The following is a 57,671-nucleotide window of genomic DNA, read 5'->3' on the forward strand; positions in this document are numbered from 1 at the left end:
CTGATTGCTGATTGCTGATTGCTGATTGCTGAGCAATAAAAAAACCTCCTATAGGAGGTTTTTTTATTTTTATGCTTTAGATTTGTTTAGGTTCACCTACACTTTCTTTTAAGTGTTTGCGAATGGTTTCAAAAGGAAAGTTTCTTGAATCCATGCGTTTTGGCAAAATATATGCGCCTTGTTGATCTTTGACTTTAAAGTTGATGAGCAGGAATTCAGGCGTGTTGTACCATTCGTACATATCTTTCCAACCTACAGTTCCAACACCTTCTTGTGCACCCATTTGTTGGCGCATGACTAGACCATGAGGTTGTACACCTAAACGAATTCCTTTAATTTCTTGAGTTGGAAATTCGTTCATTTTGCGTTTCACATACCATTCTAAACCAAATTTACGAATGAGTAGATAAACGATGACACAGACAATCGCAACCCAGCAGAAAATCGTGGAATAGTTCTTGATCAGGGCAATCCCCAAAAGCGCCAGTACTACCACAGCGCCCATAATTGCCCAAGCTTTAAGGCTGATTTTGTTGGTACTCCGCCAAATCATCAACTGCGCATTACGCTGTTCGGCTTCAGAAACTTCATAATTTACGGGTTGCAAAGTATATGCATATAAGGTTTTAGCGGTCATAGCGAATAGTTACAAATAGATACTCAAAAAGTTTAGCATTAAACATTGGCGAAACGTCAACATATTACACCAAAATCTCAGCTTTTAAAGTGATCCCAATTCACTGGCATCAGTATTGTGTTCATTACTCAGGTTTTGTTTGAGTGTCATTAATTGCTCCAGCACACCAAACATCAGTGAGAGCTGTTGTAAAATAATCAGTGCTTTTTGATCATTTTGATTGTTTTGTGATAAGCGTTGACGAATGCTTTGCAGCATATTTTTGGAATTCAAATCTGGGTGCTCATCACGCAATAATACGCCTTGAATATCATCCAGTGCCGAATCGAGCAGGGTCAAAATCTCCTGATCGAGTAATTGTTCCCGATGCGCACCAAGAGCCGCAATATAGCTTAAAAAAGTATGACTCAGGCAAAGTAGATCAAAAGCTGCGGTTTTTTGGCTTGGATCGAAATCGGGTTCGGTTGCGAGTGTAGAAATCAGTGAGGCAAGCTCAGCATCGCGATTGTGCGCAGTGCGGCGTTTAACCCGATAATCTAGCCCGTTGTTTCGCCCTTGGCGGTATTGGTGTACGACTTCGGCTAAATAGTCGCATTGAGCATTGAATGCACGGCGAATACTATGAGGTAGGCGACGGAATTTCCAGTCAGGGAAAATAAATGTGACACCAAACCATGCAAAGCCACAGCCAATAATCGTGTCAATCATACGCGGCAGAGCTGCGGTCGAGCCTAGACCATCAAGGTTGAAGTTAATCAGTGCCAAAATGGTGATAAATGCGGTTGCCTGAGCATATTGTTTACTGCGTAGTTCAAAAAACAAAATCCCGCTGAGAATCAGCACAATCAGTTGTCCTTCAGTCGATGGGATAAATTTTAAGATCAAAAGACCAATCAGAATACCCAGTAAAGTCCCCCAAATTCTTAGGCGCAAGCGGCGTTTGGTTGCGTTAAAATTGGGTTGACTGACGAATAATGCCGTAAGCAGAATCCAGTAGCCATATTGAATATGGTCATGCGTAAGTTGTACAAAAACATAGGCACAGAACAATACGATAGACAAACGGATGGCATGACGAAATAACACAGATTCTGGGGTCAGGTTTTGCATAATCCGTACTTTGATATCTGCCCAGCCTTTCAGATCGTCATCCTTCAATTGTTGGTCTTGTTGTTTGCTAATATCCATGCTCATCGCACGTTCAGCTTCCAAATTGCGTAACTGCCCATCAATTGCTTTTAGATTTTGATAGAGTGACATAAGTGCATTGACCCAAATCGGGTCATTTGGATATTGTTCAGGTAGCTTTTTTAAGGATAAACGTAAATTTTCAAAGCTATGTTTAAAGCGTTTACTGTGCTGATAGGGCGTCTGTTTAATGATGTTATCGCTTAAATCCTTACACGCTTTACCTTGTAAAGACAAAATGCGCTGAAAGCGAAACAACACATCACTGTGTTTAAAGTTATCTGCCAGTTGTTGATAGTCGATATGTGCAGAATCGGCACGTTCATGAATATCTTGCGCTACAAAATAATATTGCAGGCTACGACGGGTATCTTTTTGTCCACGGTCACCTTTGAGGCGAGTCAGCAACGCAGTTTTCATATCGTTAAAGAGGGCGATTAACTTGCCATTTTCCATGGACAGGTCAATCATGCTTTGCCGATAGCTTTCAGATGTCATGTCGACATCGAACAGATTGGATTTGGCAAAGAGAAAATCACCAAGGCAGGCATAACTTTGTGCCAGTTTGACTTGGACAGGGCGAACCGGAAACAGCAAAAAACTAATGGTGGAGAGAATTCCATACCAAATTGCACCTGTAATCAATAACAACGGCTGCATATACCATTCATCGAACAGATGCACTCCAAGCATGGCATAGACAGACACTACCAGACAGCCATACGAAATGGTGGAATAACGCCGACCAAGTGAACCCAGTAAAATCAGCACAATACAAGCGACAATCAGGCCAAGGGCAAAAAATACAGGATGGGGAAATAGCAGCTGTACTGAGCTGGCAGCCACAAAAAAGCCAAAATAAGTATAAAACTGGTTTAAAATCCGTACGGTAAAGCGGTCATCAATATCACTTAAACCTGCTGCAACCACACCTAAAGTCAAGGGGATGGTTGCTAGTTGGAAATGCAGGAAATAAGGTACAAAAGTTGTTCCGATAAAAGCAATAGCCATACGGAAGTTATACATCAGTGATGCATTGTGAGTGACCTGACGAATGCGATGTAGCCCAAGATTCAAGTTGTATATTCCCCAGTCAAAAATGCCTTGTGATCAAAAATGTACAGTTTGCACGAATATTTTTACCCAGATAAAATTATACGTTGCAGATGATCGACTTGTCTTTACTGTTCAGAATTAAAATTAATTCACTGTTATTATTAAAGTATTTTTAGGAAACTTTTATATATTCACCATCGGCTGTGACATTGTGTCCAAAACCACAACTGCTGTCGGGTGAACCATTGGTTGAGGTGGTAGCATGAAGCTGATCGCCCTGAAATTTGAGCTGAATTCGGCAAAATTCATGCTCAAGAGAGTCGGGATAAGTCCATATCGATTGCTGTTGTTGAATCTTGGTTTGATAGTCATATTCTCCCATGTTGGGACCATATAGCAGCCCATTTAAACCAAAATATAAACCTTCAAAATGAATGTAATATTGCTGGTTTGTTTGCATCTTGACAGTATAGGTTTGCCAAGCGCCTAAACTTGCGTACATCCAGTATTCACCTGCAGGACTCTTTGTTATAGCGTGTTGAGGAATAAGTTTTAAATTAAATGCGGTTTTTGCCGATTTCGGGGCAAGACTCAGCCATGCTTTGGCTTTGCCATAATCATGTGTTTTGATATAGGTTAGGGCAATGCTGTTGTATAAGGTATCTAGGCTGTTTTGGCTCAAATAGGCTGAATTGTTCGCAGTAAATATCTGTTTGGCCAAGTCACTCGGATCTTCTTTCAGGCGTAAACAGCTTTCCAGATAGCCTACTTGTTCAGTCCAGATTTTTCGTGCTTGTAGATATTGGGCTTTTTTATAGTGCTGTTCGGCTTGGTTATTTAGGGTTGCGAGTGTGGTACAAAATTTAAGTTGCTGGGTTTCGTTATCTGACCAATCTGCATGTGCGATAGAGTTCATGGCAAGGCATAGGCTGCCTGAAATAAAGCTTGTTTTTAAAATGGGCAACATTATTTATTCTCAGCTCATTTGCAATTTTGTTACAGCATAAAAGTAATTTTTTTCGACATAATCAGCTTTTTTGTATCTGATAAAAATAGTGAAAATGAAAAAAAGTATAGCTGTTGGAATTTTTCTGAGTAGTGGCATGAGTATGTTTGTTCATGCTAATGACCGATCATTTCAATATAAAGACTGGGAAATGGTCTGTGACAACACCCGAACCTGTCGTGCTGCGGGCTATTCTGCTGATGAAGCCCACGCACGGGTGTCGGTGTTGCTGACCCGTAAGGCAGGGGTAAATCAACCTGTTACTGCACAAGTTCAACTTGCAGATGTTGGTGATACCGAAGATGTTCCAGTTCCTAAAGCCGTGGATTTCTGGGTTGGTCAGCAAAATTTAGGCAGAATTCTCCTCAAAGATGCAGGCGGTGATTTAAATGCAATGCAAACACGTGCATTGTTAACCGCGTTAAAAGGCAGCCAACGTATTTATTTTGCTGCGGGCAAGTCACGTTGGGAATTGTCGAGTGCAGGGGCAAATGCAGTCTTATTGAAAGTCGATGAACAGCAGGGTCGTCTAAATACTCCATCTGCATTGATTCGTGTGGGTAATCACTCCGAGCAGTCGGTTTTGCCTGCCTTGCCGATGCCAATCATTCATCAACAGAAAATTCCAGTGGCTAATTTACAGCTTTGGCAAAAGCAGGTGAACTGGAATGCTCTCACGCAAAATCTGAAAGCCCAGCAAGCAAAAAACAAATCCGATGATCAGGAGTGTTCAAGCCTGACTGAAAATAATGAATACACCAAGTTTGAGCCACAAGTCGAAGCAGTCTTACCGAATAAACGTTTGCTGGTCAGTGGCTTATGCTGGCGTGGCGCGTATAACGAAGGCTATGGCTACTGGATTATTCAGCAGCAACAACCATATAAACCGCAACTGATTACTGTAAGTGCTTCAGGTTATGAAAAAGGTGTGATTGATGCGGCACAAAAAGGTCGTGGCTTGGGAGATTGCTGGTGGGATGCCCAGTGGGTCTGGAATGGTCAAAACTTTGTGAAAAGCTCAGATGCGACTACAGGCATGTGTCGTATGATTCAACTCGGCGGAGCATGGGATTTACCGAGTTATGTCAGTCAGGTGAAATAAGCATGAGGGATGCGAAAAAAAGCATCCCTCTATTGGTTAAGCCTGTGGATAGGCATAGCGCTGAAAAATTTCAGTCTGTTCCATTTGCTGTTGTAACTGTGTAATAGATGGATAACTTTCTTGTGAAATTAAACCTTTGAGTTTTTTCTGGATAAATGTCCAGACAATGGCAAGGCTAATGCAGACCTGATCTTTAGAGTTGAACGGATAGCCTTGAATTTGCTGTTCAATGGCTTGGCAGGCTTTTTCAGCCTGGAGTAGAACCCGTTTTTTCCATGTTGGGTTTTGCAGTTCTTCTGCGCGTAACTGGGTTTCATAAACATATTGCACCGCTTTTTCTGCCAAAGCTAAAATTAAGCCCAAAAGTTGGTAACCTTGAGCTGATAGTGCAAAGAAGCTAAGCTTTTGTTGATGCTCAAGATATTGCAGAATCAGGGTTGAATCCATCAGGTATGTACCATCATCGAGCAATAAGGTTGGTGCTTTGACCACAGGATTAACCTTGGAAAATTCATTAAAAGTGGAAAACACAGACAATTGAATCAGTTCAAAGTCGATCTGTTGACTGGCTAGGCTAATCGCAACACGTCGTACAAAAGGTGAATCGAGCATTCCGTAAAGTTTCATGGCAAATCTCTGTGTCTCATTATGTTTTTTATCAGCATACACAAATCATTCGGCGTTGGTTTTCGTATTTCTAACATAGGCTGTAAGGAAGACTTACATGGCACAATTGCCCTCATTACAGATGCTGAAAAGCTTTGAAGCAGTCAGTCGGCTGGGAAGTTTTACCCAAGCCGCCGCAGAACTGCATGTTTCACATTCGGCCATTAGTCAGCAGATCAAGGCACTGGAAGCTTATTTGGGGCGGCAGTTATTGCAACGGCAAACCAAGAAAGTCACGGTTTCAGAAGATGGACGTTTATATGCAATTCAAATTCGTGATGCACTGAAATCTTTGGAAGATGCTACCTTTCAGCTCAAAAGTAATCTGCGTCAGGCTGAACTGGTGATTGCCACTTTACCGTCCTTTGCCGCACATTGGCTTGCACCAAGGTTGATGGATTTTCGCCAATTGTACCCACAGATTCATTTGAAATTATTGGTCGATTTGGCAGTCGGAGATCTCAGTGAGCAACAGTTTGATGTTGCGATTCGTATGGGTAATGGCGACTGGCGGGCGGCAGCGCAGAAAAACCTTTTGTTCTATGATGAACTGTGGGTAGTTGCAGCAGCAGATTTCCAACAGGGGCGACTGTATTTTTCTGATCAGCAGATTATTGAAAACCCTGTTATTTCATCACTGGAAACCTGGAATTGGTGGTGTGAAAAGACGGGTTTGGCATTACCTGAACAGACCTTATTGCAAGTTAATGACTCCAATGTGGTGATTGAAATGCTACGCCGAGGTTTAGGCATTGCCTTGGAACGTAAAAGTGTGATGTTTGATTTGGTACAGCAAGGGGTGCTCAAGAAAATTTCCAATACCGTAGTGGCATATCCGTGGGCATACTGGAGTGTGATTCCTGAAGGGCAGACGATTCAGCCAGAAACCAGTCTGTTTTTAGACTGGCTCAGGCAACAAGTGATGGTCTATGAACAAGCTTTAACGTTCTAGGCTACGTTGTAATTGCAGGATGACATCCTCAAGCACTTTAATGCGTTTGACTTCATCCCAAAGTTGTTTGGCTTCAGGGTAGGCTTTGCTCATCATGCCGAGCCATTGTTTGTAACGCCCAACCATGCCGATTTCGGTTTTGCTTGAACCATTCAAGAAGCGGATTTGTAGCTCCACCAAATCTTGCCAAGACAGCAAGGCATGATCGGATTTTTGGCGAATACACTGGGTCAAATCTGGCGTGGTGACTGCACCGCGTCCAAGCATGAGATCTTCACAACCCGACTGAATTTGACATGCTTTTGCATGCTGGTAATTCCAGATTTCACCATTGGCAATGACATTGATTTTGAGGGCTTCGCGAATGGGTCGAATTTTTTCCCAGTAGGCAGGTGGGGTATAACCATCGGCTTTGGTGCGGGCATGTACCGTGAGCCAGTTTGCACCTGCATCTTCAATAGCATGCGCGTTGTCCATGGTGTGGTTTTCATCTAGATAACCCAAACGCATTTTGGCAGACACAGGGACATGTGCAGGCACCGCATCACGAACAGCTTTGACCAAAATATGCACGACATCGGGTTCATCCAGTAATACCGAACCACCACGGTGACGATTGACTGTTTTGGCAGGGCAGCCAAAATTCAGGTCAATGGCAGGTGCACCGAGTTCAACAGCACGCACGGCATTGGCTGCCAGCATTTCGGAGTTATTTCCCAAAAATTGCACGTGCACAGGCGTACCTGCGGCAGTTTTACCGCCATTTTTTAGTTCAGGGCAGTAGCTATCATAGACATGTTCGGGCAACAGACTGTCGGTCACCCGAATAAATTCTGTCACACACCAGTCAAAACTGCCCACATGCGTTAGCACATCACGCATAATTGGATCGGTTAGGCCTTCCATGGGTGCAAGAATCAGTTTCAATGGCATTGCCCTAAAAATAAAAACAGCGTTATACGCAAATTGTACAACGCTGTCTAGGGTGATTGGACAGGATTAACGACCTAAAATCATTTCCAGAATAAATTTACTGCCAATAAATCCGACAGCCAGTAATGCAAACCCGATCAGGGTAAAGCGAATCGCTTTTTGTCCACGCCAGCCAAATTTGAAGTGACCAATCAGGAGCACGCCATAAACAACCCATGAAATGAGACTAAACACGGTTTTATGCGCGAGATGCTGCCCCAAGAAACTGTCTACGGTGAAGAACCCAAAGCCCAAAGCAATGGTGAGTATCACAAAACCCGTCATGAGCATGTCAAATAACAGTGACTCCATGACTTGAAATGGAGGTAATAAGTTGACCCACAGGCGTTTTTGTTTTTTCTTGAGTTCGCGGTCTTGGAACCACATCAGTACTGCCTGAATGGTTGCCATGAGTAAGACTGCATAGGCAGACAACGACAAGATGATATGTGCATCGAGTCCAAGTGAATGTTCTTCAATAAACTGATTTGGTTGGCTAAAAGCAAAACCAAAAATAAGCCCTGTCGCTGCGACAGGAATGCCCAGTAAATTCAGGGCAAGAACGGGACGATAGGTGTTGTATACTGCGCTCAATACGAGCATTAACCCAGAAGTAAACGACATTAGGTTGAAAACGTCGTAATTGACCCCATGTGTTGTTAACATGTCATGTTTTAAAATATAGCCATGTAACAACAGACCTATGCTCAGAATGACGCCAATAAACCAACGGTTTGGCTCACGCTTCGCTAATAAGTGCATAAAGGAGTACCAAAAACCAGTGGTATAAGCGATTAAAGCCAGTATCGTGTACACCAAGGGGAGACTGATCATGTCAAACCTTTGTTGGAATAATGAATATTCATGCTATGCGATATAATTTCGATGTGAACTCAAGTATCCTATAGCATTTCATGCATAAATTTTCTATTTTTGAGAAAGATTTTTTTGCAACAGACCATTTAAAGCGGAATTTGCAATGTTTGACACCTTAACAGAACGACTCTCACAGAGTTTAAGAAATGTTACCGGTACAGGACAACTGACCGAAGACAATATTAAAGACACCCTGCGAGAAGTGCGTATGGCACTTCTAGAGGCGGATGTTGCCTTACCTGTAACTCGTGAGTTTATCGCGAAAGTTAAGGAACAGGCACTTGGACAAGAAGTCATGAGCCAACTGTCTCCAGGACAGGCTTTTGTCAAGATTGTTCATGATGAACTGACCAAAATGATGGGCGAGGAAAACCAAAGCCTGGATTTGGCAGCAAAACCGCCAGTCGTGATTTTATTGGCAGGCTTGCAGGGTGCGGGTAAAACCACCACTGCGGCAAAATTGGCACGCTTCTTAAAAGAGCGCCAAAAGAAAAAAGTCATGACTGTTTCTGCCGACGTTTACCGTCCTGCTGCGATTAAACAGTTAGAAACGGTTTCAGCCGAAGTCGGTGCAGAATTTATTTCATCAAGTGCAGATGAAAAACCGATTGATATTGTCAATCGCGCCATTGAGCAAGCAAAAATCAAGTTTGCCGATGTGTTGATTGTCGATACGGCAGGTCGTTTACATGTCGATGAAGACATGATGGACGAAATTAAAGAATTGCACGCTGCAGTTAAACCAACCGAAACCTTGTTTGTGGTCGATGCCATGACGGGTCAGGATGCGGCAAATACAGCAAAAGCCTTTAATGATGCCTTGCCGCTTACAGGTGTGATTTTGACCAAAACTGATGGTGATGCACGCGGTGGTGCAGCGCTTTCAGTGCGTGCCATTACTGGCAAGCCAATTAAGTTCTTGGGTATGGGTGAAAAACTCGATGCACTTGAACCATTCCACCCTGAACGTATTGCCCAGCGTATTTTGGGGATGGGTGACGTGCTGTCTTTGGTTGAGGAAGTTGAACGCAAACTCGACAAAGAAAAAGCCGAAAAAATGGCGAAAAAATTGCAAAAAGGCGGCAGCTTCAACTTTGAAGATATGCTGACGCAATTTGAGCAAATGAGCAAAATGGGCGGGATGATGGGCTTCTTGGACAAGTTGCCTGGCATGAGCGGTGCAGGTTTGCAGCAAGCGATTCAGCAAGCCAACCCTGAAAAACAAGTCAAAAAGATGGAAGCCATCATTTTGTCGATGACGCTCAAAGAGCGCCGTAACCCAGAATTAATGAACCCAAGCCGTAAAAAACGTATCGCAGCAGGCTGTGGTATGGATGTTGCGGAGGTCAACAAGTTGATCAAGCAACATGCGCAAATGGCAAAAATGATGAAGAAATTTGCCAATCCGTCAGGTTTGGGCAAAATGATGCGTTCACTCAGCGGTATGCAAAAGCAGTTCGGTGGTGGTGGCGGTGGTATGGGGCCATTATTTGGTGGCAACGACCAGAAAAAATAAAATTTTCTGTATAAAAAATAGGCGCATATTGCGCCTATTTTTTATGGCTTTTCGATAAGTGTCTGATTACGATCATTCAGTAAATTCATGATCAAATAACAGGTATCTAATTGGTTTTTCGGTTCTAGAGTTTTTTCTGCAAAACATTCGTCGGCCGCAATGGCTTTACCTTCAGTGTCCCAGCCTTGTGCCTGTAAAATCTGCCCGTCTGAATCGAACTTTACTTTTAAGGCAGGTACATTGGGATGGTACCAGTAATCGCTTTGCGTTGAACCATCAGCAGACATGGTTTCTTGTGAAAGCAGTTGACCCTGACGATTCAACAGTTGGCTAGGCCCAATGAGTTGCTGCTGCTGATTGTATTGAGTCGTAAAAAATACTTCACCTGTCGCATAATAAAGCTTGAGTTCACCCGTGACTGAATTTGGATCGAAACTATGCAAGTCTTCAGACTTACTCAACCAGAAAGGGGCGGACTGTGGCGTTCTGGTTTGGGTATAAAAATCCTGTACCAGATACTGACCTTGTGCATTTTTGTCTAATAAAACACGGTAATAACCTGTGGTTAAGGCTTTGGCTGAATATTCATTGCCAAATTGAATCGGTGAAAAATAGGCAATAATCTGGTTTTTTTGAATTGAACTGGATGTGGCTAATGTACTGTTACTGGTTTTTGCCGACACTGCTGCGGGAGTGACCAAACTACATGCCAATAGGGCAGTTAAAAGTATTTTTTTCATTGTTGTTCATCATTTTAAATGTCAGAAAAGAATGCCCAAGCCAAATCTGACTTGAGCAAGAGTAGCTTTAATCTGCCATAGTGGCGCTTGTTTGATAAATTTGCATCAGCAACTGATAGCATTGATCTTGCTGGTTTTTAGGATTTAAGGTTTTTTCGGCAAAACACTGATTGCTAGGAATCGCATGCTTTTGTTGGTCCCAACCTTTTGCCATAGTCACTTGATGCTTACTATTCATTTCAAAATTGAGCGCCTGATGCAGCGTTTCTGGATACCAGAAACGCCCCGAATACGAACCATCAGCACGGTTTTCTTCCTGTACGATCAGCTTGCCTTGAGGATTATAAGTGGTTGCCTGACCCATTGGTTGATGTTGGGCATTATAGGTTGCACGTTGGTAGACCTGCCCGTTACGGTAATACAGAATTAAATCACCGACAACCGATGTCGGGGAAATCTTGTTTAAATCTGCAGGGTTGGTCAGTAAGACTGGACTAGACTGTGGGCGGTGTGATGCCTGATAAAAGTCCTGTATCCAATAACCGCGCTCGTCATGTTTGATTAACACCCGATAGACATCGGCAGAGCGGCCATTGAGCAACAAAATGCCGCCTGTCTGCATCGAAGAAAAGTAGGCAATCACCGATTGCTCGGAAGCTGCACTCCCTAAACTGGTTGGAGTAGGTGCAGAGGGTGCAGTCGTGCTTTGGCAAGCGGATAATGCGATACCACAGGCCAGTATAGACAAAATTTTATAATTGCTTTTCATCATGATCCCTCAACTGATTCGTTGTTCTTGTGGTGTGAAATATAATGTTGCAGCCCTTTTAATAACAAGTCTGTTTCTACAACAGGTTGATACTCTTGTAAAAAACGGGCGAATAACACAGCATCACCGCCTGTTAAAATCAGCTTGCGCGGTGATTGTTCCAGAATTTTCTGAATAGTGCTAATGAGCCCAAGCAAAATACCATGATGTACGCAATCCACGGTCGTTCGTCCAGGTTCCAAATGCTCAAATGCCGAATCTGGAATTTTAATGCCTTTGGTATTTTGAATCAGTGAATTCCGTTGTAAATATAGATTAGGTAAAATATAGCCGCCCAAATGCTGCATGCCTTGTGTAAGGTCTATCGTCAGCGCAGTTCCACAACCAATCACGCACAGATCTTGCTCTGGCGCAGCAACTGCCAGAAGCTGTAGCCAGCGGTCAATCCCGAGTTGCTGAATATCGTCATAACCACAGAGCAAGCCTGCGTATTCGTGCTGTACTTTGGCAATGTAGAGCGGGGCATTCAGACGTTTTAAAATACGGCTAATCCGATCATTATTTTTTTTATCTAGAACTGAAGAAATCCCAATTCGGCGAATTTGCAGGGCTTTAAAGTGATGAACTAAACCCAGTAGCAAGTCGGCAGGCGATTGCAAATGTAGTTCAGCACCATGTTCAATCACCTCTTGACCTTGGGTAATCCAGTATTTTAGGCGTGTGTTACCAATATCGAGCCATAAATTTTGCATTATATTCTCGGATTACTGTGTTGAAGGAAGTGGGCGTAAACGTCCCTGATAATACACGGTCTGACCTTGTGCTGTATCGAGCACAATCCCGCCATCATTTTGAATCCCGAGGAATATCCCTTCAGCAACACCTTGTTTGTGCTCGAAACTGACCGATTGCCCTTTAAACATTGCTACATGATTAAAGCGCTCTGCCAAATTGTAACAGCCATGATTGAACCATGTGCCTGCCTGTTGAATCGCCACATAAATGTCGTGAAGCAACTCAATTCGACTACGATTGTGCAGCCCCAGTTCGCTCAATGAGGTCACTGCCTGATCCAGATTTTGCAGGTCAGGCGGCGTAATAATATTGATGCCAACCCCGATAATCGCTTGATGAGCAGAAAGTGGCTCGACTAAAATGCCACCCCATTTCCCTTGATGGCTATAGAGATCATTGGGCCATTTGATTTGTAAATTAAAGTCTTTCAGTATGGGCATGTGAAGTAGGTTGAGTGCAACTTCAAGTGCCAAGCGCCCATCAATCGCTGTTTCGGTGTTGATGAGTGTGCTTAAATAGATGTTGCCTTGGGGAGACAGCCATTGCCTTTGATGTTGCCCACGACCTTGGGTTTGTATTTCGCTGCAAACAAGGGCAGTATGCATGCCTTGCTGGGCAAGTGCGCGTACATCATCATTGGTCGATGTCGTGCTATGTTTCAGCAAGACAATATCAGGGGTACAGTTTGACAGTTCGAGTAGCTGCTGTAATTGGCGAGTATCCGCATCCATAATCAACAATTCATGGGAAAACATAAGATGGAGTTAATCATATATTTACTGATTGGTGCAATTGCAGGTTTTGCCGCAGGGTTGTTTGGTGTGGGTGGCGGTCTGATTATTGTCCCAATTTTATATATAGTGTTTACCCAGCAGCATTATGCCCCTGATGTGATTATGCATATGGCACTTGGTACATCGCTTGCGACCATTATGATTACTTCTTTAAGCTCGATTATGGCGCATCATCAAAAAGGCGCAGTGATGTGGTCGGTGGTGCGTAATATTGCTCCAGGCTTGGTGATCGGTTCTTTTTTAGGGGCAGGCGTTGCCGATGTTTTATCTGGGCATAGTTTGCAACTGATTATTGGTGTGTTTGCACTTTGGGTGTCGCAGCGCATGTTCTTTGGTGCAAAACAACAGGTTGACACCTCGAAGCATTTACCAACAGTTTGGCAACAGGCACTTGCGGGTTCTGGTATTGGGATCGCTTCAGCAATTTTTGGCATTGGCGGAGGTTCACTGACTGTCCCGTACTTAAACAAGCATGGCGTGGTGATGCAAAAAGCAGTGGCGACCTCGGCGGCTTGCGGTTTCCCGATTGCAGTTGCAGGAGCATTGGGTTTTATGTGGTTTGGGGCAAAACAGAGCATCCAGATCCCGCATGCGATTGGTTATGTGCATATTTATGCATTTATTGGCATTAGCATCATGAGCTTTGTCACAGCCAGATTTGGTGCCAAAGTGGCACATGCCTTGTCACCCGCCACACTGAAAAAATGCTTCAGCGGCTTACTTTTTACCGTGGGGAGTTATTTTATTTATCAGGGTGTGATACAACTTTTACAGACCGCACATTAAAACAAAATCAAAAAATGAAACAGGTGAATCATGCTGCAGCAACCCGCACAATGTCTTGCCGAACAGATTGCCGATCAAATTGCACAGCAAATTATTTCAGGTGAGTTACTTGAAGGTGAGCGAATTCCTGAACTGCGGATTGCCAAAGAAATGCAGGTCAGCCGTGGTTCGGTACGTGAAGCATTGTTATTACTACAACGTACACATCTAATCGAGATTTATCCGCGCCGTGGCGCCATAGTTACCGAAATGAGCACCGAGCAGGTCAATCAGTTATTTGAAAGCTGTGACATGCTTCTGAGCCAGTTGATTCAGTGTTTTATTTATCATGATGTATCTAGTGAAAAACAAAAAATTCAGCAGCTTGAGCAACAGTTAACATTGCATGTCAAACAGATGCAGTCTGAACAGTTTTATGATTTATGGTTTTATTTTCTGCTGAATCATGCAGGGCAGTTTCATAATTTATATTTTACTCAATTTTTTCACGACTTATTTCCTGCACTGCGTCGCAGTTATTTTTTAATCCTGAATACCTCTCGGCGTGATTTGGAAGAAACCTTTAATCGCATAAAATGGATGATTGATGCTATTTTGACCCGAAATTTGCAACAAGCCACTTTATTTATGCACGATTTTTGCCGACACTTGCGGGGACTTGTGTTGGACTCCCTGACACGAATGAAACAGATTGAATTGGCATGGGCACGTCGCTCACGTCATTAAATTAGGACAGTATGCGTTTAAGCAGTTTAAAACTCTCAGGCTTCAAATCGTTTGCCGACAGTACCACATTACAATTTAAAGCCAACCGTAGTGCAATTGTGGGCCCGAATGGTTGTGGTAAATCCAATGTCATTGATGCCATTCGCTGGGTCATGGGCGAATCGAGTGCACGCCAGTTACGTGGCGGCAGCATGCAGGACGTGATTTTTACGGGAACCGCCAAACGTAAGCCTGTTGGCGTGGCGAGCGTCGAACTACGCTTTGAAAACACCTATGGCAAACTCGGTGGCATGTACAATGCCTACAATGAACTGGCGGTGCGTCGACAGGTGACGCGAGAGGGGAAATCGGAATATTTTCTCAATGGTACGCGCTGTCGCCGCCGTGATATTACCGATATTTTCTTGGGAACAGGGCTTGGGCCACGTTCTTATGCGATTATTGAACAGGGTATGATTAACCGTTTGGTGGATGCCAAACCTGAAGAAATGCGCGTATTTGTAGAAGAAGCGGCAGGGGTGTCACGTTATCAGGCACGTCGCCGTGAAACCCTTCAACATCTGGAACATACCACGCAAAACTTGGAGCGTCTGGAAGATATTGCCCACGAGTTGAAAGCCCAGCTGAAAACCCTAAAGCGCCAGTCAGAAGCAGCGGTTCAATATAAACAACTTGAACAGCAAGTTCGTACCTTAAAAATAGAAATTCTCTCGTTCCAGTGTCAGCAAAGCCAGCGTTTGCAACAGGAATATACTGCCCAAATGACCGAGTTTGGTGAGCAGTTTAAACTGGTGCGTTCGGAACTGAATACGGTTGAGCATGACCTGACTGAAACCAGTGGTTTGTTTCAGCGTCTGATTCAGCAGTCCACCCCGTTACAACAAGCATGGCAAACCGCCGAGAAAAAACTGTCTGAACTTCAACTCAATGTTGAACAAAAACAAGCTTTACAGCTACAGAATAGTCAACAAATTTCACAGCTCGAACAGCAAAAAACGCAGTTGAAAGAACAGTTGCAACTGACTGAAATGCAACTGGATACCTTACATGAACAGTGTGAGCAATTTGCGGAAAGCGTACAACAGGCTGAGCAGAATGATCAGCAGCAACAGCAGCAAAATTCAGACTTGTCTGCACAGTATCAAGCTGCATTGCAACAGTATCAGCAGGTCAAAAGCCAAGTTGAGCAGCAACAGCAAAAACATGCCCAAATGCAGTCGCAACTGGAACAGCTTAATAAAAACCTTTTACGTTTAGAGCATCAAAAAGAAACGCTGGCACAGCAATATCAGCAAGTCAAAGCTCAAGTTACGCAGCCTGAACTGGAAGATTTTACTGAGCAACAGCACAGCGTTGCCGAGCAAGTGCAGCAAACTGAACAACAGTTACAGATGCTTGAACAGCAAAAACAACAGCAGCAGCAAGCCGTTCAACAGCAGCAGCAACAACTTTCTGCCCAACAGTCGCAACTCAAGATTTTGCAGGCAGAACAAAATAACCTGCAAAAACTCATGACCAAGCAACAGCCAAAACAGCAGTCAGCGGCACAGCAGCTGATGCAGGTTTTACAGTTACAAGACGTCGCTAAAGCGCATGCAGGACTGGTGGAAAAATATCTGGCGCAGTGGTTATCGGCTCATGTGTTGTCAGAAGCAGAGCCGTTCCATCCTGAGCAGGCACGGCAACTGCACATCACTGAAACGACTGTGCAGACTGAACTTTTAGGTTTGCCAACACTGGCCAGCTGGATTGCCTATCCTCAAAACTCGTTATGGCAACAGGTTGCTATCGCAGTTGATTTTACTCAGGCGCTGGTTTTGCAGAAACAATTACAGACAGGGCAGACCTTGCTCAGTCTGGATGGTTATTTGCTTGGGCAAGACTGGGTGATTGGGCTGCTCTATGATGAACAAAGTCAGGCTGCACAAGGCGCGTTGAGTCACCGTATTCGCTTACAGGAAATCGAGCAAGAACTGGCAGAGGGGCAGCAGCAGTTACAACAGTTGCAGCAGCTGAGTGCTTCGGCTGAACAGACGTTAAAAGAAACTCAGCAGCAGATTCAAGAGCAGCATCAGCACAGTAAAACTTTACGTCAACAGCAACAACAACTGGATGTTCAGGTTGCTAAATTACATAGTGCACAGCAGGCTTTTGCGGTACAGCAGACGCAATTGCAGGCGCAGTTACAGCAGTTGGATTTGCAAATCGAAGAAGATGCCATGCAAAAGGACGATCTGGAGATCGATCAGCATGCACTGGCAATCAAGCTGGAACAGGCGTTACCCAATTATAAAACCTTGCAGTATCAGATGGATGAACTGGCTGAGCAATGTGAACAACAGCAACAGCAGCGTCAGCAGGTACAAGGTCAGTTACAAGACAGCAAACAACAGTTACAACAGCAACAGCAACAGATTGAGCTGCTTGAAAAAGATTTAAGTTTTCTCAAAAGCCAATATGCACAGTGTGTGCAGCAGCTTCAGCAAGCGCAAAGTGTGTTACAACCTATACAGCTTGAATTACCGAGCTTGCAAGCGCAGCTTGAGGAGCAGCAACAGCAAACAGCCGTGCTTGAAAAACAGTGGAAGGAATGGCAGCTTGAACTGAATACTGTGCAAGAAAAGCAGCAGCATTTGACTCAGCAGCGCCATCAGCTACAGCAGCAGGATGAACAAGTACGTGAATTGCTTGAACAAAAACGACTGGCATGGCAAGCTGCAAAATCTGACCTGACACATTATACCGAGCAGTTAGAACAGTTAAATGCTGAACCACTGAAAAGCGTTGAAATTGAGCTGGTGGCACATCAGACACAACTACAAAAAGCCCAACAACAGTTTGATAAAATCGGGGCGGTGAATCTGGCAGCATCGCAGGAATACGAAGAAGTTGCTGGGCGTTATGAAGAACTGACCCACCAGATGCAGGATCTGCAAAATACCGTGGAGCAGTTGCAACATGCCATGAAAAGTATTGATCAGGAAACGCGTAAGTTATTTATGCAAACTTTTGAACAGATCAATCATGAGTTGCAGGATTTATTTCCAAAAGTGTTTAATGGTGGTGAAGCCAGTTTAAGTCTGGAAGATGACTGGCAATCGGGTGTAAAACTAATGGCTCGACCGCCAGGGAAACGTAACAGTTCTCTGGCATTATTGTCGGGTGGAGAAAAAGCCCTGACCGCGTTGGCATTGGTATTTGCCATTTTTCGTCTTAATCCAGCACCGTTTTGTGTACTGGATGAAGTCGATGCTCCATTAGATGATGCTAACGTGCAGCGTTTTTGTAATTTGGTCAAAGAATTGTCCGAACAGGTACAATTTGTTTACATCACACATAATAAACTGGCAATGACCATGGCGACGGATTTATTGGGTGTTACAATGCCTGAGCCAGGAACATCAAAATTGGTCACTGTGAATTTAGAAGAAGCGAAAGAATACGGGTTAGTTGCGGAGTCATAGTATGGAAATCACCACAATCGTAGGTATTGTGATCGCAGTTGCGATTATTTTATTGGGGTTGTTTTTGCTGTTACGAAAGCCAAAAGAATATGTGCCTTCGCTCGAATCGGAATTACACATTAACCCTGAAACCCATCAGCCAGTGATTCCTCGTTTTGTGCGTGATCAGCTTTCGGCTGCACAGGCATTAGAGCAACGCATTGAGCCACATTTAGATGCCGATGATTCAGAGGAAACCAGTACTGCCCCAGAAGCTGAGCTAGCAAAAAAAGCTGAGCCTGAACCAAGTCCGCTTGTTCTGGAAAAAACAGAGAAGCCTGCGCAAGAGCAAGAACAAAAGCAGCCCGAAACGGTAGAGCAGACTGATCCAGCCATCAATAATGATGAGAAAAAAGCTGAACCTGCTCCAGTACTCAGCTTGAACCCAGACATTGAAACCGTTGCGATAGCAGAGTTTGATGAAGAGAGCTCGATTTTGGACATGCATTTGCATGAACAGCAACGCTATGATGATGAAAGTGCCTTGTCCAATGCCGAATATATTTTTGCCTTAAATGTGTATCCGAACCCACGCCGTGTATTGTCTGGTGATCGTGCTTTGAAAGTTTTACTCAAATACGGCCTGCGCTTTGGTGAGTTGTCTTGTTTCCATCGCTATGAAAATACCGAAGAAGAAGAAAGTCCACTGATGTTTTCGGTATTGCGTGTTACCGATGAAGGCCCAGCAGGGTTCGACTTGGAAACTTTATCTGCTGAGCAGGTACAGGGCTTTGCCTTTTTCTTGACCTTGCCAAACCCGCACGCACAAGCAGGTTTTGATATGATGGTTAGTATTGCCAATCTGATTGCCCGTGATATCGATGGGAAAGTATTTGATGAAAACAGTTGTGAACTGACTCAGCAACTCAAAGAACACTGGCGTCATCAAATTATTGATTACAAACCGCAAGCGGCACAGAGCAACTAAAAAGCGCTGATTTTAGACTTCAGGGTGGACTATGTCCGCCCTTTTATATGGTGATTTTTTTATGGTGGATACAACCGCAGTCATTGCGCAGATGCGACAACTGATTCAAATTCTGGCAAAGCATAACCATGCCTATTATGTAATGGATCAACCCAGCATTTCAGACAATGAATACGATCAACTCTTCCATCAACTTAAGGCATTAGAACAGCAATATCCTGAACTGGTTCAGCAAGATACCCCAACTCTGAAAGTGGGTGGGCAAGCACTGAGCAAATTTGAAAGTGTGACCCATGCCGTGCCCATGTTGTCGCTCGGCAATGTATTTAACCAAGAAGATTTGTTTGCTTTTGCTCGCCGTGTTGAAGAACGTTTGCCAAATCAGGAAATTTTGTATGATGTAGAGTTAAAACTGGATGGTCTTGCCATTTCTCTATGGTATGAACATGGAGTTTTAGTTCGTGGCGTAACTCGTGGTGATGGTGAAACAGGTGAAGATATTACCCAAAATGTTAAAACCATTCGTAACCTACCTAAATTTTTGTACAGCACAGACATTAAAATTCCAGAGTTGCTCGAAGTCCGTGGCGAAGTGTTGATGCCAAAATCGGGTTTTGAAAAACTCAATGCAGATCAGCAAGCGCGCGGTGAAAAAACTTTTGCCAATCCGCGTAATGCTGCGGCAGGAAGTTTGCGCCAGCTTGATCCTGAAATTGCGGCGTCCCGCCCATTGGCATTTTATGCGTATGGAATTGCGCAGTGCGAACCACAACATCATTTGACATCCATGCATGAAAGCTTGATATGGTTGACCAAAATGGGCTTTGAAATCGCAGAACGCCAATTTTTATGTCAGTCGATTCAGGAAGTTCAAGAAAAATATCAGCAGATTCAGCAGGAGCGCCCTGATTTATCTGTCGAAATTGATGGTATGGTCATTAAAGTTGATAGCCTGAAACAGCAACAGCAATTGGGTTTTTTAAGTCGTGAACCTCGCTGGGCAACTGCCTATAAATTTCCTGCGGTTGCTGCGCTGACGACAGTTGACCAAATTGACTGGCAAGTTGGACGTACAGGCACACTGACTCCAGTTGCACGTTTAAATCCTGTATTTGTGGGTGGTGTAACGGTATCCAATGTCACCTTGCACAACATCGGTGAAATTCACCGTTTAGATGTTCGTGTGGGGGATACCGTGAGTGTCTATCGTACAGGAGACGTTATTCCTAAAGTTGAGAAGGTCTGGCCTGAATTTCGCCCAAATAATGCTGTAGAAATTTTGCTACCAAGTCAGTGTCCAGTCTGTGATTCGCCTGTCGTGATGCCAGAAGGTGAGGCTTTGGCGCGTTGTTCAGGTGGTTTGTACTGTGCGGCACAGCGTATTGAAGCCATTCGTCACTTTGTTTCGCGTAAGGCACTGGATATTGAAGGCTTGGGAGATCGTTGGGTCGAGTCCTTACTGCATCTGAATTTGCTTAATGATGTGTCTGATATTTATCAGTTGCATCAACATCGCGAGACGATGCTCGGTATTGAAAAAATGGGTGAGAAATCAGTCCAAAACCTCTTTGATGCGATTGATGCCAGCAAGAAAACCACACTAGCACGTTTTATTTATGCGTTAGGAATTCGCGGTGTGGGGGAAACCACTGCGCGGATGCTTGCCAATACATTCCAGACTTTTGACGCTCTGCGTCAAGCCGATATTGAAACTCTCAAGAAAACCCCAGATGTTGGTGATATTACCGCAGAATGGATCGTGGATTTCTTTCAGGCACAGCATAATATTGAAGTCGTAGAGCGCCTGCTGGCTGCTGGTTTGACATGGGATGCACCTACTGCACCGACACGCCAACCCTTAAATGGTGAAAGCTGGGTACTGACAGGAACATTGCAGCAATTTACGCGTGATCAAGCCACTCAAATGCTACAGGCACTCGGTGCGCGTGTCAGTGGTAGTGTGTCAAGTAAAACAAAATGTGTAGTTGCAGGCGAAAAAGCGGGCTCTAAACTGGAAAAAGCTGAAAAACTCGGCATACAGGTCTTGAGCGAATCTGAATTTCTAACCTTAATGGCTGAATATGGTCAGCAGGTGATTCCTGAATAAACGCAGATTGGTTTTTGATGGCAGAATGTTGAAATTTGTAACTTCAGACGCTGTTCAAATAAGCCCTTAAAATATCTTAAGGGCTTATTTTTAGATTAAAAAATCAGCCAAGTTGAAATATAAATGCGTATGTTTCTCATTTTAATGTTATGAAAAATCATATACTTATAAATCTTATTTTTTGCTTTTTTAGTTTAAACCTTGCATACTAAAATTTATATTCACAGGAGAAATTCACCATGCGTGGCAATCCAGAAGTCATAGACTATTTAAATATGTTGATCGGTGGCGAACTGGCTGCTCGTGATCAATACCTGATCCATTCACGTATGTACGATGACTGGGGTTTAAGCAAAATCTACGAACGCATTGATCATGAAATGCATGAAGAAGCATCGCATGCGGATGCAATTATTCGTCGTGTGCTGTTTTTAGGTGGCACACCCAATATGCTGCGAGACGATGTTGATGTTGGAACCGATGTAGTGAGTTGCCTAAAAGCTGACCTTGCACTGGAATATCATGTGCGTGAAAAACTGGTTCAAGGCATTAAACTTTGTGAAGAGAAAGGTGATTATATTAGCCGTGAGATGTTGCGTCAGCAGTTGTCAGATACCGAAGAAGACCATACTTACTGGCTGGAAAAACAAATGCGCCTGATCGAACTGATCGGGCTACAAAATTATATTCAATCGCAGATTTAATCGGTTGAATATTGAAAAAGCAGCCTTGATGGCTGTTTTTTTTATGGGTTCAATTTTTGTATATCTTGCAAAACCTGTGCAGCATGGGTTTGCGTATCGACACTGGTATAATGATAAACAATCGTACCTTTCGGGTCGATCAGGAAGCTTTCGCGCTTGGCAATCTGCATAAAACCTAAATTTCGAATAATGCCGAACTGTTTGGCAAGAGTTTGTTGATGGTCTGCCAAAATAGGAAAAGGTAGATTCAGTTTTTCAGAAAACTTCTGATGTGATTTCACATCATCAAGGCTCACACCTAAAACTACGGCATTACTTTTAATAAACTGCGGATAAAGAACTTTAAACTGGTTGGCTTCCTGAGTGCAACCAGGTGAATTATCTTTCGGGTAAAAATACAGAACGACCCATTGACCTTTATACTGGGATAATTGATGCCACTGACCTTGTTGATCTTGTAATTTGAAGGCTGGTGCTTTTTGTCCGACCCATTGTTTTTGAATTGCAGTGAGTAAATTGTCACTTTCTTTGGCAAGAATGAAAGGACTCAATGTTATTAAACCTACAACAGTACAGCTGGCAAAGAGTGTACGCAAGACGGTCATAATCTCACTCTAAATGACATGATGTCATCCATTCTAGAGGATATGCGATAGCTTGTAATGCCTAAATTTTGTTACAAGCTATCTTGGCTTAACTTAAACGTAGTCTAAGCCAATATCCAAATAACGCGCACTATGGGTGACATAGCCAAGTGCCAAGAAATCGACACCTGTTTCTGCAACACTTGGCGCAGTTTCTGGGGTAATTCCGCCTGAGGCTTCAGTTTGCGCTTTGCCTTGACACATTGCCACGGCTGTACGTAACTGTTCCAGACTCATATTATCTAGTAGTACTAAAGACACGCCTTCTTGCAAAACTTGCTCAAGTTGTTCAAGCGTATCCACTTCAACTTCAACAGGAATTAAATGCCCAGCATATGCTTTGGCACGCTGAATCGTTTGAATAATGTCACCACCTGCCAGCGCAATGTGGTTGTCTTTAATCAAAATCGCATCATCAAGTCCCATACGGTGATTGCGTCCGCCACCGACACGCACGGCATACTTTTGTACATCACGCAAACCAGGAATGGTTTTACGAGTACAGGTAATTTTTGCAGCCGTATGTGAAATACTACTTTGTAGTTCATGTGTGGTAGTGGCAATACCACTTAAATGAGTCAGAAAATTTAAAGCGGTACGTTCAGCACTCAAAATTGCTCGTGCATTACCTCGAATACTTGCAATGATGCTGCCTTTGCTCAAGACATCTCCATCTTGCAATTGTGCTGTAAATTCAATCTCTGGATTCATAAGTGCAAAGGCAAGACGGGCCAGTTGAACACCGCAAACAATTCCAGATTCACGGGCAATAATATGCAATTCAGTATTTTGCTGTGAATCAATTGTGGCTTCGGAAGTAATATCTCCGCGTCGTCCCAAGTCTTCCCTTAATGCGGATTGAACCAGTGGTTGAATTAACACATCTGGCAATGCATAACGCATGACGAATCTCTCCAATATATGCTCAAACGGAGTATATATTGTTCACTATCTAACACGCAAATATTAATTTCTAGGGTTAAAAAACGGCATAATTTTGAGTTTTATCAAAAATAGTCATGATTTTTGAATGTTTGATAAAAGTTAAAGTGTGATATCTGTTGATTTATTAATGTATTTCAACATGTTAAGTATGTTTGATCAAACTGGTAATTTGTGCGATTGGGGATTTATGCTAATTTTGAGTTAAATAGCAAATTTTCTTGGTTTGCTATTTAACTGGTGATCAAAATTGAAAACTTAGTTGTTCATAATGGGAAGCTTATAGCCTGAAAGTAAACTTTCTTGTAAGACATTTTCTTTAAAACGGTAAAGTTGTGCAGGGCGACCACGCTCTGGAATGGCTTCTTTACCTGTAGGTTCAACCAAGTTTTGGTTGTGTATCAGGCGGCGGAAATTCTGTTTATGTAATTCCACACCGCTGAGTGCTTGAATACTTTGTTGTAATTGGTACAAGGTAAACTCGGGTGGCATTAACTCAAAAATCACTGGGCGGTATTGTAATTTAGAGCGCAAACGTGACATGGCTGTGGCTAAAACACGACGGTGATGGTTGTGCATGGCTTTACCTGTAATCGATTCAGGTAGGCGACCATCATAATATGGCGATTCGGCGATTAGCCCGACTTCATACATGAGCTCGTAGCGGAGTAGGGTATTTTCTTCAAGCCAATCGTAGTTCGATAGCCCCCAACATAAATTCATACGCTGTTGACGTGCTTGGCGTAGGTATACCGAGGCAGCAGAGTCGACCCAGTTTTGAATTTTAGGCAAAATTTGCTGACAAACTTGTTCAGCATCTTTGGTACGACGATCTTCCCATGGGAAATATTCGTACCAATCATGCCATTTTGCTGCAAGTTTTAGGTTTTGTTCATCGACCTCTTTAACCAGTCCTAAATAACTAATGTATACCACTGGATGCCCAGAATCCTGCGAACGTTTGATGTCAACAAAGGTATACAGTTGTTCCATATAACCCAAAGGTTGCTCGGTTTGTTGTTGAACCCAAGCACGTGCGCCTGCTTGTAATGAATGATGAATTGGGGTTAATGGTCCAAAAGGTAAAAGAGTGCCATCTTGAATGGTGAGTACCCGCGCGGAAAAGTTGGTCACCGCAATTAAAACGGCAACCAGTTCGGTTGCAGTTTCCTGGGATTTGGAAAGTTCTAAATGGACGTGTGACTGCATCTTTGGTCTTATGTTTGTTGCTATCGGGTTTATTGTATGAGAAATATTGGATTAAACAAAACCCCTATGCATATTCTCTAAGCAGTTTTCTTATATAAAAAATAAATACATAAACAACAGTCATTTACGCATAATTATACTCTTTTTGAGCAAAAAGGGTTTGAATTTATATACTCATTGTGAGCATAATTGTGCGCATATTCATTGTTGGAATGCCGTTATGAAGGAACATTTGGCTAGCTATCCTTATGAAAAGCCAAGCTTAGATTATATGCAAACGCATATTGAGTTTGCCGCTGAGGCGCAGCAAAGCAATGCCTGTACTTTACATGAAGCGTGGGCAAAGGTGCCTGCAGCATTAAATGCAACAGAAATCCAACAATACCAAGAACAAATCCGTAAACTTTTAAAACAGCACAATGCCGTGATGGTGGCACATTACTATGTGGAACCTGAGTTGCAAGATTTAGCCTTGGCAACAGGTGGCATGGTGGGTGACTCACTGGAAATGGCAAAATTCTGTAAAAATCACCCTGCCGATACCTTGTTGGTCGTGGGTGTGCGTTTTATGGGTGAAACTGCCAAAATTCTCAGCCCGCAAAAAACAGTACTCATGCCAGATCTGGAAGCGACCTGTTCGCTAGATTTGGGCTGCCCAGCGGATGAATTTAAACAATTTTGTGATGCGCACCCTGACCGTACAGTCGTGGTTTATGCCAACACCAGTGCGGAAGTAAAAGCGCATGCGGATTGGGTCGTCACATCATCTATTGCGATTGAAATTGTTGAGTATTTGCACAATCAGGGCAAAAAAATCATTTGGGGACCTGACCGTCACCTTGGGCAATATATCCAAAATAAAACAGGTGCAGACATGCTGCTCTGGCAAGGTTCATGTATCGTCCATAACGAGTTTAAGGGCATTGAGCTGACTCATTTGAAACAGCAGCATCCTGAAGCGATTGTGTTGGTGCATCCAGAATCACCTGCTGAAGTTGTGGCGCAAGCCGATGTGGTGGGCTCAACCAGTAAATTACTCAATGCTGCCGTACAGCGTCCAGAACATGAGTTTATTGTGGCAACCGATCAGGGCATTTTGCACGAAATGCAAAAACAAGCTCCGCATAAAACCTTTATTGCTGCACCCACAGCAGGCAACGGTGCAACTTGTAAATCTTGTGCATTTTGTCCGTGGATGGCAATGAATGGCTTGGCGGCGTGTGCAGAAGTTTTACGCAATCAAAGTCAGCAAGTTCAACTTGATGCCGCGCTGATTGAAGAAGCACGAGCACCAATCCAACGGATGCTAGACTTCTCTGAAGCCTACAAAAACTACCATCAACAGCAACAATTGGGTGCGGGTTTAGCCCAATTTCAACAATGGCTGGCAACGCAACATGAAGCAAAATATTCAGCATTATGATGTTTTAATTGTTGGGGCAGGTTTAGCGGGTTTGACCGTTGCTCTGTCCTTGCCTGAACAGTTCAAAATAGCCTTACTCGCAAAACAGGATTTAGACACCTGTTCTAGTAATATGGCTCAAGGTGGTATCGCAGCAGTACTTGATCCGCAAGATACTGTGGCCGAACATGTTCAAGATACATTGGTCGCAGGTGCGGGACTCTGTCATGTAGAGAATACTACACATATTTTAGCGCATGCGGCTGAGGCGATTGACTGGTTGTGTCAGTCTGGTGTGCCATTTACCTACCATGAGCAAAGCTTACATTTGACTCGTGAAGGTGGGCATGGGCATCGTCGTATCGTGCATGCTGCCGATCATACAGGCTGGTCAGTCACGCAGACTTTGCAACAGCAGCTTGCTACAAAAAGCAATGTGACCTGTTTGACTGAACATCGTTTACAACAGTTGTATGTTGAAGATCAGCGTTGCTATGGGGCTGAGTTAAAAGATACAGCACAACAATCAGTACAGGTCTTTGCCAAATATGTGATTTTAGCGACTGGTGGTACAGGTCAGCTATTTGAGCTGACCACCAATCCTGAAACTTCAACAGGTGATGGTGTGGCATTGGCATGGCAAGCAGGCTGTCGTGTGGCAAATCTGGAATTTATCCAATTCCACCCAACGGCATTGGCACTTAAAGATAGTAAAACTTTCCTGATTTCTGAAGCGTTGCGTGGTGAAGGCGGTATCTTGCGTAATCAGCAAGGCGAGCGTTTTATGCCTGCCTATGATGAGCGTCTGGAACTTGCTCCTCGTGATATTGTGGCGCGTGCCATTGCCGATCAAATCCAGAAACAGCAGCAACAGCCAGTTTTTCTGGATATGACTCACTTGGAAAAAGCTTTTATTACCGAGCATTTCCCATCGATCTATCAGCATTGTCTTGAGCAAGGTTTGGATATTAGTCAGCAGCCGATTCCTGTTGCACCTGCCGCGCATTATGCCTGTGGTGGTGTGCTCACCGATGCGATTGGGCATACCGATATTGAAAACCTGTTTGCGATCGGGGAAGTGGCATGTACAGGTTTACATGGTGCGAACCGTTTAGCCAGTAACTCATTGCTTGAATGTATGGTGATGGGACGTGATGTTGCACACGCGATTGTTCAGCAAGATGAGTGGCAAGTCCCGAAAGCTGAGGCAGAACTGGTACAACCAGATTTTAATGCTGTTTCTACACAGTTTGAATTGGAAGATGATTTTGATGTTGCAACATTGCAGCAAAAAATGACCCAGTATTTTGGTATTCAGCGTGACTTTGCAGGTATGCAGTATTTGTATGCACAGCTCAATCACTGGTGGCTAATGACCGAGCAGCAATATCCAATGCTTTTGACTGCAATGTTAATGGTGCATAGTGCCTTACAACGTCAGGAAAGTCGCGGAACACATTTCAATCGCGACTGTCCACAGACCTTAGTCGAGGCAAAAATGAGTGTGATCGCAGCACCTGCACAGCAAGCAGTGCAGCAACCAGAGGTAAGTTCTGTACTGTGCTAGTCAGGGTAAAAATGGTAGATCTTGCACATCGATCATAAAGGCTTTGTCTTATACTGCTACGCATATCGTTGTAGATGAGAACAGATCGATGCCAAAGAAAATCTTGCTGATTACAGGTTGGGGTGTAGGAACTGCACCCCTCATGCCATTGCAACAGGCATTACAGCAAGTTGGGCATCGGGTGGAACTGGCGGATATTTTTGACTGGTTTGACCTTACTCAAAAACAGCAGATGCTTGCCCGTGTTGCTGAGGCGGATGTAGTTATCGGCTGGTCACTGGGCGGACAATTGGCACTGTTACTGGTCGATGCCTATCAACAACTCACAGGACAGCAAAAAACACTGATTAACTTGGCGAGTAACCCGTGTTTTGTGGCACAAGAAAACTGGTCTTGTGCCATGCCTGAAACTGAATTTACTCAGTTTTTCCAAGCCTTTCAGCAAAATCCTCAAGCGACTCTCAAGCGTTTTTATCTGAACATTTGCCGCGGTGATGCTCAAGCAAAACAGCACTGGCTGAGTTTGCAAAATACTGCCAATCCCCCAGAAAATGAGTTGTTATTGCAAGGCTTGATCATGTTGCGGGATTTAAACTTGGTCGATAAATGGTTGCAATATGCCAATTCGGCTTATTTTATCTTTACGCAACAGGATGCAGTTGTTCCTTGCCAGATTGCACAAAAAGCCCCTAATTTTGTTGTTAAAGCACCACATATCACGATGTTACCAGAACTGAGTCATGCCTTTCCTGTGACCCATCCAGTGCTTGCTGCTGAACAAATTTGTCAATTTCTGACTGAAGCGTCGTTTGCCTGAATTTGACTGATCTGGCAATGGCATCCATACCAGAAACGGATTAACATCAGTGCCATTGAGGTTAAAAAAGGTGGTTTTGGATGACAGATTTATTTGATGCACAACACTTATGGCATCCATATACATCAATGATTAATCCATTACCCACATTTAAGGTTAAGCAAGCTTTTGCATCGACCATTGAACTGGATGATGGTCGCCAACTCATCGATGGTATGTCTTCTTGGTGGTGTGCGATTCATGGTTACAATCACCCTGTGCTGAATCAGGCAGTCACTGATCAGTTACAACGCATGTCACATATCATGTTTGGTGGATTTACCCACGATCCTGCGATTGAGCTAGGTAAGGCACTGCTCGAAATTGTGCCGCCATCACTCGATAAAATCTTCTATGCAGACTCGGGTTCGGTGTCGGTTGAAGTTGCACTGAAAATGGCAGTGCAGTACTGGACAGCGCAAGGCAAGCCACAAAAAACCAATTTTATTACCACGCGTTCGGGCTATCACGGCGATACATGGAATGCCATGTCGGTCTGTGACCCTGTTACGGGTATGCATCAGATTTTTGGTTCATCTTTACCGATTCGTTATTTTGTTCCAGCGCCACAAAGCCGTTTTGATGGGGAATGGGATGCTCAGGATATTGCTGAACTGGCGCAAACTTTGGAGCAACAGCACCAAAATATTGCGGCACTGATTATTGAACCAATTGTACAAGGTGCGGGCGGGATGCATTTTTATCATCCCGAATATTTGCGCCAAGCCAAACTGCTTTGCCAGAAATATAATATTTTGCTGATTTTTGATGAAATCGCCACAGGTTTTGGACGCACAGGTAAACTCTTTGCATGGGAACATGCGGGTGTTGAGCCTGACATTATGTGTATTGGTAAAGGGTTAACGGGTGGCTATATGACACTGGCTGCAACCTTGACCACGCGACATGTGGCAGAAACCATTTCTAAAGGTGAGGTAGGCGTATTTATGCATGGCCCCACCTTTATGGCAAACCCATTGGCATGTGCGGTGGCAGTGGCAAGCACCAAGTTGCTGCTTTCCCAAGACTGGCAAGCCAATATTCAGCGTATTGAACAACATTTAAAACAAGGTTTGGCACCGCTTGCGGACTTGGAACATGTGGCCGATGTCCGTGTACTCGGTGCAATTGGTGTAGTGGAACTGACCGAAGCCGTCAATATGGCGAGCTTGCAGCAACAATTTGTAGCGCGTGGCATATGGGTACGCCCATTTGGCAAACTGGTGTATGTCATGCCACCTTATGTAATTCGCCCCGAAGAATTAGAAGTTTTATTACGTGAACTCAAAGCGGTGGTCGCAGCAATAACCTCAGGAGAAGCGAATGTCCCTGCTTGAACACTATGCAGTACAGCTTGACCAGTTAAAACAACAAGGCAACTATCGCCAATTTACCGAAAACCGCCAACATGGGCAGTACATCGAAATTGCAGGGCAGCAGATGCTGAACCTGTCATCCAATGATTATCTTGGGCTTGCTGCCGAGGTAAGTTTACGCGAGCAGTTTTTTGCCCAGTACCCAGTGGCAGAGTGCTATTTGAGCAGCTCGTCATCGCGTTTGTTAACAGGGAATTTCCCTGAATATGCCGACTTGGAGCAAAGCCTTTCGCAAGCATTTTCTGGGCGAGCGGCGTTATTGTTCAATAGCGGCTATCACATGAATGTCGGGATTTTACCTGCAGTGGCAGACAGTAAAACCCTAATTTTGGCAGATAAACTGGTACATGCCAGTATGATTGACGGGATTCGTCTGAGTGCTGCCAAATATGTGCGTTATCGCCATAATGATTTGCAACATTTACAAAGCCTGCTCGAAAAATATCATGATGATGCCGAGGTTGATCGGATTATTGTGGTGACGGAAAGTATTTTTAGTATGGATGGCGATGAAACTGATCTGACCGCATTGGTAGCGATTAAACGCCAGTTTGCCAAAGTCATGCTGTATGTTGATGAAGCACATTCGATTGGGGTGCGCGGCGAACGTGGTTTGGGCTGTGCAGAGCAGCATCAATGTATTGAAGAGATTGATTTCTTGGTCGGTACATTTGGTAAAGCCATTGCTTCAGTCGGTGGTTATTTGCTGTGTGATCCGATCATTAAAGCCTATTTGATTAATAGCATGCGCCCGCTGATTTTTAGTACCGCTTTGCCGCCTGTGAATATTGCATGGACGAAATTTATTTTTGAACATATGCAAGGTTTAACGGCTGAGCGCCAACATTTGGCACAGACCAGTCACTATTTACAGCAGCAAGTCTTGGCACGTGGTTACGATAGTCCATCGACCACGCATATTGTGCCGATTGTGATTGGTGCGAGTGATCAAGCCGTTGCGAAAGCAAAAGAGTTACAGCAGCATGGTTTTTATGTCATGCCTGTACGCCCACCAACAGTTCCGAAAAATGCTGCACGGTTACGGGTGTCGTTGACGGCACAAACCCAGCAGGACGCGCTTGAAGCCTTGGTACAATGGTTGTGAATCAGATGACTTCACTCGATAAAAGTGTGATCCAACAGCGTTTTGCTAAGGCCCGTGAAACTTATACGGTACAAGCTGTGGCACAGCAGCAGATCTGTGAACATCTGGCGCAGTTGATGCAACAGTTTTGCCCTGAGCAGTTGCCACGAATTTTTGAAATCGGTTGTGGCTCAGGTACGCTGACTCGCTTGTTGCAGCAACAGTTTGCTGTGCAGCATTATGTCGTCAATGACTTGTATGCTGAGGTGATGGAATTTTTTCCTGAACAACAGGTTGAGTTCTGTATTGGTGATGCTGAAAAAATTGTCTTTCCAGATACACTTGCAGCGGTGGTATCGAGCTCGGCATTGCAATGGATGCAGGATTTATCGGCAGTTTTTGCCAAAATTCATGCCGCTTTAAACTCGCAGGGCTGGTTGTGTTTTTCAACCTTTGGTTCAAAGAATCTATGGCAAATCAAGCAATTGATTGGTCAGGGCTTGGATTACTATTCGCTTGAGCAGTTACAAGATTTGTTGCAACAACAAGGTTTTGAAGTGGTGCATGCTGAACAGGAACTGATAGAGCTTGAGTTTGCCCAGCCGCGTGATGTACTAAAACATCTGAAAGCGACAGGTGTCACCGCAACCAACCGTGACTTTGCATGGACAAAGCAGCGCTTGCAGCAGTTCTATGCCGATTATGCACAGCTCAAATCAGCGCAGTCACAACAGCAGTATCCACTGACTTATCATCCTATTTATATCATTGCTCGGAGGTTGACATGAGCGCCCAAATTTATTTTATCAGTGGTATCGATACAGGAATTGGGAAGACCTTCGCCACCGGATTTTTGGCGAAAACCTTGGCAGAGCAACAGCAAAAAGTCATTACCCAAAAGTTGATCCAGACGGGTAATGTTGATGTGTCTGAAGATTTGGAAAAGCACCGCGAAATCATGGCGACAGACTGGTTACCAGAAGATCATGAAAAGCTGACCATGCCAGAAATTTTTACTTATCCTGCATCGCCGCATTTGGCCAGTGAACTGGATGGGCGTGAGATTGATTTTGCCAAAATCAATGCAGCAACTGAAACTTTGGCACAGCGCTATGACGTCGTGTTACTGGAAGGTGCAGGTGGTTTAATGGTGCCTTTAACTCGCCGTTTACTCACCATCGATTTTGTTAAACAACAGGGTTATCCTGTGGTCTTAGTGTCTTCAGGACGTTTGGGCAGTATTAACCATACCTTACTGAGTCTTGAAGCCTTAAAAGCACGTCAGATTCCATTGTATGCACTGGCCTATAATCTCAATGATGATTCACAAGATGAGATCATTGCCAAAGATACACGGCAATTGCTCAAAGCTTATTTGGCGGAACATTTCCCTGATACCTTGTGGATTGATGTACCTGTTCTTGTAGTTTGATTGCAAGTCAAAAAGATGAGTCATATGGCTCATCTTTTTTTGTGGCTGTTTTTAATTTTAGTGGTTCGTTTGTTTGAATATTCTGATCTGTTGTTACACCATTTTTAAAGCATGCTGCACTTCAGTCAAATTTTGCTGTAAGTCTACTTGCTTAAGATTATATTAATATCAGGATATTGGATAGGGTACTAAAATATAACCGAACCAGAGTTTGGGGAATTTAACTCTCGTGAATGAGAAGCCGTAAATAAGTGATGAGATTTTAAATATTATTCTAAAAATATTTGATGCGGGGAGAACCTTTATGCCTCAAATCAAGGCATAAAGGTGAGTCAACATATTATTTTTTGAAGCTCTTGCCTTGACCTGCAGGCTTACGTTGTCCATCATTTCTGCTAGAAGGGTTCGCCTGTTGTGGTGGTTGTGGAGCATCGTTGTCACGACGCTGTTGACGGAGGAAACCACCACGGCGCGCCGCCATTGGTTTTTCAGTCATACGCTCGGCACGACGTTTTGCCATACCATATAAACCAGTACCTTGACGTGGTTTCAATTCAACCTGTTTGACCAAATTGTCAATATCTTGCTTATCCAGTTCCATCCAACGTCCTGTACGTAATTCACGTGGCAACATGACTGAGCCATAGCGGGTACGCAATAAACGGCTGACTTTTAAGCCTTGAGATTCAAATAGACGACGCACTTCACGGTTACGTCCTTCTTTCACTACGACTTGATACCAGCGGTTAATCCCTTCACCACCTAGGTCAGAAAATGATTCAAATTTTGCTGGGCCATCGTCAAGGGTGACACCTTTGAGTAAATTGTTACGCATTTCTTTGGTGACTTCACCCATAACACGCACAGCATACTCACGTTCAATTTCATTTGAAGGGTGCATTAAACGGTTTGCCAGTTCACCATCGTTTGTAAACAACAATAAACCTGTACTGTTGATGTCGAGACGGCCAACCATAACCCAACGATCATTGCTAATTTGTGGCAAATTATCAAACACGGTCGGGCGCTTTTCTGGATCGTTACGTGAGCAGATTTCACCTTCTGGTTTGTAATAAATCAACACGCGGCGGCGAATTTCATCTTCAATCTGGAATTGAACTTTACGACCATCAATACGTAGCTCATCGGTTGGTTCGATGCGTTCGCCCACTTGGGCAATTTTACCATTCACGCTTACACGACCAGCGGCAATGACTTCTTCCATATAACGGCGAGAACCCAAACCGATACGCGCTAAAACCTTCTGTAGTTTTTCACTCATGACAGCATAACCTTAGAATTAATCAATCAACAGTCCACCTATTCACGACTTTGCTGCTTGGGCATCAAGTGTCATGAAAGCTTCCTTGGCATCCTGCAGGGGAGGCAACTGGCTTAGCGAAGCTAAACCAAAAGCATTCAAAAATTGGGGCGTTGTAATCAACAGCGCCGGTCGTCCAGGGAGTTCACGAAAACCAGATTCTTTAATCCAGTTAAAGTCAAATAATGTGCGCAAAATTTGACTGTTGTTGCTCACTCCACGAATTTGTTCAATATCTGCACGGGTTACTGGCTGGTGGTAAGCCACCACAGCCAGTGTTTCGAGTAGAGAAGGTGATAACCGTGTTGGTCGTTCTGGCCAAGTCTGGGTAATCACCTGTCGATATTTGGCGCGGACTTGGAAACGGAAGCCCTGTGCGGTTTCAATCAGCTCAATAGAGCGACCATGCTGTAAAACAGCCAGTTGCTGCAAATATTGATGTAATTGTTGTTTGTTATATTGATTCTGAAAAGCTTCTTTTAAACGAGCAATCGACACAGGCGCATCGCTGGCAAAAATAATGGCTTCTAATTGCATTAAAACTTCATGATGCAACTCATCAATCGACATGGTCATATTATTCACACTCATGCAGCCACTCCCTGAATTGCAAGCGGCGCTTCAATCCCTGTAGCAACAATCTGAACTTTTTGCTGTCGAGTGAGCTCTAAAACTGCCATGAAGGTAACGACCATACCCATTTTACCTTGACTTGGTTTGAGTAGGGCAGAAAAATTTAAAACTTTCCCTGATTCAAGCATGTGTTCAATATAAGCAATCCGTTCTTCAAGTAAAACGGGCTCTTGTTGCACTTGATGAGCAACGGGTTCAGGGCGGTTAAATACACAAAACAGTGCATCTTTGAGAAAATCAACACTATAACCTTCGTAAACAGCGGTACTTTGCCCTAAATTGACATTGATATTAAAGGTATCACGCTCAAGAATGGAAAATTGCCCAAGGCGTTCAGCTGCCTTTTTAATCCGTAAATAGGTTTCTAGACGGTCAATCAGTTGTTGTTTAGGATCTTTTTCTAATTCAATATTTTTGGGTTTTGGCAATAATAGACGTGATTTTAGATCTGCCAATAATGCAGCCATAACCATATAGTCTGCAGTTAGCTCGATATTGAGCGACTTCATGGCATCCATATACTGTAAATACTGGCTGGCAATAGGTGCAATATCGAGCTGAAGCAGGTCGAAACCATTTTTTTGAATCAGGTAAATTAAAAAGTCGAGTGGTCCCTCGAAGTGCTCGAGTAAAATTTCAAATGCGGCAGGAGGGATATATAAATCTTCAGGAATGGTTTCTTGCCATTCATCCAGAACACGAATGTGTGGAGCAGATTCCATCGTGGAGTGAAGCACTTGATTCATTACAATATTAGGCCACGCGAATTTTCAAAGGCATGAGGAGTCTACAGCGTAAAATGACAGGGAAGAAAATAAAATAATTTTCGACACCTCGAATGTTTACCATTTTATGACATTCGCACCTCGAATGAAACGAAAATACACAATATTTCCGATAAAAATCATAAAAGGTTAAATTTGTCGCTATTCAAACATGCTGACATCACCAACACCACGACGAATCACAACAGGTGAATCACCTGATAAATCGACAACGCTGGTTGTGGTCAGTGTGCCAAAGCCACCATCAATAAACACATCAATGCGTTTACCTAATTGCATCTCGATTTCATATGGGTCATCGAGCGGGTCATTCTGACCAGGAAGAATGAGTGTACTGGTCAATAATGGTTCACCAAGCTCTTTGAGTAGCATTTGGCAGGTAGGATTGCTTGGAACACGTAAACCAATGGTTTTTTTCTTTGGGTGCATCAGGCGGCGTGGAACTTCGCTGGTTGCCTGTAAAATATAGGTGGTTACTGCCGGAGTATTCGCTTTAAGTAAACGATAAGTGGCATTATCGACTTTAGCAAAGGTCGCAAGGTCAGATAAATCGCTACAGAGAATGGCGTATTGATGTTTGTCGCCCAGATTACGAATTTGAGCAATACGCTCCATCGCGCTTTTATTTCCAATTTGGCAACCGATGGCATACGCAGCATCAGTCGGATACACAACAACATCACCCGCACGAATACGCTCAACCGCCTGTTGAATAAGTCGGGGTTGTGGATTGTCAGGGTGGATTCGTAAATGCAACATTGTTGTTCTCCTAGGCGCTGTGCATGGCTATATTATGAAACTGTTCGGTAAAAGTGTGCAATGTTGTTTATTATCAAACGATTTTTAATCTAACATTTCACGACAAAACTCATCTGCATGTAAGCTTTTGCCATTGCGCGTGCATAAACAGATACATGAAATAAAATGTGCTGCATCACGAGGAAGACGTGCTTCGCCAGAGAAGTAATGTTGAACTTGTGCATATACATTGTCTTTAAACAGCGTTCCATCTCCGCCGTCGCCAGTGAGATTATCTAAAGACACACGAAATTTCCGACCAAAGGCAACCGCAAACAACCATTCGATGGCTTGAGGAATGATTTCAACCTGTTCAAATAGATTTTGCTGTTCCTGCGTGCGACCATCGGGTGCATACCAGTAGCCCAAGTCAGGCAATAAACGACGCTTTGCCCCAGCAATGGTCCAGTGACTGATTTCATGTAATGCACTATTAAAGAAACCGTGAGCAAACTGGATTTTTGCAGGTTCCTGATCTGTTGCAGGAAAATATTCGGGTTCGTTCTCACCCTTGAATAAAATCACATTGTGATGGGAAAACCACTGATTAAAGTGTAATATAAGCCAATCTACTTGCGATGCCTCACTCTGACATGTTGACCATGCCAAGCGTTGTACTTGGTCTAAAGACAAAGTGAAATCCAAGTTAGGCAGGGTGCGAACAAGTGATGACGTGTTAACTTTAGGTTGCGGCTGCAACAAATGCATAACTTAATTTACCCGATAGTTCTGTTTCAAAGTGCAAAATTGTATCTTAAACTTTGACAGAGTTCAGATGAATTTGTAGAATTGTCGCCTTAATTATGTCAGCAAATACCTTTCCGGCAAAAATTGAGCCGTTTAAATGGGCTGAACAAGGCTATACATGGTCAGGAAAACTGCCCCTGTCAAGCTTTGTTCGAATCGCTCGTGAATCCACTGGATCGATTGAAAATCAATGGGTTCAAGTAGACTGTAAACTATCAATGGATGCATATAACCGAATAGTTTGGTTGAGTGCACACGTTGAGACCCAACTTCCAATGGAATGTCAGCGTTGTCTGGATACTGTTGGGGTTGATTTAGTTTTAGACGTTCATTTAGCACTAATCGATGATGAGTCACTGATAGAGCGCTTGGATGAGGATGCTGATTTCATCGTTTTGGGTGAAAGCGAGTCATCAACAAAAGGGTCGATTGATCAACCTGCTACTGTTGATTTACTTTCTTTACTTGAAGATGAATTGTTATTGTTGGTGCCATTGTCTCCTAAACATGCAGTTTGTGAGCATAAGCACCGACCGACCGTGCAGGACGTTGTTGAAGAAAAACGGGATAATCCGTTTGACGTATTAGCAAGTTTGAAGGGTAAACTTAACTGATAAAGTATGTTATACTTTTAAGTCAAGGCAACTGAATTTGTTCTGATCCATTTTTTCGATTTCTGTAAGGAGCCATCATGGCTGTTCAGCAAAACCGTAAAAGTCGCTCTCGCCGTGACATGCGCCGTTCACATGACGCTTTAACCGAGAATGCATTAACTGTAGACCAAGCTACTGGTGAAACTCATCGTCGTCACCACGTAACTAAAGACGGTTTATACCGTGGTCGCCAATTATTCGCTAAAGTATCTGCTGAATAATCGGTTTGCATTAAGCCTTGGCTTAGTGACAAAAAGGGGAGCGCAAGCTCCCTTTTTTTATTGAATGAAATGTTGTATTTGGCAATTAAAAATCGTGAAATTTAATGTTAAATTGCAGTACCGAACTTCAAGAGAAGACAAAAAAGGATTCTTATATGTCTGCTAAACGACTCGATCAAGTAGTTCAAGCAACTAAAACTGCATTTGTGTTTCCTGGTCAAGGCTCACAAAAAGTCGGCATGCTCGCCGAAATTGCAGAGCAGTTTAGTGGTGTTCAGAACACTTTTGCAGAAGCTTCTGAAGCATTAGGTTTTGATTTGTGGCAGATTGCTCAAACAGGTGAAGGGTTAGATCAAACAGAAAATACCCAGCCTGTATTGTTAACCGCAAGTGTTGCGTTATGGCGTACTTGGTTGGATTTAGGTGGCGTAGCACCTAAATATTTGGCAGGCCACTCTCTAGGCGAATATAGTGCCTTGGTTGCTGCTGAAGCGATGAGCTTGGCAGATGCAGTGAAATTGGTTAATTTACGCGGTAAATTGATGCAAACTGCAGTACCTCAAGGTCAGGGTGCGATGGCTGCTATTTTGGGTCTGGCTGATGATCAGGTCGTTGCACTTTGCCAACAAGCAAGTGCCAATGCTGAGGGTTCAGTTGAAGCAGCTAACTACAATTCACAAGGTCAGGTCGTGATTGCAGGTACAGCAGCGCTTGTACAAGCGGTTATGGCTGAAGCGAAAGCTCAAAATGGCAAGGCAATTGCATTACCTGTATCTGTGCCATCGCATTGTTCATTGATGAAACCTGCTGCTGAACAATTTGCAGAGGCTTTGGAACAAACTGCCATTGAGCTGCCACGTATTCCTGTAATACAAAATGTAAATGCTCAGGCAGCCACCGATGTTGCTCAGCTACGTCAAGCTTTAACTGCACAATTGTACCAATCTGTACAATGGACGAAGACCATGCAATACCTACAAGATCAAGGTATTAGTTATATTGTTGAATGTGGTCCAGGTACAGTATTGAGCAATTTGGCAAAACGTTTACCAAACATTGAAAAAACATTTGCGATTGATAGTAAGAGTCGCATTGAAGATGCCCTAAATGCTGTTTTAGTGGCTGAAGGAAAAATTGCATGACACAAGAACGAAAAGTTGCATTAGTTACAGGCGCAAGCCGTGGTATTGGTGCTGCGATTGCTCAACAACTCATCCAAGATGGTTTTTTTGTGGTAGGTACAGCGACTTCTGAAGCTGGCGCAGAAAAATTAACTCAGCAATTTGCAGAAAATGGTGCAGGTGCTGTGCTTGATGTGCGCAATGCCGAAGCAATTGAGCAATTGGTTTCAGATATTGAACAAAAATATGGTTCAGTGCTGGTATTGGTCAATAATGCTGGTATTACTCGTGATAATTTATTATTGCGTATGTCAGAAGATGACTGGGATGATATTTTAAACATCCATTTAAAAGCGGTTTATCGTCTATCTAAACGTGTATTGAAGGGTATGACCCGCGCACGTTTCGGTCGTATTATTAATATTAGTTCAGTGGTTGCGCATTTTGCAAACCCTGGTCAAGCCAACTATTCTGCTGCTAAAGCAGGGATTGAGGCATTCAGTCGTAGCCTAGCTAAAGAAATGGGTAGCCGTCAAATTACGGTGAACTGTGTTGCGCCAGGTTTTATTGCAACTGAAATGACTGACCAGTTGAGCGAAGAAATTCGTAAGAAAATGAGTGAGCAAGTTGCACTTGGTCGTCTAGGCGAACCTCAAGACATCGCAAATGCGGTCAGCTTCCTTGCGGGTGAAAAATCCAGTTACATTACAGGTACTGTGTTACATGTAAATGGTGGGTTATACATGGCTTAATCCTAAGCTATTAAACTTTTAAAATTTTTTATATTCAATTAAACTAACGGCATTAAAAAACGCCGCAAGCAATGAGGAGAATTCCTGTGAGCGATATCGAACAACGTGTAAAGCAAGCAGTCGCTGAACAATTAGGTTTACGCGCTGAAGAGATCAAAAACGAAGCATCTTTCACAGATGATTTGGGTGCTGACTCTTTGGATCTAGTAGAACTTGTGATGTCTTTCGAAAATGACTTCGACATCACTATTCCTGATGAAGATTCAAACGAAATCACAACTGTTCAATCTGCAATTGACTACGTTACTAAAAAACTTGGTTAATAAGTTGTAGATATAAAAAGGCCGCTTTTATAGCGGCTTTTTTATTATGGGTAAAACAGGATACTGACCATTAAAAAGAAACCATCTTGCCTGGGTTCATCATGGCACCTAAACCATAAGCGCCTTTTGCTACAGGGATTACCAGTGGTGCCAATGCTCGGCCAAAGGTGATATCTTTGTGCTGAATTTGCGTGAGCATTTCAAAATCTTTGGCTTGCCCAACAAAATCATCAGCAATGGCTTTACCAATTCGAACAGTTTGTGCGACACCATGACCACTCCAGCCATGTACTACATAAATTGGGAATTTATTGCCAAATTTACGACTGTCAGTTGCACCATTTACAGTTAAATCAGTTGTACCACTCCAAACAAAGTCGAGTTCAACCTGCTTAAGTTGCGGGAAAACGCTATTAATGCGCCCTAGCAGGTATTGGTAGGTTTTTTCTGGACTCCAGCAACTTCCTGTACCTTGTCCCCCAAAGAGTAGGCGGTTTTTGCTGACTCCGCGATAGTAGTCAATCTGGAACTGGGTGTCATACACAGGATGATCACTGGGTAATAGCTCGCTTAAATCAACTTCGAGTGGTGCTGTGGTACTCACATACGTATAAAATGGAATCGTGGTTTGATTATGCTGCGGTAATAATTTGAAAGATGCATGATGTACTCCAATCACCACACTTTTACGCGCCTTGATCGTACCATGAGCCGTATGTACATAAATGCCGTCATCACGTTCTTCAATTTCGGTCACTTCGGTACGTTCGTAGATGGTGCCACCATTTTGCAAGAAGCCGTAAGCAATGCCTCGATTGAGCGCCAACGGATGAATGTGCCCACCTAAATGATCAATTAGCCCACCAAAATAACTTTCTGATTTGACATGATCGAACAGCTCATGTTTTCCGACAACATGCGTGTGGTTTTCACCTAAATATTTGCGTGCATCTGAGCCTTGAGTTAAGGCAACCAAATGTCCTTCATGCACAGCTGCGGTTATATGGCCGCGTTTGCGCTGTAAATTGAGCTGGTATTTGGCAGCAATATTGTCAATTAATTGCATGGCTTCAACAGAAGTGAAGTTCCAGAGACGCTTTGCATCTTCATAGCTAAAGTGTTCAATCATTTCTTCAGCTTCCCAGCGTGCAAGTCCAGGAGTGAGCTGCCCGCCATTGCGTCCAGAAGCGGCGCTGCCAATGCGGTCTTTGTCGAGCAGGATGGTTTCAACACCTTGTTCTGCCAGATGCAGTGCAGTTGACGAGCCCAAAAGCCCAGCACCAATCACGACAACATCACACTCTGTATTGTTATTGAGTGCATCGAAAGTCTGCCATTCAGCCAAAGAGCTTTCGTAGTAGTTGGCAGGACTCTCGATTTGTGCCTTATTGGGATTAACCCAGTTCCAGTCTTTGCCATTCAACTGGTTGATACTGACTTTGAATTCAACATCTTCCAGCAAGTTAGGTTTGTTAACCAGTTTTTGCATTTTGATACTCACTTGATTGAATTAATAAGCATTGCTAATCGCAATTGATTGTTTTTTTGCTTTTTTATAGATAAAGAACACAATGCCAACCCCAAGCCACATACCACCAAAAGTCAGTGCAGATTTTTCAAGGTTCATCCATAAGCACACAATGGCGGCAACAGAAATCAGTGGGAGTACGGCATTAAAAAATTTATTTTTTAGTCCTTGGCGCTGCTTGTTACGCACATAGAATTGCATAAAGACTGAAAAATTAACTGCAGTAAAGGCAACCAAAGCCCCAAAACTAATCAGGTTTACCACTTGAGCAAGATCAAGGAAAATTGCACTTAAAGAGACAAGCCCAATGAACAGGGTTGCATACAGTGGTGTTCCAAAACGTGGGTGAATACTGCCCAAGGTTTTTTTATGGAAAATACCATCACGCCCCATGATGTAAATCAGGCGTGAAGCACTGGCATGACTGGCTAAGCCAGATGCAACGGTGTTCATGATTTGCCCTGTCAGGAACACTGATTGAAATAGCGCACCGCCCACATACAGTACAATTTCAGGGAGTGCTTCATCGGGGTGTTTGAATTGTGCATTGGTTGGGAAATACAGTTGGATAAACCACGCTGCGGTAAAGAAAATCACACCACCAATCAGTGTTGTTAATATTACGGCACGTGGAATATTGCGTTTAGGATCTTTGGTTTCATGTGACAGTGTTGTAACGGCATCAAATCCCAAGAACGAAAAGCACAAAATGGATGCTCCCGCAACAAGAGGCAGCAGATGAGTATTTCCATGAAAGAGTGGTGCAAGGGTTAAAACGTGTTCAGAGCCTTGAGTGCTACTCACGCCATGAATGACCAAGTAAACAAAGAACACCATTAACAGTACAGGTGCGAGTACAAAGATTAAGCTTAAGTTAGCTAACAAGTTGACTTTAAAAAGGTTAATAAAAGTAACCACACTAGCGGCAATCAGTACCCATGCCCAGTAAGGTACACCTGGTAAAATTGCTTCCAGATAAATACCACAGAGTAAAGCATTGATCAGGGGTAACAAGATGTAGTCCAAAAGAGCACACCAACCAACAAAAAAACCTAGAGATGAACCACAGCTTTCGGCTGTGTAGGTGTAAGCTGAGCCTGGCTTTTCAGACACGCGGCTAAAACGAGCGTAGCTAAAAGCAGTGAGTAGCATGGCAACCAATGCAAACAAATAGGCCAAAGGTACGTGTCCTTCGGTTGTTCCAGAAACAATGCCGAAAGTATCAAACACTGTCATTGGTGTCATATAAGCAACTCCGACCACAATCACTTGCCATAGCGATAACTTTTTTAAATGAATATCATCTTGCAGCATAATCTAATCCTTGTAACAATAATAATCCCTGTAGGGAAATATTCAAACTTGTTTTTATTTGTGCATAAAGTGTGCCATTAATATTTTTTTTAGAGAGTTAATATGCCGAAATATTCAATTGAAATCAGAAAAGCTGCCTTGGATACTTATAAGAAAACTGATTATAAAGTGGCTGTATGTAAACAGTTTAATATCTCTAGAGTCACTCTGGATGCATGGATTAAGCTTGAGGAAGAGACAGGAAGCTTGCAACCTAAACCAAGTAAAAAACGGGGAGCACCTGCACATATTCAAGACTGGGAAGCTTTTCAGAACTTTATAAAAAATAATAAATTTCAAAATATTAGCGATCTTATTCCATTGTTTGAAAAAGAGTTTGGCTATAGTGTTTCATATGCTGTTTTAGTGCGGGCAATTCATGTTTTAGGCTTACGCCGTCGCCGTGGTCGGTTTTATGCATGAATATAAATGGTGAGAAAATAGAGGTATTTAAAAAGTTAAAAACGTTTATTTCTTTTAATAAGAAAGTAAATTTATTAATATAAAAAAGTAAATTGTAATGATTTAAAAAGTAAATTTATTAATATAAAAAAGTAAATTGTAATGATTTAAAAAGTAAACATATTAATGTAAAAAAGTAAGTTTTAAATTATAAAAAAGTAAACTTATTTTTATTAAAAAGTAAGTTTTAAATTATAAAAAAGTAAATTTATAAAAATAAACCTGTCTATAAGTAAGCAAAAAATGCCTGTTGCGAGTGCAACAGGGTTGTTTTGGGGAGTTGGTATGCGAAGATATGGTTAAATTTATCAGGGATTATCTCTAGACCTACTGAGTCAAAATTGTGTGAGATAGATTGGATAGCCAGATATCAATGTACTTAAAGTACATTGCGCAGTTCCCGTGCGGTTTCTTGCAACAAAGGTAAAATATGCTGAATCAGATACTCGCGTGTTGTACGCATGGTCGGTGACACAATATTGAGTGCGGCAACGACTTTGGAATTGCCATTATAGATAGGAACTGCCAAGGCATGTACGCCTAACTCATGCTCTTCACAGGAGTAGCACCAGTCCTGTTCTTTTAATTCTCTTAGTAACTGTAAAAATTCGGCATCATCGATACAGGTATATTTGGTTAAACGCTTCAAGGGATATTTTTTTAGCCACTCAAGTTGCTGTTCTGGTTCCAAATGTGCCAGTAAGATTTTTCCTGCAGAAGTTGCATGGGCGGGCAAACGATTTCCCAAATGTAAGCCATATGGATTGACTCGGTCAGTTTGCTGGTGTGCTGCACTACGGGCAACCGTAATCGCTTCGTAACCATCGAGTACCATGACTGAAAAGATTAAAGAAGTCTGATTGGTCAGCAGATTAAGCAACGGCTGTGAAATTTTAGGTAATGGAGCACCACTTAAATAAGCTCCTGAAAATTTTAAAATTTTTGGAGCCAAATAAAAATAATGACCATCGTATTCTAAATAGCCCAAATACTCTAAGGTCAGTAAATGCCGACGTGCAGCAGCTCGAGTCAAACCTGTACGTTCTGCTGCCATAGAGATATTTAAGCGATGTCGATCATTCCCGAAGCTTTCCAAAATTGCCAGTCCTTTCCCCATGCCTGCAATAAAATCTTCATGGCGAATTATTTTTTTATTTTCAGGATTTTGCAGCGTCTTGTTGGGTTTTTGCTCTATTTTTTCCATCTAAATTTCACCATACAAAGTGCTTGACCAAGCATTATTTTCTAGGAGGTTCAAAATAATAACTATTGTTCGATAGTCGAACAATATACATTATCATCGAACAATTACGCGTTTTACTGCTAGATGTTTAGGCGAAAATTATAAAAAATGAGCAGACAAAGGAAATCTAATTAAATTACTCGGGATTGGGTAACAACGTCGAAAGCGACTGACTTTATCCTGCCTAATTTTTAGTTCCAATCAATTAATCATTTTATGATGCACAGTGGAGTTATCCAATGATAGATAAAAGTGCGACCTCATTTCGCGAGGTTCTGTCGCAAATTAAAGATGGTTCGACCATCATGATTGGTGGCTTTGGCACCGCAGGACAACCTGCCGAACTCATTGATGGCTTGCTGGATTTGGGCATCAAAGACCTGACTATTGTCAGCAACAATGCGGGTAATGGTGACTATGGTCTGGCGAAATTGCTCAAAGCAGGCGCTGTGAAAAAAGTCATCTGTTCTTTCCCGCGTCAGTCGGATTCTTGGGTATTTGACGAACTGTACCGCGCAGGCAAAATCGAGCTGGAACTGGTGCCACAAGGCAACCTCGCTTGCCGTATTCAGGCTGCGGGTATGGGCTTGGGTGCAGTGTTTACGCCTACAGGCTATGGCACTTTACTGGCTGAAGGAAAAGAAACCCGTCATATCGATGGCAAGGACTATGTCTTGGAATACCCGATTCATGCCGATTTCGCCTTGATCAAGGCACAGCAGGGCGACCGCTGGGGCAATCTGGTTTACCGCAAATCCGCACGTAACTTTGGCCCAATCATGGCCATGGCAGCGAAAGTCACCATCGCACAAGTTTCTGAAGTGGTTGAACTGGGTGAGTTAGATCCTGAACACATCATTACCCCAGGTATCTTTGTGCAGCATGTGGTTCAGGTTGAACCTGCTTCACCATTGGCAACCGCATAAGGAGACTGACATGAGCTATAAAAAACTAACCCGTGACCAAATCGCTGAACGTGTCGCTCAAGACATTCCTGATGGTGCTTATGTGAATCTTGGCATTGGCTTACCAACCAAGATCGCCAGCTACCTGCCTGCGGATAAAGACGTTTTCCTTCATTCTGAAAATGGCCTGTTGGCATTTGGCCCACCACCAGCAGAGGGTGAAGAAGATCCTGAACTAATCAATGCCGGTAAAGAATTCGTAACGATGTTGAAAGGCGGCGCGTTTTTCCATCATGGAGACTCGTTTGCCATGATGCGCGGTGGTCACCTTGATATCGCAGTTCTTGGTGCATTCCAGATTGCAGCCAATGGTGATTTGGCCAACTGGCATACTGGTGCACCGAATGCCATTCCTGCTGTCGGCGGTGCAATGGACTTGGCTGTTGGTGCCAAGAAAGTCTTTATCACCACGGATCATGTCACCAAACAGGGTGAACCAAAGATTGTGGCAGAACTGACTTATCCTGCGACAGGTCTGAAATGTGTAGACCGTATCTATACTGACTTATGTGTGATTGATGTCACACCTGAAGGTTTGAAAGTGCTGGAGAAAGTCGAAGGCTTAAGCTTTGACGAGCTGCAGGCAATGACTGGTGCAACACTGATTGATGCGACTCAAGGATAAAAACCTCTCCCTAACCCTCTCCTGAAAGGAGAGGGAAAAGGTGAAGTAACAGGACAGGATTAAAGAATGAAAAATGCTTATATTGTCGATGCCATCCGTACTCCGTTTGGCCGTTATGCTGGTGGTCTAGCTTCAGTTCGTGCCGATGACCTCGGTGCCTTACCGATCAAAGCCCTGATGCAGCGTAACCCAAGCGTGGACTGGCAACAGGTCGATGACGTGATCTATGGCTGTGCCAACCAAGCGGGTGAAGACAACCGTAATGTCGGACGCATGTCATCTTTACTTGCAGGCTTACCATACCAAGTGCCAGCAACGACCATTAACCGTCTGTGTGGTTCATCGCTAGATGCGATTGCCATGGCGGCACGCACCATTAAAGCGGGTGAAGCAGACCTGATTATCGCGGGTGGTGTAGAGAGCATGAGCCGTGCACCATTTGTCATGGGCAAAGCCGAAACGGCTTACAGTCGCACCCAGAAGATTGAAGACACCACCATGGGCTGGCGTTTTATCAATCCGAAACTCAAAGAAATGTATGGCGTGGACACCATGCCACAAACCGCGGAAAACGTGGCAGCACAGTTCCACATTAGCCGTGAAGATCAGGACAAGTTTGCTTTAACCAGCCAGCAACGTACTGCCGCTGCACAAGCCAAAGGCTACTTTGCCAACGAAATCGTACCTGTGACGATTCCACAGCGCAAAGGCGATCCGATCGTGGTTGATACCGATGAACATCCACGTGCAACCACATTGGAAACCTTAACCAAACTGAAACCTGTAGTGAAAGCTGAAGGGACGGTGACTGCGGGCAATGCTTCAGGTATTAACGACGGTGCAGCAGCACTACTGATTGCGTCAGATGAAGCCATCACAAAATACGAACTGAAAGCACGCGCCAAGATTATTGCAGCTACAACGGTGGGTGTTGAACCGCGCATCATGGGCTTTGCCCCAGCACCAGCGATCAAGAAATTACTGAAACAGGCCAACCTGACTTTGGCACAGATGGACGTGATTGAATTGAACGAAGCTTTTGCTGCACAGGCATTAGCATGTACGCGTGACCTAGGTCTGGCGGACGATGATGCCCGAGTCAATCCAAACGGTGGTGCGATTGCACTGGGTCATCCACTCGGTGCTTCAGGCGCACGTCTAGTCACTACAGCCTTGAACCAGCTTGAACAGACTGGCGGCAAGTACGCCTTATGTTCAATGTGTATCGGTGTCGGTCAGGGGATTGCCTTGATTATTGAGCGAGTTTAAGTATGAGCCAGTTATATGCCAGCTTATTTTATCAGGATGACGTGACTGAAATTTTCAGTGATCGGTCTTTGATTTCTTACATGATTCAAGCTGAAGTGGCTCTGGCAAAAGCTCAGGCTCAGGTTGGGGTAATTCCTCAATCTGCGGCAGATTCGATTGAAGCGATTGAACAAAAAACAGCATTGGAACAGATCGATTTTGATGCGTTGGCAACCGCAACAGGGCTTGCAGGCAATATCGCAATTCCTTTTGTAAAACAGTTGACTGCAATTGTGAAACAACAAGATGAAGCTGCTTCACGTTTTGTGCACTGGGGTGCAACCAGTCAGGATATTTTAGATACTGCCTGTATTTTACAGTGCCGTGATGCGTTGCAGCATGTTGAACAGAGCGTGCAGCAAAACTACCAGACGGCATTGACGCAGGCACAAGTTTATCGTGATCAGGTGATGATTGGGCGGACATGGCTACAACAAGCTTTGCCAATTACGCTGGGTCACAAGTTTGCTCGTTGGGCAAGTGCGTTTAAACGTGATTTGGATCGGATTCAGGCAATGAAAGCCCGCGTACTGGCTGTTCAGCTCGGCGGTGCAGTGGGTTCATTGGCATCACTGCTTGATCAGGGATCCGCAGTTGTCGAAGCATTTGCCCAACAGCTCCAATTAGCGACACCAAGTTGCACATGGCATGGTGAGCGCGATCGTATCGTGGAGATCGCCAGTGTACTCGGCATGATTGTCGGTAACACAGGCAAAATGGCACGTGACTGGTCTTTGATGATGCAGACAGAAATTGCTGAAGTGTTTGAGCCAACTGCAAAAGGTCGCGGTGGTTCATCGACCATGCCGCACAAGCGTAACCCTGTTGCAGCAGCATCGGTACTTGCAGCTGCAAACCGTGTACCCGCATTAATGTCGAGCATTTATCAGAGCATGGTGCAAGAACACGAGCGTAGTCTTGGCGCATGGCATGCTGAATGGTTGGTGTTGCCTGAGATTTTTCAGCTTTGCGCAGGTGCATTGTCACGTACCTTGGAAGTTTTACAAGGGATGGAAGTCAATGCGGGCAACATGCAACGTAATCTGGACTGTACTCAAGGTTTGATTATGGCTGAAGCAGTCATGATGGCATTGGCACCTAAAATGGGACGTCTCAATGCGCATCATGTGGTCGAAGCCGCATGTAAAACCGCAGTTGCTGAGCAAAAGCACTTAAAAGAAGTCATCGCTGAGCTTGATGACGTCAAAAATAATTTTTCTACAGCAGAAATTTCCACGATTTTTAAACCTGAATCTTATTTAGGCAATATTCAGGCACAAATTGATGCAGTTTTGCAGGAAGCACAGGCAGGAGTGGCAAAGTGATGATCACGATTACCAATCGTCAAGGCAAACATTTATCGGTTTATGTGGAAGGTCTTGAGAATGCGCCTGCCATTGTTTTTTCCAACTCTTTGGGAACCGATCATGCCATATGGCAGCCACAGGTTGCTGAACTGAAAAAACAGTTCAAAGTGATTACTTATGATACTCGTGGGCATAGTCAAAGCGATGTAGTCGCAGAGACAACTGTGCAAAACCTTGCAGAAGATGTAATTGATATTTTAGATGCGTTGAACATTGAAAAAGCACATTTTTGCGGTATTTCAATGGGCGGGCTGACTGCACTGTATTTAGGTATTCACCATGCTGATCGTTTTAACAGCATTACAGTTGCCAACTCCGCAGCCAAAATTGGAACAGCAGAAGCGTGGCTAAAACGTGCTGAAGCGGTTGAGCAAAATGGTTTGGCAGATTTGGTTGCATCAACGCATAGCCGTTGGTTTAGCAGTGAATTTGATTATCAGGAAAATGCACTGGCACAGCAAACCATTCAAAGTTTAGCCAATACACCAGCACAAGGTTATGCCAATGCCTGCCGAGCTTTGGCACATGAAGATTTGCGTGAACAGATTGCCAATATTCAGATTCCAACCTTGTTGATCGCAGGTAAATTTGACCCGATCACCACAGTCGCTGATGCTGAATTTATGCAGCAGCGCATTGCCCATAGCCAACTCAATATTTTACCAGCATCACATTTGTCAAATATTGAGCAACCTGAAGGATTTACTCAGGCTCTTCAGCGCTTTATTGAAGTGATTTCATAAAAGCCCACTGTTTTAAAAGGATTTTCGCCTAAGGAGGCAACTATGGCGTCTCAGGACACTGCTCGCCCAAATATGAGCATGGATGCACAGGCACTGATTAATGATTCACCATTAAGTGCTTATCAGTGGATGATTGCAGCCATTTGTTTTTTCATTGTTTTTTTAGACGGTATTGATACCGCAGCGATGGGCTTTATTGCGCCTGCACTGGCTCAGGACTGGGGGCTTGACCGTTCTCAGTTGGGCCCTGTGATGAGTGCTGCTCTTGGCGGCATGATCATCGGTGCATTGGTCTCGGGGCCAACGGCTGACCGTTTTGGTCGTAAGGCGGTGCTGTCATTTTCCATGCTGATTTTTGGTGGTTTTACCATTGGCTGTGCTTATGCCAATAACCTCGATACTTTGGTTATTTTGCGTTTCTTGACAGGAATCGGGTTGGGGGCAGCCATGCCAAATGCCACCACACTGTTTTCTGAATATTGCCCGACACGTATTCGTTCACTACTCGTAACCTGCATGTTTTGTGGTTACAACCTCGGTATGGCGATTGGCGGATTCTTAAGTAGCTGGATGATTCCAAACTTTGGCTGGCACAGTTTATTCCTGTTTGGTGGCTGGAGCCCAATGATTCTGACCTTCTTTGTGGTTGGTTTCTTGCCAGAGTCTTATCGCTTCTTGATTGTTCGTGGTGGCAATAACGAAAAAGTTCGCAAAATTTTGAGCCGTATTGCGCCGACTCAAGTGCAGAACGTAACTGAGTTTCATGTTCCTGAAGAAAAAAGTGCAGTGCAGAAAAAGCAAAACGTGTTTTCGATGCTCTTTTCGCCAACGTACATCAAAGGCACGTTATTGCTTTGGTTCACATATTTCATGGGCTTGGTCATGATTTACCTGCTTACCAGCTGGTTACCAACCTTGATGCGTGAAACTGGCGCGAGCATGGAACGTGCAGCCTTTATCGGTGGTCTATTCCAGTTCGGTGGTGTTCTTAGTGCGTTATTTATTGGCTGGGCAATGGATCGCTTTAACCCGAACCGCATTATTGCAGGCTTTTATTTGGCGGCAGGTGTTTTTGCCTTCACTGTGGGTCAAAGCTTGAGTAGTCCGATCTTACTTGCAGTCTTGGTACTTTGTGCAGGCGTTGCAATCAATGGTGCACAGTCTTCTATGCCAGCACTCAGTGCACGCTTTTACCCAACCCAATGCCGTGCAACAGGTGTGGCGTGGATGTCAGGGATCGGGCGTTTTGGTGCGGTGTTTGGAGCGTGGATTGGTGCAGTACTTCTCGGTCAACACTGGTCATTTACCGCAATTCTGAGCATGTTATTGATTCCAGCAACCGCTGCCGCAGTCTCTATTTTTGTCAAATCACTGGTTGCACATACTGATGCAACCTAATGAGGGTTTTCTTATGAATGATGATGAACGCTACAAACAAGGTATTCAAGTTCGCACGGAAGTTTTAGGCGAAAAGCACGTCAACCGTTCGATTGAAAACCTGAATGAGTTCAATAGCGACTTTCAGAATTTTATTAGCCGTTTTGCTTGGGGTGAAGTGTGGTCTCGCCCTGGCATGCCACGCCATACCCGTAGTCTGGTGACTATCGCTGTGTTGTTGGCACTGGGTCGTGAAGCAGAGTTACGTATGCATATTCGTGCGTGCTTTAACAATGGTGTCACTCAAGACGACCTCAAAGAATTATTTCTTCATTGTTCATTGTATGCAGGTTTGCCAGCAGCAAATGCCGCGATGCATATGGCAGAAGAAGTATTTAAAGAGCTAGGAATTTCACCTGGCCAGCAAGCGTAATGGATGCAATTTTTTTAAAATTTAAAGGAGAAATATGATGTCTCAGATTATTTGGGGTGCCTACGCACAGCGTAATACAGATCATCATCCGCCAGCACATACACCAGGCTATAAAACCAGTGTGTTACGTTCGCCAAGCAATGCATTGATTTCAATTGCGGAAACACTCACTGAGGTGACAGCACCACATTTTAGTCCAAATCAGTTTGGCCCTAAAGATAACGACTTAATCTTAAATTATGCAAAAGATGGTTTGCCAATTGGTGAACGGGTGATTGTGCATGGTTATGTGCGTGATCAGTTTGGTCGTCCTGTAAAAAATGCACTACTTGAAGTTTGGCAAGCCAACGCTTCAGGTCGTTATCGCCATCCAAATGACCAGTTTATTGGTGCGATTGATCCTAACTTTGGTGGTTGTGGTCGTATGTTGACCGATGAAAACGGTTACTTTGTTTTCCGTACCATCAAGCCAGGTCCATATCCGTGGCGTAACCGTATCAATGAATGGCGTCCTGCGCATATTCACTTCTCTTTAATCGCAGATGGTTGGGCACAGCGCCTGATTTCACAGCTTTATTTTGAAGGCGATACATTAATTGATTCTTGTCCAATTATTAAAACTATTCCTTTAGAAGAACAACGTCGTGCACTGATTGCTTTGGAAGATAAGAGCAATTTCATTGAAGCAGATAGCCGTTGCTACCGTTTCGACATCACCTTGCGTGGTCGTCGCGCAACGTACTTCGAAAACGATTTAACTTAATGGATGGAGTAGAAAAAATGAATGGCTGGAATTTTCAAGAATTAGCAGAAACCCCATCTCAAACAGGTGGTCCTTACGTACACATTGGCCTGTTGCCGAAACAAGCCAACATTGAAGTATTTGACAACAATTTCAACAACAATCTTTTGCAAGAACACACTCATGGCGAACGTATTCGCCTTGAAGGTCAAGTTTTTGACGGTCTGGGTTTGCCACTACGTGATGTCTTGGTTGAAATCTGGCAAGCCGATGCCAATGGTGTTTACCCAAGTCAAGCCGATATCCAAGGCAAAACTGCTGATCCGCATTTCCAAGGTTGGGGACGTGCAGGCGCTGATTTCCAGACTGGCGTATGGCACTTTGACACCATTAAACCGGGTGCAGTTCCAGGACGCAAAGGTACACAGCAAGCACCGCATATTGCATTGGTTATTTTTGCACGTGGAATAAACATTGGTTTACATACCCGTGTGTATTTTGAAGATGAAGCTGAAGCAAATGCTAAAGACCCGATCTTAAATGGTATTGAGTGGGTGCCACGTCGTAATACTTTGCTGGCTAAACGTGTAGAGCGTGATGGTCAGGTCGTTTATCGCTTTGATATTCGTATCCAAGGCGAAAATGAAACCGTATTTTTTGATATCTAAGCTGCGCGCTGTATGGGTTTTTCATACAGCGACATTACACAAGGAATGGTAATGATAAACCTTAAACATAAAGTACTTCAGATGGCACTAGCATGCAGCATGTTGGGGGCAGCATCTGTTGCGTTGGCACAACCACTGATGGCAGATCATTATGTCGTGAAAAATGTTGATATTGGTGTGATGCCAGTAAAGACCATCGTGCCGATTACAGCGCAAACTGCTGCAGAGGCGATTGCTCAGGCAAAAGTGATTGCCAGCAATCCAAATGCAGATATTGCTGAATTCCGTATTGATTTGTTGAACTTCGCTACGGATAGCAAACAGGTGATTGCATTAGGACAGCAACTCAATCAGATTTTAAAAGACAAACCACTTCTTGCAACAATCCGTACTGCCAATGAAGGCGGTAAACTGAAAGTCAGTGATGAAGAATACGGCAAAATCTATAGTGCGTATTTGAAAAAACCGTTTATGCAATTGCTTGATATCGAAATGTTCCGTGATGCAAAAGTGGTACGTAAGGTAACGGATTTGGCGCATGAAAAACATGTGTTGGTGGTGATGTCGAATCATGATTTTGCCAAAACACCAAGCGAACAGGAAATTGTTGATCGTCTGCTAAAACAAGACCAAATGGGTGCAGATATTTTAAAAATTGCAGTCATGCCGCAGTCTAAAGCCGATGTATTTACCTTGATGAATGCAACACTGAAAGTAAGCCAACAAAGCAAAAAACCATTGTTAACCATGTCAATGGGACGCTTGGGCACCATTTCCCGAATCGCAACTGCAAGCTCGGGTGGTAGTTTAAGTTTCGGCATGATTGGTCAGGCTTCAGCACCAGGTCAAATTGATGTGACCCAGCTGCGCCAGTTCTTACAAACTGTACAACCCACACCATAATAAAAAGTGAATTAAAGGAATATCTGGAATGAAAGCAATTTCTTTGCGAGTGACCGCATTAAGTTTAGGACTATTGGCTTCAGGTTGGGCGGCTGCTTCAACCTACGTGGTTGATCGTTACCAAGATGACCAGAATCAGGGATCATTGCGTTGGGCGATTGAACAGTCCAATGCCAATCCATCGGATGACAATCAAATATTGATTCAGGCTGTAGGTAAAGCACCGTATAGCATTAAGGTAAATTCGCCACTGCCTGAAATAAAAGGCCCTGTAAAAATCATTGGTACGCAATGGGACAAAACAGGTGAGTTTATTGCCATTGATGGTTCTAACTATATTCAGGGTGAAGGGGCAAAAGCTTGTCCTGGTGCTGTGCCTGGGCAATATGGTACCAACGTACGCACGATGACTCTGCCAGGTCTAGTATTGCGTGACACACATCATGTTGTGCTGAAAGGTCTGGATATTCATCGCTTCTGTATTGGTATTTTGGTCAACCGTTCGAGCAATAACCTGATTCAGCATAACCGTATTAGCAATAACTACGGTGGTGCTGGGGTGATGTTTACAGGAGATGACGGCAAGGGCAATCCAACCTCAACCACGACCAACAATAACAAGTTCTTGGACAATATCCTTCAGGATAATGGCGATGGTTTAGAGTTGACCCGTGGTGCAGCGTTTAACTTAATTGCGAATAACCTGTTTACTAACACCAAAGCCAACCCAGAGCCATCACAAGGTATTGAAATCTTGTGGGGCAATGACAACGCGGTTGTCGGTAATAAATTTGAAAATTACTCTGATGGTTTACAAATTAACTGGGGCAAGCGCAACTATATTGCCTATAACGAATTGACTGCCAATTCAACAGGATTCAACCTGACAGGTGATGGCAACATCTTTGACAGTAACAAGGTACATGGTAACCGTATTGGGATTGCCGTGCGTTCAGAAAAAGATGCCAATGCACATATTACCTTCACTAAAAATCAGATTTGGGACAACGGCAAGGACATCAAACGCTGTGAAGCGGGCGGGACTTGTGTGCCAAATCAGCGTTTAGGCGCGATTGTATTTGGTGTGCCAGCACTGGAACATGAAGGTTTTGTCGGTTCACGTGGTGGCGGTGTGGTCATTGATCCGAAGAACCTGCAAAAAACCTGTACTGAGCCAACTCAGCAAGGTTGTAACCCACAGCCGAACCAATGGATTCAGGCACCTAAACTGACTGCACATCAGGGGCAACTTATGGTGAGCTTCAAAGGTCAGGCGAACCAGCGTTACCGCGTGGAGTTCTTTGGTAACCGCAATGCACAGTCTAAAGAAGCAGAACAGTTTGTAGGTGCAGCAACAGTTGCAACCAACGCACAAGGTCAAGCCACTTTGACTTGGAAACCAACCGAGAAATTTGCCAATTACACAGCAAATATCACTGATCACCTCGGCGCAAGTTCAGAACTCAGCCAACCCGTAAAACTAAAATGATGAAATATAGGCACTTTGACAGCATGTCGGGGTGCCTAACCCGATTAGGCTAAGGATGAGCAAATATGAAAAAAGTTAATTTAATTAAAATGAGTGCAGTTTCACTCGCAATTTTATGTAGCCAAGGTGTTATGGCAAATGAGCCATGGTCACAAGATCGTCAATGGCTATTTGGGGACTGGAATGGTAAGCGTCAGCAACTAGAAGACCAAGGCTACAAATTTACAGCATCGATCATGAGTCAGGCTGCGACCAATATTGATGGTGGTTACAATGATAACAATACGACTACGGTTGCATCACAGCTGACCCTTGGGGCAAATTTTGATTTAAATAAAATCGCAGGTTGGAATGATACAACAGCGGGCATCATGATTACCAAACGTGATGGTAATGCGCTGACCAATGAGCGGATTAAAGACCCTCGTTCTACCACGTTAGGTAACTCACAAGAGATTTATGGGCGTGGAAAAATCTGGCGTTTGACTCAAGCATGGGTGAAAAAAGGCTTTGATGACAACAAGATTCAGGTCAAAGCGGGCCGTATGGGCATGTCAGATGACTTTAACAGCTCACAGTGTGAGTTCCAGAACTTGCTACTTTGCGGTGGTCAGCTGGGTAAGTCGATTGGTTCAATCTGGTATAACTGGCCAGTCAGTGTTTGGGCAGCCAATGTCAAATACCAGTTTGCACCTGAATGGACAATTGGTGTCGGGGTTTATGAAGTCAATCCCGATGACATTAAAACCCAGTCAGCCAGTGATGGTTTTAACCTTGGCATGAACAATGTTCAGGGGGCAACGATTCCTGTTGAGTTGGCATGGAAACCAAAACTTAATGGCTTGCCTGGTGAATATAAAATCGGTGCCTTGTATTCAACGGCTGAAGCCAAAGACATTAAAACCGCAGGTAAAGTCCATGATGGCAAACACAGTTTCTGGTTCAATTCACAGCAACAGTTGACCCAACGTGGTGATGACTCGAAACGTGGTTTGTATGTCGGTTTTAATGCTGTATTCAATGACAAAGCTACTACATTTGTTGATAACACTGAACAATTGGCATTTTGGTACAAGGGCATGTTTGATAGCCGTCCAGCCGACACCATTGCACTTGGTTTTGCTCGCTATGGCGTTAATGACCGTGCTCGTGATAAGGAAATTGCAACAGACATCAGCCGTGGCTACTTCTCTTATGATCCGCTAGCAAGCAATTATGTTCCGATACAACGTAGCGAGTTGAATGTGGAACTAAACTATACCTATCAATTGTCACCTGCCGTCATGATTCGTCCAAACTTGCAATATATTCATCAGCCAGCAGGGGTGAAGGAAGTTGATGATGCTTGGGTTGCAGGTTTAAGTATGCGTGTAAATTTCTAATCTGGACTTAGAACTTGCTGGGTGTTCAGAGGTCAATGCCCAGCAGGATTTCAGCATGGTTTCGACGGTAGCACACGCTTTTTCAGTTTTTGATTGAGGATAGATTCAAAACTGTTGTTTTTAAACTGCGCTACTTTTTGTACTGAGGAATTTTGACTAAAAAGCCTTGTCAGCCTCATCAAGATGAAAAGGAATCATCGTGACTTATAACAAAGGAGTGAAGCTGTTTTTATGCCAAGTGGCGTAAAAGCAATTTTTTGGTTTTTGTTTTGGCGCATTGTGCAAATCGGTTGCAGCATCACAAGGTGCTGTTCTGTATCAGATAAAAAACTGATTTGACATCAAAACTGGAGATAGTTGTATGTCTGATTCACATACTCAGCCACACCCCATATTTAAGATATGGTGTGCGATCTTAGGATTGGCATTACTGGCTACAGGTTTATTTTATGTGATTGGTGGGGGTAAGCTCATCAGTCTCGGTGGTTCTTGGTACTTCTTGCTTGCAGGGATTTTTATGACCCTTGCGGCTATTCTCATGTTGAGAAGAAAAGCACTCAGTGGCTTTATTTATGCTGCTGTATTTATTGTAACGCTGATTTGGTCATTGTTCGACAAAGGCTGGGATTTCTGGGGCTTGTTCTCTAGCCTCATGTTTCCATCTGGACTATTTGTAGCCATCATGTTGACGCTGCCAAGCTTACGCTGTTATGAGCAAAAAGCGCGGTGTGCTACACCAGCATATGGTTCAGGTTTAGTGGTACTTGTGGGGATGTTGGTGGCATTTTATCAAATGTTCCAGCCACACCCAACCGTTGCAGCATCAGGTCAGGCATTGCCTTTAGTTCCTGTAGATGCAACAAAACAGCAAAAAAACTGGGATCACTATGGTAATGATGCGGGTGGTAGCCGTTTTGCTGCATTAGACCAAATTAACCGTAATAACGTCAAAGACCTGAAAGTGGCTTGGACTTATCAGACAGGGGATAAAACTACAGGTATAGGTAATGGTGCTGAAGATCAGGAAACACCATTACAAGTTGGCAATAAAGTGTTCTTGTGTACCCCGCATAACAACGTGATTGCGGTTGATGCCGATACAGGTAAGCAATTGTGGAAAGCGGAAGTCAATTCACATGCTGATGCTTGGGAGCGCTGTCGTGGCGTTGCTTATTTTGATTCAACGCAAACCATTGAACAACCAAAATTTGCAGGTGCAACACCTGTAACCACAGTTGCAAACAATACAGCTTGTCCACGTCGTGTTTATACCAATACACCAGATGGGCGTTTAATTGCGATCAATGCTGACAATGGTCAACGCTGTGAAGATTTTGGTGATCATGGTACGGTAAATCTGCTTGAAGGCATGGGAGATGGTACGAAAGCACCAC

56 protein-coding genes (1 of these 56 only partly in view) are annotated in these 57,671 nt (G+C 43.7%); 35 read left to right on the top strand and 21 right to left on the bottom strand.

Annotation, left to right across the window (positions count from 1 at the left end; genetic code table 11):
* Window positions 1–76: 76 nt before the first annotated feature.
* The 3 genes from F975_RS04345 to F975_RS04355 all read right to left on the bottom strand — a co-directional run bounded on the left by F975_RS04345 (window position 77) and on the right by F975_RS04355 (window position 3,848).
* Window positions 77–637: a hypothetical protein gene (locus F975_RS04345; protein WP_004750745.1), complete on the bottom strand. Its 561-nt coding sequence runs from the start codon at window positions 635–637 to the stop codon at window positions 77–79.
* Window positions 638–721: 84 nt separating this feature from the next.
* Entirely contained in the window at window positions 722–2,902 is a 2,181-nt protein-coding gene (gene yccS, locus F975_RS04350; RefSeq protein ID WP_004750747.1) for a YccS family putative transporter, read from the bottom strand.
* Window positions 2,903–3,053: 151 nt separating this feature from the next.
* Window positions 3,054–3,848: a hypothetical protein gene (locus F975_RS04355; RefSeq protein ID WP_004750749.1), complete on the bottom strand. Its 795-nt coding sequence runs from the start codon at window positions 3,846–3,848 to the stop codon at window positions 3,054–3,056.
* A 136-nt stretch (window positions 3,849–3,984) separates the two neighbouring features.
* Here F975_RS04355 and F975_RS04360 point away from each other — a divergent pair, with 136 nt between their 5' ends.
* Entirely contained in the window at window positions 3,985–4,989 is a 1,005-nt protein-coding gene (locus F975_RS04360; RefSeq protein WP_004750750.1) for a DUF1176 domain-containing protein, read from the top strand.
* 36 nt (window positions 4,990–5,025) lie between these two features.
* Here the strand turns inward: F975_RS04360 and F975_RS04365 are convergent, their stop codons facing one another.
* Window positions 5,026–5,616: a glutathione S-transferase gene (locus tag F975_RS04365; protein ID WP_004750752.1), complete on the bottom strand. Its 591-nt coding sequence runs from the start codon at window positions 5,614–5,616 to the stop codon at window positions 5,026–5,028.
* A gap of 97 nt (window positions 5,617–5,713) precedes the next feature.
* Here F975_RS04365 and F975_RS04370 point away from each other — a divergent pair, with 97 nt between their 5' ends.
* Window positions 5,714–6,607, top strand: coding sequence for a LysR substrate-binding domain-containing protein (locus tag F975_RS04370; protein ID WP_004750754.1), 894 nt, complete (start codon window positions 5,714–5,716; stop codon window positions 6,605–6,607).
* On the opposite strand, the gene F975_RS04375 is transcribed toward F975_RS04370, so the two are convergent.
* Entirely contained in the window at window positions 6,596–7,534 is a 939-nt protein-coding gene (locus F975_RS04375; RefSeq protein ID WP_034426124.1) for a tRNA-dihydrouridine synthase, read from the bottom strand. The two genes, F975_RS04370 and F975_RS04375, sit on opposite strands and share 12 nt — an antisense overlap.
* Before the next feature lie 72 nt (window positions 7,535–7,606).
* Window positions 7,607–8,413, bottom strand: a complete 807-nt coding sequence (locus tag F975_RS04380; RefSeq protein WP_004750758.1) for a cytochrome C assembly family protein — start codon at window positions 8,411–8,413, stop codon at window positions 7,607–7,609.
* A 145-nt stretch (window positions 8,414–8,558) separates the two neighbouring features.
* Between F975_RS04380 and ffh the strand changes: the two genes are divergently transcribed.
* Entirely contained in the window at window positions 8,559–9,971 is a 1,413-nt protein-coding gene (gene ffh, locus F975_RS04385) for a signal recognition particle protein (protein WP_004750760.1), read from the top strand.
* Between the two features lie 41 nt (window positions 9,972–10,012).
* On the opposite strand, the gene F975_RS04390 is transcribed toward ffh, so the two are convergent.
* From F975_RS04390 to F975_RS04405, 4 genes are all read right to left on the bottom strand, one after another.
* The gene (locus tag F975_RS04390) at window positions 10,013–10,711 is read right to left on the bottom strand and encodes a hypothetical protein (RefSeq protein ID WP_004750762.1); all 699 of its coding nucleotides are present in this window, start codon (window positions 10,709–10,711) and stop codon (window positions 10,013–10,015) included.
* A gap of 67 nt (window positions 10,712–10,778) precedes the next feature.
* Complete coding sequence (locus tag F975_RS04395; RefSeq protein ID WP_228127406.1) at window positions 10,779–11,483, bottom strand: toxin-antitoxin system YwqK family antitoxin; 705 nt, start codon at window positions 11,481–11,483, stop codon at window positions 10,779–10,781.
* A complete protein-coding gene (locus tag F975_RS04400; protein ID WP_004750766.1) occupies window positions 11,480–12,232 on the bottom strand; it encodes a type III pantothenate kinase in 753 nt (250 codons plus the stop codon). Before F975_RS04400 ends, F975_RS04395 begins: the two co-directional genes overlap by 4 nt.
* 12 nt (window positions 12,233–12,244) lie before the next feature.
* Window positions 12,245–13,006, bottom strand: a complete 762-nt coding sequence (locus F975_RS04405) for a biotin--[acetyl-CoA-carboxylase] ligase (RefSeq protein ID WP_034426126.1) — start codon at window positions 13,004–13,006, stop codon at window positions 12,245–12,247.
* Window positions 13,007–13,033: 27 nt separating this feature from the next.
* Between F975_RS04405 and F975_RS04410 the strand changes: the two genes are divergently transcribed.
* From F975_RS04410 to ftn, 6 genes are all read left to right on the top strand, one after another.
* Complete coding sequence (locus F975_RS04410; RefSeq protein ID WP_004750772.1) at window positions 13,034–13,855, top strand: sulfite exporter TauE/SafE family protein; 822 nt, start codon at window positions 13,034–13,036, stop codon at window positions 13,853–13,855.
* 30 nt (window positions 13,856–13,885) lie between these two features.
* On the top strand, window positions 13,886–14,581 hold the full coding sequence (locus F975_RS04415) for a GntR family transcriptional regulator (RefSeq protein WP_004750774.1): 696 nt from the start codon (window positions 13,886–13,888) through the stop codon (window positions 14,579–14,581).
* 11 nt (window positions 14,582–14,592) lie between these two features.
* A complete protein-coding gene (gene smc, locus F975_RS04420) occupies window positions 14,593–18,045 on the top strand; it encodes a chromosome segregation protein SMC (RefSeq protein ID WP_004750776.1) in 3,453 nt (1,150 codons plus the stop codon).
* Between the two features lies 1 nt (window position 18,046).
* Window positions 18,047–19,012, top strand: coding sequence for a cell division protein ZipA C-terminal FtsZ-binding domain-containing protein (locus tag F975_RS04425; protein ID WP_004750778.1), 966 nt, complete (start codon window positions 18,047–18,049; stop codon window positions 19,010–19,012).
* 61 nt (window positions 19,013–19,073) lie between these two features.
* Window positions 19,074–21,119, top strand: coding sequence for an NAD-dependent DNA ligase LigA (ligA, locus tag F975_RS04430; protein WP_034426129.1), 2,046 nt, complete (start codon window positions 19,074–19,076; stop codon window positions 21,117–21,119).
* A gap of 239 nt (window positions 21,120–21,358) precedes the next feature.
* Entirely contained in the window at window positions 21,359–21,823 is a 465-nt protein-coding gene (ftn, locus tag F975_RS04435; protein WP_004750780.1) for a heteropolymeric bacterioferritin subunit Ftn, read from the top strand.
* 41 nt (window positions 21,824–21,864) lie between these two features.
* On the opposite strand, the gene F975_RS04440 is transcribed toward ftn, so the two are convergent.
* The 3 genes from F975_RS04440 to F975_RS04450 form a co-directional block, all read right to left on the bottom strand.
* Window positions 21,865–22,428 (bottom strand): peroxiredoxin, encoded by a 564-nt coding sequence (locus tag F975_RS04440; protein WP_004750783.1) that lies wholly within the window; start codon window positions 22,426–22,428, stop codon window positions 21,865–21,867.
* 93 nt (window positions 22,429–22,521) lie between these two features.
* Window positions 22,522–23,370 carry a carboxylating nicotinate-nucleotide diphosphorylase gene (gene nadC / locus F975_RS04445; RefSeq protein ID WP_004750784.1) on the bottom strand — a complete coding sequence of 283 codons (849 nt, stop codon included), beginning with the start codon at window positions 23,368–23,370 and terminating at the stop codon, window positions 22,522–22,524.
* A gap of 297 nt (window positions 23,371–23,667) precedes the next feature.
* Window positions 23,668–24,618 carry an NUDIX hydrolase gene (locus F975_RS04450; RefSeq protein ID WP_004750786.1) on the bottom strand — a complete coding sequence of 317 codons (951 nt, stop codon included), beginning with the start codon at window positions 24,616–24,618 and terminating at the stop codon, window positions 23,668–23,670.
* Between the two features lie 271 nt (window positions 24,619–24,889).
* Here F975_RS04450 and nadA point away from each other — a divergent pair, with 271 nt between their 5' ends.
* The 7 genes from nadA to bioD all read left to right on the top strand — a co-directional run bounded on the left by nadA (window position 24,890) and on the right by bioD (window position 32,335).
* Window positions 24,890–26,041, top strand: a complete 1,152-nt coding sequence (nadA, locus tag F975_RS04455; protein ID WP_171063157.1) for a quinolinate synthase NadA — start codon at window positions 24,890–24,892, stop codon at window positions 26,039–26,041.
* Window positions 26,016–27,587, top strand: coding sequence for an L-aspartate oxidase (nadB, locus tag F975_RS04460; RefSeq protein WP_004750790.1), 1,572 nt, complete (start codon window positions 26,016–26,018; stop codon window positions 27,585–27,587). Before nadA ends, nadB begins: the two co-directional genes overlap by 26 nt.
* Before the next feature lie 88 nt (window positions 27,588–27,675).
* Window positions 27,676–28,404: an alpha/beta fold hydrolase gene (locus F975_RS04465; RefSeq protein ID WP_004750792.1), complete on the top strand. Its 729-nt coding sequence runs from the start codon at window positions 27,676–27,678 to the stop codon at window positions 28,402–28,404.
* 80 nt (window positions 28,405–28,484) lie between these two features.
* Window positions 28,485–29,780, top strand: coding sequence for an adenosylmethionine--8-amino-7-oxononanoate transaminase (gene bioA, locus F975_RS04470; protein ID WP_004750794.1), 1,296 nt, complete (start codon window positions 28,485–28,487; stop codon window positions 29,778–29,780).
* Window positions 29,767–30,924 carry an 8-amino-7-oxononanoate synthase gene (locus F975_RS04475; RefSeq protein ID WP_004750795.1) on the top strand — a complete coding sequence of 386 codons (1,158 nt, stop codon included), beginning with the start codon at window positions 29,767–29,769 and terminating at the stop codon, window positions 30,922–30,924. Before bioA ends, F975_RS04475 begins: the two co-directional genes overlap by 14 nt.
* Window positions 30,915–31,691 carry a malonyl-ACP O-methyltransferase BioC gene (bioC, locus tag F975_RS04480; protein WP_004750796.1) on the top strand — a complete coding sequence of 259 codons (777 nt, stop codon included), beginning with the start codon at window positions 30,915–30,917 and terminating at the stop codon, window positions 31,689–31,691. The genes F975_RS04475 and bioC overlap by 10 nt, the downstream gene beginning before the upstream one ends.
* Window positions 31,688–32,335, top strand: coding sequence for a dethiobiotin synthase (gene bioD / locus F975_RS04485; RefSeq protein ID WP_004750798.1), 648 nt, complete (start codon window positions 31,688–31,690; stop codon window positions 32,333–32,335). Before bioC ends, bioD begins: the two co-directional genes overlap by 4 nt.
* Window positions 32,336–32,675: 340 nt before the next feature.
* Here the strand turns inward: bioD and rluB are convergent, their stop codons facing one another.
* The 5 genes from rluB to F975_RS04510 all read right to left on the bottom strand — a co-directional run bounded on the left by rluB (window position 32,676) and on the right by F975_RS04510 (window position 36,580).
* Complete coding sequence (gene rluB / locus F975_RS04490) at window positions 32,676–33,617, bottom strand: 23S rRNA pseudouridine(2605) synthase RluB (protein WP_004750800.1); 942 nt, start codon at window positions 33,615–33,617, stop codon at window positions 32,676–32,678.
* 42 nt (window positions 33,618–33,659) lie between these two features.
* On the bottom strand, window positions 33,660–34,247 hold the full coding sequence (gene scpB / locus F975_RS04495; RefSeq protein ID WP_004750801.1) for an SMC-Scp complex subunit ScpB: 588 nt from the start codon (window positions 34,245–34,247) through the stop codon (window positions 33,660–33,662).
* Complete coding sequence (locus F975_RS04500; RefSeq protein ID WP_034425740.1) at window positions 34,244–35,035, bottom strand: segregation and condensation protein A; 792 nt, start codon at window positions 35,033–35,035, stop codon at window positions 34,244–34,246. Before F975_RS04500 ends, scpB begins: the two co-directional genes overlap by 4 nt.
* Window positions 35,036–35,215: 180 nt before the next feature.
* Entirely contained in the window at window positions 35,216–35,833 is a 618-nt protein-coding gene (locus F975_RS04505; RefSeq protein WP_004750804.1) for an L-threonylcarbamoyladenylate synthase, read from the bottom strand.
* A gap of 84 nt (window positions 35,834–35,917) precedes the next feature.
* A complete protein-coding gene (locus F975_RS04510; RefSeq protein ID WP_004750807.1) occupies window positions 35,918–36,580 on the bottom strand; it encodes an elongation factor P hydroxylase in 663 nt (220 codons plus the stop codon).
* Window positions 36,581–36,675: 95 nt separating this feature from the next.
* Between F975_RS04510 and F975_RS04515 the strand changes: the two genes are divergently transcribed.
* The 5 genes from F975_RS04515 (at window position 36,676) to acpP (ending at window position 39,689) form a co-directional block, all read left to right on the top strand.
* Complete coding sequence (locus tag F975_RS04515; protein WP_004750808.1) at window positions 36,676–37,233, top strand: YceD family protein; 558 nt, start codon at window positions 36,676–36,678, stop codon at window positions 37,231–37,233.
* 77 nt (window positions 37,234–37,310) lie between these two features.
* Window positions 37,311–37,493 (top strand): 50S ribosomal protein L32, encoded by a 183-nt coding sequence (gene rpmF, locus F975_RS04520; protein WP_004750811.1) that lies wholly within the window; start codon window positions 37,311–37,313, stop codon window positions 37,491–37,493.
* A 155-nt stretch (window positions 37,494–37,648) separates the two neighbouring features.
* Window positions 37,649–38,635, top strand: coding sequence for an ACP S-malonyltransferase (gene fabD, locus F975_RS04525; RefSeq protein ID WP_004750813.1), 987 nt, complete (start codon window positions 37,649–37,651; stop codon window positions 38,633–38,635).
* Window positions 38,632–39,366, top strand: coding sequence for a 3-oxoacyl-ACP reductase FabG (gene fabG, locus F975_RS04530; protein WP_004750814.1), 735 nt, complete (start codon window positions 38,632–38,634; stop codon window positions 39,364–39,366). Before fabD ends, fabG begins: the two co-directional genes overlap by 4 nt.
* A gap of 86 nt (window positions 39,367–39,452) precedes the next feature.
* Entirely contained in the window at window positions 39,453–39,689 is a 237-nt protein-coding gene (gene acpP / locus F975_RS04535) for an acyl carrier protein (RefSeq protein WP_004750816.1), read from the top strand.
* A gap of 70 nt (window positions 39,690–39,759) precedes the next feature.
* Here the strand turns inward: acpP and F975_RS04540 are convergent, their stop codons facing one another.
* The gene (locus F975_RS04540; RefSeq protein WP_004750818.1) at window positions 39,760–41,178 is read right to left on the bottom strand and encodes an NAD(P)/FAD-dependent oxidoreductase; all 1,419 of its coding nucleotides are present in this window, start codon (window positions 41,176–41,178) and stop codon (window positions 39,760–39,762) included.
* Between the two features lie 21 nt (window positions 41,179–41,199).
* Window positions 41,200–42,531, bottom strand: coding sequence for an APC family permease (locus F975_RS04545; protein ID WP_004750820.1), 1,332 nt, complete (start codon window positions 42,529–42,531; stop codon window positions 41,200–41,202).
* 102 nt (window positions 42,532–42,633) lie between these two features.
* Between F975_RS04545 and F975_RS04550 the strand changes: the two genes are divergently transcribed.
* Entirely contained in the window at window positions 42,634–42,993 is a 360-nt protein-coding gene (locus tag F975_RS04550; RefSeq protein ID WP_004750822.1) for a COG3415 family protein, read from the top strand.
* Between the two features lie 418 nt (window positions 42,994–43,411).
* Here F975_RS04550 and pcaU read toward each other — a convergent pair whose 3' ends face one another.
* Complete coding sequence (gene pcaU / locus F975_RS04555; RefSeq protein WP_004750824.1) at window positions 43,412–44,236, bottom strand: IclR family transcriptional regulator PcaU; 825 nt, start codon at window positions 44,234–44,236, stop codon at window positions 43,412–43,414.
* 278 nt (window positions 44,237–44,514) lie between these two features.
* Here pcaU and F975_RS04560 point away from each other — a divergent pair, with 278 nt between their 5' ends.
* The 13 genes from F975_RS04560 to F975_RS04620 form a co-directional block, all read left to right on the top strand.
* Window positions 44,515–45,201, top strand: a complete 687-nt coding sequence (locus F975_RS04560; RefSeq protein ID WP_004750826.1) for a 3-oxoacid CoA-transferase subunit A — start codon at window positions 44,515–44,517, stop codon at window positions 45,199–45,201.
* Between the two features lie 10 nt (window positions 45,202–45,211).
* Window positions 45,212–45,865 carry a 3-oxoacid CoA-transferase subunit B gene (locus tag F975_RS04565; protein WP_004750828.1) on the top strand — a complete coding sequence of 218 codons (654 nt, stop codon included), beginning with the start codon at window positions 45,212–45,214 and terminating at the stop codon, window positions 45,863–45,865.
* A gap of 66 nt (window positions 45,866–45,931) precedes the next feature.
* Window positions 45,932–47,134, top strand: coding sequence for a 3-oxoadipyl-CoA thiolase (pcaF, locus tag F975_RS04570; protein ID WP_004750829.1), 1,203 nt, complete (start codon window positions 45,932–45,934; stop codon window positions 47,132–47,134).
* 2 nt (window positions 47,135–47,136) lie between these two features.
* A complete protein-coding gene (locus F975_RS04575; protein WP_004750831.1) occupies window positions 47,137–48,498 on the top strand; it encodes a 3-carboxy-cis,cis-muconate cycloisomerase in 1,362 nt (453 codons plus the stop codon).
* Window positions 48,498–49,283 (top strand): 3-oxoadipate enol-lactonase, encoded by a 786-nt coding sequence (gene pcaD / locus F975_RS04580; protein ID WP_004750833.1) that lies wholly within the window; start codon window positions 48,498–48,500, stop codon window positions 49,281–49,283. Before F975_RS04575 ends, pcaD begins: the two co-directional genes overlap by 1 nt.
* 42 nt (window positions 49,284–49,325) lie before the next feature.
* Window positions 49,326–50,681: a 4-hydroxybenzoate transporter PcaK gene (pcaK, locus tag F975_RS04585; RefSeq protein ID WP_004750835.1), complete on the top strand. Its 1,356-nt coding sequence runs from the start codon at window positions 49,326–49,328 to the stop codon at window positions 50,679–50,681.
* Window positions 50,682–50,694: 13 nt separating this feature from the next.
* Complete coding sequence (gene pcaC / locus F975_RS04590; protein ID WP_004750837.1) at window positions 50,695–51,093, top strand: 4-carboxymuconolactone decarboxylase; 399 nt, start codon at window positions 50,695–50,697, stop codon at window positions 51,091–51,093.
* 37 nt (window positions 51,094–51,130) lie between these two features.
* Window positions 51,131–51,856, top strand: coding sequence for a protocatechuate 3,4-dioxygenase subunit beta (gene pcaH / locus F975_RS04595; RefSeq protein ID WP_004750839.1), 726 nt, complete (start codon window positions 51,131–51,133; stop codon window positions 51,854–51,856).
* A gap of 17 nt (window positions 51,857–51,873) precedes the next feature.
* Window positions 51,874–52,503 (top strand): protocatechuate 3,4-dioxygenase subunit alpha, encoded by a 630-nt coding sequence (gene pcaG, locus F975_RS04600; protein ID WP_004750841.1) that lies wholly within the window; start codon window positions 51,874–51,876, stop codon window positions 52,501–52,503.
* Window positions 52,504–52,602: 99 nt separating this feature from the next.
* Window positions 52,603–53,406, top strand: a complete 804-nt coding sequence (aroD, locus tag F975_RS04605) for a type I 3-dehydroquinate dehydratase (RefSeq protein WP_416201880.1) — start codon at window positions 52,603–52,605, stop codon at window positions 53,404–53,406.
* A gap of 28 nt (window positions 53,407–53,434) precedes the next feature.
* Window positions 53,435–54,895: a right-handed parallel beta-helix repeat-containing protein gene (locus F975_RS04610; protein WP_004750845.1), complete on the top strand. Its 1,461-nt coding sequence runs from the start codon at window positions 53,435–53,437 to the stop codon at window positions 54,893–54,895.
* A gap of 65 nt (window positions 54,896–54,960) precedes the next feature.
* Window positions 54,961–56,277, top strand: a complete 1,317-nt coding sequence (locus F975_RS04615; RefSeq protein ID WP_004750848.1) for a carbohydrate porin — start codon at window positions 54,961–54,963, stop codon at window positions 56,275–56,277.
* Window positions 56,278–56,638: 361 nt separating this feature from the next.
* On the top strand, window positions 56,639–57,671 hold the beginning of the coding sequence (locus F975_RS04620; protein ID WP_004750850.1) for a glucose/quinate/shikimate family membrane-bound PQQ-dependent dehydrogenase. 1,403 nt of this gene lie beyond the right edge of the window; the window shows 1,033 of its 2,436 coding nt (coding positions 1–1,033); the start codon lies at window positions 56,639–56,641; its stop codon lies off the right edge, out of view.

Origin of the sequence: Acinetobacter brisouisimilis (genome assembly GCF_000368265.1) — a bacterium.
Taxonomy (GTDB): domain Bacteria; phylum Pseudomonadota; class Gammaproteobacteria; order Pseudomonadales; family Moraxellaceae; genus Acinetobacter.

Coding starts and splice junctions, on each gene's coding strand:
- F975_RS04425 (WP_004750778.1), top strand. CDS start 18,047: ATGGAAATCACCACAATCGTAGGTATTGTGATCGCAGTTGCGATTATT.
- F975_RS04440 (WP_004750783.1), bottom strand. CDS start 22,428: ATGACCGTCTTGCGTACACTCTTTGCCAGCTGTACTGTTGTAGGTTTA.
- nadC (WP_004750784.1), bottom strand. CDS start 23,370: ATGCGTTATGCATTGCCAGATGTGTTAATTCAACCACTGGTTCAATCC.
- F975_RS04540 (WP_004750818.1), bottom strand. CDS start 41,178: ATGCAAAAACTGGTTAACAAACCTAACTTGCTGGAAGATGTTGAATTC.
- F975_RS04405 (WP_034426126.1), bottom strand. CDS start 13,006: ATGGATGCGGATACTCGCCAATTACAGCAGCTACTCGAACTGTCAAAC.
- F975_RS04365 (WP_004750752.1), bottom strand. CDS start 5,616: ATGAAACTTTACGGAATGCTCGATTCACCTTTTGTACGACGTGTTGCG.
- F975_RS04505 (WP_004750804.1), bottom strand. CDS start 35,833: ATGTTGCATTTACGAATCCACCCTGACAATCCACAACCCCGACTTATT.
- pcaC (WP_004750837.1), top strand. CDS start 50,695: ATGAATGATGATGAACGCTACAAACAAGGTATTCAAGTTCGCACGGAA.
- pcaD (WP_004750833.1), top strand. CDS start 48,498: ATGATCACGATTACCAATCGTCAAGGCAAACATTTATCGGTTTATGTG.
- pcaG (WP_004750841.1), top strand. CDS start 51,874: ATGAATGGCTGGAATTTTCAAGAATTAGCAGAAACCCCATCTCAAACA.
- F975_RS04550 (WP_004750822.1), top strand. CDS start 42,634: ATGCCGAAATATTCAATTGAAATCAGAAAAGCTGCCTTGGATACTTAT.
- bioD (WP_004750798.1), top strand. CDS start 31,688: ATGAGCGCCCAAATTTATTTTATCAGTGGTATCGATACAGGAATTGGG.
- ligA (WP_034426129.1), top strand. CDS start 19,074: ATGGTGGATACAACCGCAGTCATTGCGCAGATGCGACAACTGATTCAA.
- F975_RS04475 (WP_004750795.1), top strand. CDS start 29,767: ATGTCCCTGCTTGAACACTATGCAGTACAGCTTGACCAGTTAAAACAA.
- F975_RS04370 (WP_004750754.1), top strand. CDS start 5,714: ATGGCACAATTGCCCTCATTACAGATGCTGAAAAGCTTTGAAGCAGTC.
- F975_RS04615 (WP_004750848.1), top strand. CDS start 54,961: ATGAAAAAAGTTAATTTAATTAAAATGAGTGCAGTTTCACTCGCAATT.
- F975_RS04345 (WP_004750745.1), bottom strand. CDS start 637: ATGACCGCTAAAACCTTATATGCATATACTTTGCAACCCGTAAATTAT.
- ftn (WP_004750780.1), top strand. CDS start 21,359: ATGCGTGGCAATCCAGAAGTCATAGACTATTTAAATATGTTGATCGGT.
- bioA (WP_004750794.1), top strand. CDS start 28,485: ATGACAGATTTATTTGATGCACAACACTTATGGCATCCATATACATCA.
- pcaK (WP_004750835.1), top strand. CDS start 49,326: ATGGCGTCTCAGGACACTGCTCGCCCAAATATGAGCATGGATGCACAG.
- F975_RS04500 (WP_034425740.1), bottom strand. CDS start 35,035: ATGAATCAAGTGCTTCACTCCACGATGGAATCTGCTCCACACATTCGT.
- F975_RS04510 (WP_004750807.1), bottom strand. CDS start 36,580: ATGCATTTGTTGCAGCCGCAACCTAAAGTTAACACGTCATCACTTGTT.
- scpB (WP_004750801.1), bottom strand. CDS start 34,247: ATGAGTGTGAATAATATGACCATGTCGATTGATGAGTTGCATCATGAA.
- smc (WP_004750776.1), top strand. CDS start 14,593: ATGCGTTTAAGCAGTTTAAAACTCTCAGGCTTCAAATCGTTTGCCGAC.
- pcaH (WP_004750839.1), top strand. CDS start 51,131: ATGTCTCAGATTATTTGGGGTGCCTACGCACAGCGTAATACAGATCAT.
- nadA (WP_171063157.1), top strand. CDS start 24,890: ATGCAAACGCATATTGAGTTTGCCGCTGAGGCGCAGCAAAGCAATGCC.
- F975_RS04545 (WP_004750820.1), bottom strand. CDS start 42,531: ATGCTGCAAGATGATATTCATTTAAAAAAGTTATCGCTATGGCAAGTG.
- fabD (WP_004750813.1), top strand. CDS start 37,649: ATGTCTGCTAAACGACTCGATCAAGTAGTTCAAGCAACTAAAACTGCA.
- ffh (WP_004750760.1), top strand. CDS start 8,559: ATGTTTGACACCTTAACAGAACGACTCTCACAGAGTTTAAGAAATGTT.
- pcaU (WP_004750824.1), bottom strand. CDS start 44,236: ATGGAAAAAATAGAGCAAAAACCCAACAAGACGCTGCAAAATCCTGAA.
- F975_RS04360 (WP_004750750.1), top strand. CDS start 3,985: ATGAGTATGTTTGTTCATGCTAATGACCGATCATTTCAATATAAAGAC.
- fabG (WP_004750814.1), top strand. CDS start 38,632: ATGACACAAGAACGAAAAGTTGCATTAGTTACAGGCGCAAGCCGTGGT.
- nadB (WP_004750790.1), top strand. CDS start 26,016: ATGAAGCAAAATATTCAGCATTATGATGTTTTAATTGTTGGGGCAGGT.
- F975_RS04610 (WP_004750845.1), top strand. CDS start 53,435: ATGAAAGCAATTTCTTTGCGAGTGACCGCATTAAGTTTAGGACTATTG.
- F975_RS04450 (WP_004750786.1), bottom strand. CDS start 24,618: ATGCAGTCACACGTCCATTTAGAACTTTCCAAATCCCAGGAAACTGCA.
- rpmF (WP_004750811.1), top strand. CDS start 37,311: ATGGCTGTTCAGCAAAACCGTAAAAGTCGCTCTCGCCGTGACATGCGC.
- F975_RS04415 (WP_004750774.1), top strand. CDS start 13,886: ATGCTGCAGCAACCCGCACAATGTCTTGCCGAACAGATTGCCGATCAA.
- F975_RS04465 (WP_004750792.1), top strand. CDS start 27,676: ATGCCAAAGAAAATCTTGCTGATTACAGGTTGGGGTGTAGGAACTGCA.
- F975_RS04355 (WP_004750749.1), bottom strand. CDS start 3,848: ATGTTGCCCATTTTAAAAACAAGCTTTATTTCAGGCAGCCTATGCCTT.
- F975_RS04390 (WP_004750762.1), bottom strand. CDS start 10,711: ATGAAAAAAATACTTTTAACTGCCCTATTGGCATGTAGTTTGGTCACT.
- F975_RS04400 (WP_004750766.1), bottom strand. CDS start 12,232: ATGCAAAATTTATGGCTCGATATTGGTAACACACGCCTAAAATACTGG.
- F975_RS04410 (WP_004750772.1), top strand. CDS start 13,034: ATGGAGTTAATCATATATTTACTGATTGGTGCAATTGCAGGTTTTGCC.
- pcaF (WP_004750829.1), top strand. CDS start 45,932: ATGAAAAATGCTTATATTGTCGATGCCATCCGTACTCCGTTTGGCCGT.
- F975_RS04560 (WP_004750826.1), top strand. CDS start 44,515: ATGATAGATAAAAGTGCGACCTCATTTCGCGAGGTTCTGTCGCAAATT.
- F975_RS04395 (WP_228127406.1), bottom strand. CDS start 11,483: ATGATGAAAAGCAATTATAAAATTTTGTCTATACTGGCCTGTGGTATC.
- bioC (WP_004750796.1), top strand. CDS start 30,915: ATGGTTGTGAATCAGATGACTTCACTCGATAAAAGTGTGATCCAACAG.
- F975_RS04575 (WP_004750831.1), top strand. CDS start 47,137: ATGAGCCAGTTATATGCCAGCTTATTTTATCAGGATGACGTGACTGAA.
- aroD (WP_416201880.1), top strand. CDS start 52,603: ATGTTGGGGGCAGCATCTGTTGCGTTGGCACAACCACTGATGGCAGAT.
- F975_RS04565 (WP_004750828.1), top strand. CDS start 45,212: ATGAGCTATAAAAAACTAACCCGTGACCAAATCGCTGAACGTGTCGCT.
- F975_RS04515 (WP_004750808.1), top strand. CDS start 36,676: ATGTCAGCAAATACCTTTCCGGCAAAAATTGAGCCGTTTAAATGGGCT.
- rluB (WP_004750800.1), bottom strand. CDS start 33,617: ATGAGTGAAAAACTACAGAAGGTTTTAGCGCGTATCGGTTTGGGTTCT.
- F975_RS04380 (WP_004750758.1), bottom strand. CDS start 8,413: ATGATCAGTCTCCCCTTGGTGTACACGATACTGGCTTTAATCGCTTAT.